56 protein-coding genes, 2 tRNA genes and 1 pseudogene (2 of these 59 only partly in view) are annotated in these 55371 nt (G+C 59.6%); 33 read left to right on the plus strand and 26 right to left on the minus strand.

Translation table 11 applies throughout. The annotated features are described in order from the left end of the window. Nucleotides 1–371 carry the 3' portion of a peptidoglycan-binding protein LysM gene (gene lysM / locus M5B98_RS23565; protein WP_065257779.1) on the plus strand. Its footprint begins 70 nt before the window's first position, so the window shows 371 of its 441 coding nt (coding positions 71–441); its start codon lies beyond the left edge, outside the window; it ends in the stop codon at nucleotides 369–371. A 41-nt stretch (nucleotides 372–412) separates the two neighbouring features. On the opposite strand, the gene yrfG is transcribed toward lysM, so the two are convergent. Next, the gene (gene yrfG / locus M5B98_RS23570) at nucleotides 413–1075 is read right to left on the minus strand and encodes a GMP/IMP nucleotidase (protein WP_248744144.1); all 663 of its coding nucleotides are present in this window, start codon (nucleotides 1073–1075) and stop codon (nucleotides 413–415) included. Nucleotides 1076–1163: 88 nt separating this feature from the next. Between yrfG and nudE the strand changes: the two genes are divergently transcribed. Together nudE and cysQ are read left to right on the plus strand one after the other, a co-directional pair. Beyond that, complete coding sequence (gene nudE, locus M5B98_RS23575; RefSeq protein ID WP_248744145.1) at nucleotides 1164–1730, plus strand: ADP compounds hydrolase NudE; 567 nt, start codon at nucleotides 1164–1166, stop codon at nucleotides 1728–1730. Nucleotides 1731–1735: 5 nt separating this feature from the next. Continuing rightward, on the plus strand, nucleotides 1736–2569 hold the full coding sequence (cysQ, locus tag M5B98_RS23580; RefSeq protein WP_248744197.1) for a 3'(2'),5'-bisphosphate nucleotidase CysQ: 834 nt from the start codon (nucleotides 1736–1738) through the stop codon (nucleotides 2567–2569). A gap of 15 nt (nucleotides 2570–2584) precedes the next feature. Here cysQ and M5B98_RS23585 read toward each other — a convergent pair whose 3' ends face one another. From M5B98_RS23585 to rfbC, 4 genes are read right to left on the minus strand one after another with little or no spacing between them, the layout of a single operon-like run. Continuing rightward, on the minus strand, nucleotides 2585–3040 hold the full coding sequence (locus M5B98_RS23585) for a thioesterase domain-containing protein (RefSeq protein ID WP_248744146.1): 456 nt from the start codon (nucleotides 3038–3040) through the stop codon (nucleotides 2585–2587). Next, complete coding sequence (locus M5B98_RS23590) at nucleotides 3037–4422, minus strand: sigma-54-dependent transcriptional regulator (protein WP_248744147.1); 1386 nt, start codon at nucleotides 4420–4422, stop codon at nucleotides 3037–3039. Before M5B98_RS23590 ends, M5B98_RS23585 begins: the two co-directional genes overlap by 4 nt. Next, nucleotides 4419–6227: a sensor histidine kinase gene (locus M5B98_RS23595; protein WP_248744148.1), complete on the minus strand. Its 1809-nt coding sequence runs from the start codon at nucleotides 6225–6227 to the stop codon at nucleotides 4419–4421. The genes M5B98_RS23590 and M5B98_RS23595 overlap by 4 nt, the downstream gene beginning before the upstream one ends. A gap of 52 nt (nucleotides 6228–6279) precedes the next feature. Continuing rightward, nucleotides 6280–6825, minus strand: a complete 546-nt coding sequence (gene rfbC, locus M5B98_RS23600) for a dTDP-4-dehydrorhamnose 3,5-epimerase (protein ID WP_248744149.1) — start codon at nucleotides 6823–6825, stop codon at nucleotides 6280–6282. A gap of 180 nt (nucleotides 6826–7005) precedes the next feature. Here rfbC and M5B98_RS23605 point away from each other — a divergent pair, with 180 nt between their 5' ends. The 3 genes from M5B98_RS23605 to M5B98_RS23615 all read left to right on the plus strand — a co-directional run bounded on the left by M5B98_RS23605 (nucleotide 7006) and on the right by M5B98_RS23615 (nucleotide 11662). Next, on the plus strand, nucleotides 7006–9918 hold the full coding sequence (locus tag M5B98_RS23605) for an aminotransferase (RefSeq protein ID WP_248744150.1): 2913 nt from the start codon (nucleotides 7006–7008) through the stop codon (nucleotides 9916–9918). A gap of 179 nt (nucleotides 9919–10097) precedes the next feature. After that, complete coding sequence (gene aguA / locus M5B98_RS23610) at nucleotides 10098–11204, plus strand: agmatine deiminase (protein ID WP_248744151.1); 1107 nt, start codon at nucleotides 10098–10100, stop codon at nucleotides 11202–11204. Between the two features lie 245 nt (nucleotides 11205–11449). Continuing rightward, nucleotides 11450–11662, plus strand: a complete 213-nt coding sequence (locus tag M5B98_RS23615; protein ID WP_248744152.1) for a hypothetical protein — start codon at nucleotides 11450–11452, stop codon at nucleotides 11660–11662. A 64-nt stretch (nucleotides 11663–11726) separates the two neighbouring features. Here M5B98_RS23615 and M5B98_RS23620 read toward each other — a convergent pair whose 3' ends face one another. Continuing rightward, entirely contained in the window at nucleotides 11727–13814 is a 2088-nt protein-coding gene (locus M5B98_RS23620) for a TonB-dependent receptor (protein ID WP_248744153.1), read from the minus strand. A gap of 255 nt (nucleotides 13815–14069) precedes the next feature. Between M5B98_RS23620 and M5B98_RS23625 the strand changes: the two genes are divergently transcribed. From M5B98_RS23625 to M5B98_RS23650, 6 genes are all read left to right on the plus strand, one after another. After that, on the plus strand, nucleotides 14070–14738 hold the full coding sequence (locus M5B98_RS23625; RefSeq protein WP_248744154.1) for a DsbA family protein: 669 nt from the start codon (nucleotides 14070–14072) through the stop codon (nucleotides 14736–14738). 298 nt (nucleotides 14739–15036) lie between these two features. Then, nucleotides 15037–16323: an OprD family porin gene (locus tag M5B98_RS23630; protein WP_085733304.1), complete on the plus strand. Its 1287-nt coding sequence runs from the start codon at nucleotides 15037–15039 to the stop codon at nucleotides 16321–16323. Between the two features lie 231 nt (nucleotides 16324–16554). Further along, nucleotides 16555–17301 carry a 2OG-Fe dioxygenase family protein gene (locus M5B98_RS23635; protein WP_114881035.1) on the plus strand — a complete coding sequence of 249 codons (747 nt, stop codon included), beginning with the start codon at nucleotides 16555–16557 and terminating at the stop codon, nucleotides 17299–17301. A gap of 79 nt (nucleotides 17302–17380) precedes the next feature. Continuing rightward, entirely contained in the window at nucleotides 17381–17758 is a 378-nt protein-coding gene (locus M5B98_RS23640) for a GNAT family N-acetyltransferase (protein ID WP_007952618.1), read from the plus strand. Beyond that, the gene (locus M5B98_RS23645) at nucleotides 17755–18471 is read left to right on the plus strand and encodes an AzlC family ABC transporter permease (protein WP_248744155.1); all 717 of its coding nucleotides are present in this window, start codon (nucleotides 17755–17757) and stop codon (nucleotides 18469–18471) included. The genes M5B98_RS23640 and M5B98_RS23645 overlap by 4 nt, the downstream gene beginning before the upstream one ends. Beyond that, nucleotides 18450–18767: an AzlD domain-containing protein gene (locus M5B98_RS23650; RefSeq protein WP_007952614.1), complete on the plus strand. Its 318-nt coding sequence runs from the start codon at nucleotides 18450–18452 to the stop codon at nucleotides 18765–18767. Before M5B98_RS23645 ends, M5B98_RS23650 begins: the two co-directional genes overlap by 22 nt. Here M5B98_RS23650 and M5B98_RS23655 read toward each other — a convergent pair. Continuing rightward, complete coding sequence (locus M5B98_RS23655) at nucleotides 18684–19610, minus strand: LysR family transcriptional regulator (protein ID WP_248744156.1); 927 nt, start codon at nucleotides 19608–19610, stop codon at nucleotides 18684–18686. The two genes, M5B98_RS23650 and M5B98_RS23655, sit on opposite strands and share 84 nt — an antisense overlap. Nucleotides 19611–20303: 693 nt before the next feature. Here M5B98_RS23655 and M5B98_RS23660 point away from each other — a divergent pair. Then, nucleotides 20304–20522, plus strand: a complete 219-nt coding sequence (locus M5B98_RS23660) for a tautomerase family protein (protein ID WP_248744157.1) — start codon at nucleotides 20304–20306, stop codon at nucleotides 20520–20522. Between the two features lie 49 nt (nucleotides 20523–20571). Continuing rightward, nucleotides 20572–21282, plus strand: coding sequence for an SDR family NAD(P)-dependent oxidoreductase (locus tag M5B98_RS23665; RefSeq protein ID WP_248744158.1), 711 nt, complete (start codon nucleotides 20572–20574; stop codon nucleotides 21280–21282). 58 nt (nucleotides 21283–21340) lie between these two features. Here M5B98_RS23665 and M5B98_RS23670 read toward each other — a convergent pair whose 3' ends face one another. Next, nucleotides 21341–21607 (minus strand): DUF3077 domain-containing protein, encoded by a 267-nt coding sequence (locus M5B98_RS23670; RefSeq protein WP_248744159.1) that lies wholly within the window; start codon nucleotides 21605–21607, stop codon nucleotides 21341–21343. A 455-nt stretch (nucleotides 21608–22062) separates the two neighbouring features. Between M5B98_RS23670 and M5B98_RS23675 the strand changes: the two genes are divergently transcribed. From M5B98_RS23675 to M5B98_RS23705, 7 genes are all read left to right on the plus strand, one after another. Continuing rightward, nucleotides 22063–22245, plus strand: coding sequence for a type II toxin-antitoxin system HicA family toxin (locus M5B98_RS23675; protein ID WP_248744160.1), 183 nt, complete (start codon nucleotides 22063–22065; stop codon nucleotides 22243–22245). Nucleotides 22246–22276: 31 nt separating this feature from the next. Next, nucleotides 22277–22702, plus strand: a complete 426-nt coding sequence (locus tag M5B98_RS23680) for a type II toxin-antitoxin system HicB family antitoxin (RefSeq protein WP_248744161.1) — start codon at nucleotides 22277–22279, stop codon at nucleotides 22700–22702. A gap of 585 nt (nucleotides 22703–23287) precedes the next feature. Next, nucleotides 23288–23821, plus strand: coding sequence for a hypothetical protein (locus M5B98_RS23685; protein ID WP_248744162.1), 534 nt, complete (start codon nucleotides 23288–23290; stop codon nucleotides 23819–23821). 657 nt (nucleotides 23822–24478) lie between these two features. Next, on the plus strand, nucleotides 24479–24685 hold the full coding sequence (locus M5B98_RS23690) for a hypothetical protein (protein WP_248744163.1): 207 nt from the start codon (nucleotides 24479–24481) through the stop codon (nucleotides 24683–24685). Nucleotides 24686–25036: 351 nt separating this feature from the next. Beyond that, nucleotides 25037–25711 carry a hypothetical protein gene (locus M5B98_RS23695; protein WP_248744164.1) on the plus strand — a complete coding sequence of 225 codons (675 nt, stop codon included), beginning with the start codon at nucleotides 25037–25039 and terminating at the stop codon, nucleotides 25709–25711. 181 nt (nucleotides 25712–25892) lie between these two features. Continuing rightward, the gene (locus M5B98_RS23700) at nucleotides 25893–26144 is read left to right on the plus strand and encodes a hypothetical protein (protein ID WP_248744165.1); all 252 of its coding nucleotides are present in this window, start codon (nucleotides 25893–25895) and stop codon (nucleotides 26142–26144) included. 9 nt (nucleotides 26145–26153) lie between these two features. Further along, nucleotides 26154–26450 carry a hypothetical protein gene (locus M5B98_RS23705; RefSeq protein ID WP_248744166.1) on the plus strand — a complete coding sequence of 99 codons (297 nt, stop codon included), beginning with the start codon at nucleotides 26154–26156 and terminating at the stop codon, nucleotides 26448–26450. Between the two features lie 1009 nt (nucleotides 26451–27459). Here the strand turns inward: M5B98_RS23705 and M5B98_RS23710 are convergent. The 7 genes from M5B98_RS23710 to M5B98_RS23740 all read right to left on the minus strand — a co-directional run bounded on the left by M5B98_RS23710 (nucleotide 27460) and on the right by M5B98_RS23740 (nucleotide 33004). Then, nucleotides 27460–27535 (minus strand) — tRNA-Thr (locus M5B98_RS23710). Nucleotides 27536–27610: 75 nt separating this feature from the next. Next, the gene (locus tag M5B98_RS23715) at nucleotides 27611–28447 is read right to left on the minus strand and encodes an FkbM family methyltransferase (protein WP_248744167.1); all 837 of its coding nucleotides are present in this window, start codon (nucleotides 28445–28447) and stop codon (nucleotides 27611–27613) included. A 344-nt stretch (nucleotides 28448–28791) separates the two neighbouring features. After that, a complete protein-coding gene (locus M5B98_RS23720) occupies nucleotides 28792–30027 on the minus strand; it encodes a methyltransferase (RefSeq protein WP_248744168.1) in 1236 nt (411 codons plus the stop codon). Continuing rightward, a complete protein-coding gene (locus M5B98_RS23725) occupies nucleotides 30008–30697 on the minus strand; it encodes an ABC transporter permease (protein ID WP_085712748.1) in 690 nt (229 codons plus the stop codon). Before M5B98_RS23725 ends, M5B98_RS23720 begins: the two co-directional genes overlap by 20 nt. Further along, nucleotides 30694–31389: an ABC transporter permease gene (locus tag M5B98_RS23730; protein WP_085712749.1), complete on the minus strand. Its 696-nt coding sequence runs from the start codon at nucleotides 31387–31389 to the stop codon at nucleotides 30694–30696. Before M5B98_RS23730 ends, M5B98_RS23725 begins: the two co-directional genes overlap by 4 nt. A gap of 78 nt (nucleotides 31390–31467) precedes the next feature. After that, nucleotides 31468–32217, minus strand: a complete 750-nt coding sequence (locus M5B98_RS23735) for an ABC transporter substrate-binding protein (protein WP_085712750.1) — start codon at nucleotides 32215–32217, stop codon at nucleotides 31468–31470. 13 nt (nucleotides 32218–32230) lie between these two features. Continuing rightward, nucleotides 32231–33004, minus strand: coding sequence for an ABC transporter ATP-binding protein (locus tag M5B98_RS23740; protein ID WP_007897462.1), 774 nt, complete (start codon nucleotides 33002–33004; stop codon nucleotides 32231–32233). Nucleotides 33005–33555: 551 nt separating this feature from the next. Here M5B98_RS23740 and gabP point away from each other — a divergent pair. Further along, the gene (gene gabP / locus M5B98_RS23745) at nucleotides 33556–34947 is read left to right on the plus strand and encodes a GABA permease (RefSeq protein ID WP_114881080.1); all 1392 of its coding nucleotides are present in this window, start codon (nucleotides 33556–33558) and stop codon (nucleotides 34945–34947) included. 70 nt (nucleotides 34948–35017) lie between these two features. Here gabP and M5B98_RS23750 read toward each other — a convergent pair whose 3' ends face one another. From M5B98_RS23750 to M5B98_RS23765, 4 genes are all read right to left on the minus strand, one after another. Next, nucleotides 35018–35470: a hypothetical protein gene (locus tag M5B98_RS23750; RefSeq protein ID WP_114881081.1), complete on the minus strand. Its 453-nt coding sequence runs from the start codon at nucleotides 35468–35470 to the stop codon at nucleotides 35018–35020. 6 nt (nucleotides 35471–35476) lie between these two features. After that, a complete protein-coding gene (locus M5B98_RS23755; protein ID WP_085712753.1) occupies nucleotides 35477–35890 on the minus strand; it encodes a hypothetical protein in 414 nt (137 codons plus the stop codon). Between the two features lie 31 nt (nucleotides 35891–35921). Then, nucleotides 35922–36899 carry an alpha/beta fold hydrolase gene (locus M5B98_RS23760; RefSeq protein WP_248744169.1) on the minus strand — a complete coding sequence of 326 codons (978 nt, stop codon included), beginning with the start codon at nucleotides 36897–36899 and terminating at the stop codon, nucleotides 35922–35924. 69 nt (nucleotides 36900–36968) lie between these two features. Then, nucleotides 36969–38027 (minus strand): PDDEXK nuclease domain-containing protein, encoded by a 1059-nt coding sequence (locus M5B98_RS23765; RefSeq protein WP_248744170.1) that lies wholly within the window; start codon nucleotides 38025–38027, stop codon nucleotides 36969–36971. A gap of 261 nt (nucleotides 38028–38288) precedes the next feature. Between M5B98_RS23765 and M5B98_RS23770 the strand changes: the two genes are divergently transcribed. Next, nucleotides 38289–38738: a carboxypeptidase regulatory-like domain-containing protein gene (locus tag M5B98_RS23770; protein ID WP_248744171.1), complete on the plus strand. Its 450-nt coding sequence runs from the start codon at nucleotides 38289–38291 to the stop codon at nucleotides 38736–38738. Nucleotides 38739–38781: 43 nt separating this feature from the next. On the opposite strand, the gene M5B98_RS23775 is transcribed toward M5B98_RS23770, so the two are convergent. Further along, on the minus strand, nucleotides 38782–39093 hold the full coding sequence (locus tag M5B98_RS23775; protein ID WP_248744172.1) for a hypothetical protein: 312 nt from the start codon (nucleotides 39091–39093) through the stop codon (nucleotides 38782–38784). Nucleotides 39094–39261: 168 nt separating this feature from the next. On the opposite strand from M5B98_RS23775, the pseudogene M5B98_RS23780 reads away from it, so the two are divergent. From M5B98_RS23780 to M5B98_RS23790, 3 genes and pseudogenes are all read left to right on the plus strand, one after another. Further along, nucleotides 39262–39756 (plus strand): annotated as a pseudogene (locus M5B98_RS23780) (RNA polymerase sigma factor); the annotation flags it as partial. Nucleotides 39757–39763: 7 nt separating this feature from the next. Further along, nucleotides 39764–40723 carry a FecR family protein gene (locus M5B98_RS23785; protein WP_248744173.1) on the plus strand — a complete coding sequence of 320 codons (960 nt, stop codon included), beginning with the start codon at nucleotides 39764–39766 and terminating at the stop codon, nucleotides 40721–40723. A gap of 122 nt (nucleotides 40724–40845) precedes the next feature. Beyond that, nucleotides 40846–43296 (plus strand): TonB-dependent siderophore receptor, encoded by a 2451-nt coding sequence (locus tag M5B98_RS23790; RefSeq protein ID WP_248744198.1) that lies wholly within the window; start codon nucleotides 40846–40848, stop codon nucleotides 43294–43296. A 140-nt stretch (nucleotides 43297–43436) separates the two neighbouring features. Here M5B98_RS23790 and M5B98_RS23795 read toward each other — a convergent pair. From M5B98_RS23795 to M5B98_RS23810, 4 genes are all read right to left on the minus strand, one after another. After that, nucleotides 43437–43512 (minus strand) — tRNA-Phe (locus M5B98_RS23795). A gap of 103 nt (nucleotides 43513–43615) precedes the next feature. Further along, nucleotides 43616–43888 carry an oxidative damage protection protein gene (locus tag M5B98_RS23800; RefSeq protein ID WP_085712761.1) on the minus strand — a complete coding sequence of 91 codons (273 nt, stop codon included), beginning with the start codon at nucleotides 43886–43888 and terminating at the stop codon, nucleotides 43616–43618. Continuing rightward, nucleotides 43885–44952, minus strand: a complete 1068-nt coding sequence (gene mutY, locus M5B98_RS23805) for an A/G-specific adenine glycosylase (RefSeq protein ID WP_248744174.1) — start codon at nucleotides 44950–44952, stop codon at nucleotides 43885–43887. The genes M5B98_RS23800 and mutY overlap by 4 nt, the downstream gene beginning before the upstream one ends. Next, the gene (locus M5B98_RS23810) at nucleotides 44949–47180 is read right to left on the minus strand and encodes an AsmA family protein (protein ID WP_248744175.1); all 2232 of its coding nucleotides are present in this window, start codon (nucleotides 47178–47180) and stop codon (nucleotides 44949–44951) included. Before M5B98_RS23810 ends, mutY begins: the two co-directional genes overlap by 4 nt. A 354-nt stretch (nucleotides 47181–47534) precedes the next feature. Between M5B98_RS23810 and M5B98_RS23815 the strand changes: the two genes are divergently transcribed. The 7 genes from M5B98_RS23815 (at nucleotide 47535) to M5B98_RS23845 (ending at nucleotide 53368) form a co-directional block, all read left to right on the plus strand. Beyond that, complete coding sequence (locus M5B98_RS23815; protein ID WP_248744176.1) at nucleotides 47535–49199, plus strand: OFA family MFS transporter; 1665 nt, start codon at nucleotides 47535–47537, stop codon at nucleotides 49197–49199. A 290-nt stretch (nucleotides 49200–49489) separates the two neighbouring features. Further along, a complete protein-coding gene (gene hisB, locus M5B98_RS23820; RefSeq protein ID WP_085712764.1) occupies nucleotides 49490–50083 on the plus strand; it encodes an imidazoleglycerol-phosphate dehydratase HisB in 594 nt (197 codons plus the stop codon). Continuing rightward, entirely contained in the window at nucleotides 50083–50721 is a 639-nt protein-coding gene (hisH, locus tag M5B98_RS23825) for an imidazole glycerol phosphate synthase subunit HisH (protein ID WP_114881092.1), read from the plus strand. The genes hisB and hisH overlap by 1 nt, the downstream gene beginning before the upstream one ends. After that, a complete protein-coding gene (locus tag M5B98_RS23830; RefSeq protein WP_248744177.1) occupies nucleotides 50722–50979 on the plus strand; it encodes a DUF2164 domain-containing protein in 258 nt (85 codons plus the stop codon). It abuts the gene before it with no gap. Between the two features lie 42 nt (nucleotides 50980–51021). After that, complete coding sequence (hisA, locus tag M5B98_RS23835; protein WP_114881093.1) at nucleotides 51022–51759, plus strand: 1-(5-phosphoribosyl)-5-[(5-phosphoribosylamino)methylideneamino]imidazole-4-carboxamide isomerase; 738 nt, start codon at nucleotides 51022–51024, stop codon at nucleotides 51757–51759. Between the two features lie 9 nt (nucleotides 51760–51768). Continuing rightward, nucleotides 51769–52539, plus strand: coding sequence for an imidazole glycerol phosphate synthase subunit HisF (gene hisF / locus M5B98_RS23840; RefSeq protein WP_007909211.1), 771 nt, complete (start codon nucleotides 51769–51771; stop codon nucleotides 52537–52539). Nucleotides 52540–52612: 73 nt separating this feature from the next. Next, the gene (locus tag M5B98_RS23845; RefSeq protein WP_085712768.1) at nucleotides 52613–53368 is read left to right on the plus strand and encodes a substrate-binding periplasmic protein; all 756 of its coding nucleotides are present in this window, start codon (nucleotides 52613–52615) and stop codon (nucleotides 53366–53368) included. Here M5B98_RS23845 and M5B98_RS23850 read toward each other — a convergent pair. Further along, nucleotides 53349–54749, minus strand: a complete 1401-nt coding sequence (locus tag M5B98_RS23850) for a Vps62-related protein (protein ID WP_248744178.1) — start codon at nucleotides 54747–54749, stop codon at nucleotides 53349–53351. The two genes, M5B98_RS23845 and M5B98_RS23850, sit on opposite strands and share 20 nt — an antisense overlap. Before the next feature lie 104 nt (nucleotides 54750–54853). Continuing rightward, a protein-coding gene (locus M5B98_RS23855) for a divergent polysaccharide deacetylase family protein (protein ID WP_248744179.1) crosses the window boundary here: on the minus strand, nucleotides 54854–55371 show its 3' portion. 259 nt of this gene lie beyond the right edge of the window; the window shows 518 of its 777 coding nt (coding positions 260–777); its start codon lies beyond the right edge, outside the window — the gene reads right to left on this strand; its stop codon occupies nucleotides 54854–54856.

Here is a 55371-nt window from a genome sequence, read left to right on the forward strand (position 1 = left end):
ATGCCAGCGAGCAGTTGAAGGAACACATCAGCAAGGTCGGGTTGGGTAACCCGAATGTCCAGGCCACCGTGGATGGCGACAAGGTGACGGTCACCGGCGAGGTGGCGAGCCAGGAAGAGAAAGAAAAGATTCTGCTGGCCGTCGGCAACATCGAAGGCGTGGGCAGTGTCGATGACCAGATCACCGTGACCGGGCCAGTGGTGGCCGCCGCACGTTTTGTGGTGGTGAAAAAGGGCGACACCCTCAGTGCGATTTCCCTGGCGGTGTATGGCAACGCCAATCAGTACAACAAGATCTTCGAGGCCAACAAGCCAATGCTCAAGGATGTGAACAAGATCTATCCGGGGCAGACGCTGCGTATTCCTGATTGACAACACACCTGCAGGAGCTGCTTCGGCAGCTCCTGCAACGTTCAGAGTCCGCTGATCAAATCCCGATAATCCTCGACCGCCGCAAATTCCGCCGTGTCCTTCGGCCCCTTGCGACTGTCCGGCTCCTTCACCGCCAGCAAATGCGCCACCCCGAAATTCCGTGCACTGCGCAGGATCGGTAAGGTGTCGTCGATGAACAGGCTGCGCGCCGGATCGAATCCGATATCGGCCTGCAAGGCGTCCCAGAACTGCGGGTTCTCCTTGGGGAATCCGTAATCGTGAGAGCTGATCAGCCGCTCGAAGTAGGGCGCCAGTTCAACCCGTTCCAGTTTCAGCGACAGCGAATCGCGGTGCGCATTGGTGATCATCACCACACGTTTGCCGGCCCGTTTGATCGCGGCGAGAAAAGTGTCGGCGTCGGGGCGCAACGCGATCAGGTGGGCGGTTTCCAGTTTCAGTTCACGCACCGACAGCTTCAGTTCCGCGCTCCAGAAGTCCAGGCAATACCACTGCAATTGACCGGCATGGCGCTCGAACAACGGCTGCAATTCCATTTCCGCCATGGCCCGGCTGACACCGTGCAGTTCGGCGTAGCGCTGTGGCAGGTGTTCCAGCCAGAAGTGGTTGTCGAAGTGCAGATCCAGCAACGTGCCGTCCATGTCCAGCAGAACGGTATCGATGTCGGACCACGGTAATGAAGGCATGGCAATGTCTCGAACGGTAGAAAGATATCCGACACAAACAATCGGAAAAGCCGCGTTATAGTAGCGCGTTCACGCCAAGGAGCTTTGCATGCGCCAGAAACCAACCGTACTCGCCCGGGAAATCGTCGCCACCAGCCGTCTGTTCTGCGTCGAAGAGCTGAAGCTGCGCTTTTCCAACGGCGTGGAGCGTACCTACGAGCGGCTGGTGGGCAAGGGCGCCGGTTATGGCGCGGTGATGATCGTGGCCATGCTCGATGCCGAACACGCGGTGCTGATCGAGGAATACTGCGGCGGTACCGACGAGTACGAACTGTCCCTGCCCAAAGGGTTGATCGAACCGGGCGAAGATGTGCTGGCGGCTGCCGAGCGTGAGCTCAAGGAAGAGGCAGGCTTTGGCGCACGGCAACTGGAGCACCTGACCGAGTTGTCGTTGTCCCCCGGTTACATGAGCCAGAAAATCCAGGTGGTGCTCGCCAGCGATCTGTACGAAGAGCGACTGGAAGGCGATGAACCGGAGCCGATGCGGGTGGACAAGGTCAATCTGCGGGATCTCTCTTCGTTGGCGCAAAATCCGCAATTTTCCGAAGGTCGTGCCCTGGCGGCGTTGTACCTGGCCCGCGATCTGCTGACCCAGCGCGGCGTTTTCCAGTCATGAGTGAGATGTCGATGAGTTTTCCCCATCCGATGATGGCGCCGGTGGTTGAGCTGGCGCTGCAGGCCGGCGAGGCGATCCTGCCGTTCTGGCGCGCCGATGTGGCGGTCACCGCCAAGTCCGATGATTCGCCGGTGACTGCTGCGGACCTCGCCGCGCACCATGTGATCGTTGCCGGCCTGACGGCGCTGGATCCGAGCATCCCGGTGTTGTCCGAAGAGGACGCCAACATCCCGCAAAGCGTGCGTGCCGGCTGGCAGCGCTGGTGGCTGGTGGATCCGCTGGATGGCACCAAGGAATTCATCAGCGGCAGCGAAGAGTTCACCGTCAACATTGCCCTGATCGAAAATGGCCGCGTGGTGTTCGGGGTGGTTTCGATGCCCACCAACGGGCGTTTCTACGTCGGCGGTGCCGGGCTCGGTGCATGGCGTGGCGACACAGGCGGCACGCCGGTGGCGATCAAGGTGCGCGACGTGCCTGGTCCTGGCGAAGCCTTCACCGTGGTTGCCAGCCGCCGTCATTCCAGCCCGCAACAGGAACGCTTGCTGGCCGGATTGAGCGCAAGCCTCGGCGAGTTGCAACTGGCCAACATCGGCAGTTCGCTGAAGTTCTGTCTGCTGGCCGAAGGTGCGGCGGACTGCTATCCGCGACTGGCGCCGACATCCCAATGGGACACGGCGGCGGCGCAAGGCGTGCTGGAAGGCGCGGGTGGCGAGGTGCTGGGGTTGAACGGTGAAGCCTTCTGCTACCCGGCGCGGGAATCACTGCTGAACGAGTTCTTCCTGGCGCTGCCGGCAAAAGCCGCATGGCGCGCGAAGCTGCTGGAACTGTCCCGCTCCTGAGTACCTTTCCACACCTCAGCGGTGCAGCACGTACTGCCCGCTGAAGGTCACCGCCTCCTCATCACTGCCCGCATTGACGATCCGCGTCTGCAGGGTCAATCGAGCCCGCCCGTAACGCTGATACATCGCCAGGAATTTCTTCCACACGGCCGCACTCGGCGCCGGGCAGATCGCGATGGCATCGCCGGTCACCGGCAGCGGATAACTGATCTGTCCTACCTGAATGACGATGTGCCCGTCGTCGATGCCTTCTTCCTTCAAGCGCAGATGCAGCCAGCCCCAGCCGGCCAGCACCGCGCCGCAATACAGACTGCCGCCGAACATGGTGCTCTTGTGATTGACGTTGGCCTCCAGCGGCAAGTGCAGGCGCAGTTGCTGTTCCTGCCAGTCGAGCACCTTGAGACCCATGTCCCGGGTCAGCGGGATGTCGTGATGGAGGACGGATTCCAGATATTGGCTGTCGTGCTTCATTCGGATTCGTCTCCATGGTTGCTGCTGTCGGCGAAGTTCAGACCGTGCTTGCGCAATTTGTCGTGCAGGGTCTTGCGCGGAATACCCAGGGCTTCGGCGAGGCTGCGCACCGAGCTGTGCGAGCGGGCCAGCTCGGCGGCGATCAAGGACTTCTCGAAATGTTCCACCTGTTCACTGAGGCCACCGCTGGTGACCTCGATGGTCGCGCTGCCGTCGTCGGGCTGAGAGTTGTCCAGAGCCAGTTCCAGGCCGAGGGCGAAACGCTCTGCCGCGTTCTGCAATTCCCGCACATTGCCCGGCCATGCGTGACGCAGCAGCAATGCCCGTTGCGCCGGTTGCAGTTCATGGGGCGGCAAACCGTGGCGAGCGCTGGCTTCGTCGGCATAGTGCTGGAACAGCACCAGCGCGTCTTCGCCCCGTTCACGCAGTGGCGGAATGCGCAGCGGTGCGACGTTGAGGCGGTAATACAAGTCCGCCCGGAACCGACCCTGATCGGCGGCCTGGCGCAGGTCTTCCTTGGTCGCGGCGATGACGCGGATGTCCAGCGGGATCAACTGATTGCCACCGAGGCGTTCGACGACTCGTTCCTGCAGCATGCGCAGCAGTTTTACCTGCACGTCCATGCTCATGCTTTCGATTTCATCGAGGAACAACGTGCCGCCATTGGCGAATTCGAACTTGCCGATCCGGCGCTTCTGCGCGCCAGTGAAGGCGCCAGGCTCATGACCGAACAACTCGCTTTCCACTACCGACTCAGCCAGTGCCCCGGCGTTGATCGCAACGAACGGGCCGTTACGCCGGCTCGACAGATCGTGCAGGGCTCGGGCGACGACTTCCTTGCCGGCACCGGTTTCGCCGAGGATGAGGACGTCAGCCTTGGTCGCGGCCAGCGCGCCGATCTGCTCGCGCAGGCGTGCCATCGGGGCCGAGTGGCCGACCAGTCGGGCGCTCAGTTCGTTGCGATCGCTCAGGGCCATGCGCAGGCTGCGGTTGTCCAGTACCAGACGGCGCAGGGCCAGTGCGCGGCGCACGCTGTCGAGCAGGGCGTCGCTGGCGAAAGGTTTTTCCAGAAAATCGTAGGCGCCGGCGCGCATGGCCTGCACGGCCAGCGGCACGTCGCCGTGGCCGGTGATCAGCAGCACGGGCAGCTCGGGATCCTGAGCGTGAAGTTCATGGAGCAACTCAAGACCATCCATGCCGGGCATACGGATGTCGCTGACCACCACCCCCGGCCAGTCACGCTCCAGTTGGGCGGCCAGACCCTTGGCTTCGGACAGCGGAAGGATTTTCAGGCCGGCCAGATCCAGCGTCTGGCCGAGGGCCTGACGCAGGTGCGGATCGTCGTCGATCAGCACCACCTGAATGCGGTTGTCGATGGTCATGCACTTCGATCCTCGGACGGTTGCAGGCTGACCCCGGGCGCGCCGGCGCGCAGCCGCAGGGTGATCAAGGCGCCGCCTTGCTTGTGGTTGGCGAACGACAGTTCACCGCCGAAGGCGCGCATCAGGGTTTCGCAAATGGCCAACCCCAGACCAAGCCCTTGTGTGCGGGTCTTGGTGGTGTAAAACGGTTCGCTGGCGCGGCCCAGCGCTTCCATGCAGAAGCCCGGCCCGTTGTCGCGGATGTACAGATTGACGCCCTCGCCGGTGGATTCGGCACTCAGCCACAATTTGCGCGGCGGACCTTTCTCGGTCAGGGCATCGAGGGCGTTGGCCAGCAGATTGCCGAGGACCTGACGCAGACGGGTTTCCCCGGCTTCGACCCACAAGGTTGCGGCGGGCAGGTCGCGGATCAGCTCGACGTCCATGCTGCGGCGACGTTTGGCCAGCAGCGCCAATGCATCGTCCAGCGCCGGTTGCAGGGCCACGCTTTCCGGGGCGTGGCGATCGCGACGGGCGAAGGCGCGCAGGTGAGCGATGATCGACGCCATGCGCCCGGTCAGTTCGCTGATCAACTTGAGGTTGCCGCGAGCGTCGTCGGTGCGCTGATGGTCAAGCAACACTTCGGCGTTTTCCGCGTAACTGCGGATCGCCGCCAGCGGCTGGTTGAGTTCGTGGCTGATGCTCGCCGACATCGTCCCGAGCGCCGACAGTTTGCCGGCCTGCACCAGATCGTCCTGGGCACGCACCAGTTCCTGCTGGGCCTGTTCGCGTTCCAGCACTTCCTGTTTCAGACGCCGGTTGAGCCCCTCCAGATCGCTGGTACGTTCGGCGACCCGGCCTTCGAGTTCCCGTCGCGCCTTGGCTTCGAAAGCGATCCGTTCCAGGTAATGGCGACGGCGCTGCATCATCAGACCGAGCAAAAGCATGACCACCAGCAACGTCGCACCGCCGACGGCCACCACAGTGCGCACCGGACGGTCAATCAGCGTGCGCGGAGCCAGGATGCTTACGCTCCAGCCGGTTTCTTCGATGTCCCGGGTCTGGGTCAGCCAGGCGGTCGGGCTGAGGTTCAATGGACGCGGCTCGCGGGTCGGATACGGCTGGATCGCGGTGATTGCCGAGCGTTCGTCGCCACTCAATGGGCGGGTCGAGCGGAAGCGCCATTCCGGACGCGACGTCAGGATGACCACGCCGTTGTGATCGGTCACCAACAGTTGCTCCGGGGTTTTGCCCCACAGACTTTCGGTGTGGTCGAGGTCGACCTTGATCACCAGCACGCCGATGATTTTTTCGCCATTGCGCACGGCCGCGGCGAAGAAGTAGCCGCGCTTGGCAGAGGTGGTGCCAAGGCCGAAGAAGCGACCCAGACGTCCGGCCATGGCTTCACTGAAATAAGGCCGGAACGAGAAATTGCGCCCGACGAAACTGTCGTGCTTGTCCCAGTTCGATGCGGCCAGTGTCCGGCCGGTGGTGTCCATCAGGTACATGACTTCGGCGCCGGTCTGGGCAGCGATGTTTTTCAACAGGCGGTTGGCGTTGCCCTGGGTGACGCCGTCGTCCGGCGCACCGATGATCGCCCGCAGGGCCGGCAGATCCCCGAGGATCTGCGGCAGCACTTCGTAGCGATGCAGGGTACCCAGCAGGTTGGCGACGTAGAGGTCGAGCGTCTGGCGGTTCTGCCCGATCAGCTCGCTGCGGTAGTAGCGCTCGGCCAGATGCTCCAGCGGCCACAGCAGCGGGGCCAGGCACAGGGCCAGCAGGGCGAGGCTACGCCAGCGGGGGCGGCGGGGAAGGGTCGGAGTCATGAGCATCGGGCGCCTGTGGATACAGGCGCATTATGCCTAGGCTTGGGGCACTTCAGGAAAAGACGTCGGCATCCTTGAGCAAGGCCGCTGCCTGATCCTTGGCGGACAGTTTCGGTGCTTCGTCCAGCTGCCAGTCGATGCCCAGATCCGGGTCGTCCCAGCGAATGCTGCGCTCGGCCGACGGGGTGTAGTAGTCAGTGGTCTTGTAGAGGAATTCAGCGAATTCGCTCAGTACCACGAAACCGTGGGCGAAGCCTTCCGGTACCCACAACTGACGGTGATTGTCGGCGGACAGACGTACGGCAACCCATTTGCCGAAGTGCGGCGAGCTGCGGCGGATATCGACGGCCACGTCGAGCACTTCACCGGCCGTGACGCGGACCAGCTTGCCCTGGGTGTTTTCCAGCTGGTAATGCAAACCACGCAGGACGCCCTTTTGCGAGCGTGAGTGGTTGTCCTGGACAAATTGCGGGGTCAGTCCAGTTGCCTCCTGAAAAGTCTTGGCGTTGAAGCTTTCGTAAAAGAAACCGCGTTCGTCACCAAATACCTTGGGTTCGATGATCAGAACACCAGGCAGGTCGGTGGTGATTACATTCATGAAAATTTTCCAGTGGCTGGTGTGGATGGCCGACATTCTTGCGCAAAGTGCCGATGGGTGCGAGTGCAGACTTGCAAATACGCCCGTCGCACAGCGCACGGGGGACGGATGGTCGGGGGGTTGCTTATCACCCGAAGCAGTGGCGATATAGGCGCCTAATAAAATTTCAGGGGTCGTTCCATGTCGTTCGCCACGTTGATTCACCGCGCCAGTCTTCCAGGCCCACAGGTCACTGCTGAGCAGGCCTTGCGGGTACTGTCGCAGCATTACGGGTTGAGCGGCGCGTTACAGGCGCTGGGCAGTCAGCAGGACCTCAACTATCGCGTGGACAGTGAGCGTGGGCGGTTCGTGCTGAAGATCTGCCGGGGCGACTATTCACTGGTGGAGTTGCAGGCCCAGCACGCCGGCCTGAAGTATCTGGCCGAGCATTGCGATGTCCACGTTCCCCGGGTCATCCCGGCCAACGACGGCCAGGATCTGTTGTCGCTGGAGATCGGCGGTGAAGCGGTGCACGTGCGGTTGCTCGATTACATCGAAGGTCAGCCGCTGACCGCGCTCGATCATCTTGGCCACGAAGTCGTTGCCGGATTCGGCCAGCTCTGCGGCGAGATGGACCTGGCCCTGGCCGGGTTCGACCATCCGGGACTCGAGCGCACCTTGCAGTGGGACGCGCGCCACGCCAGTGCGTTGATCGAGCATCTGTTGCCGGTGATCAAGGATCAGCACCAGCGCGCATTGATCGCCGAGGCCGCCGAACAGGCCCGTCGCCGACTGCAACCGTTGCTGGAAAAGCTGCCGGTGCAGGCGATCCACATGGACATCACCGACGACAACGTGGTCTGGCAGCGTGATGCCCGGCGGCACTGGCAGTTGCAGGGCGTCATCGATTTCGGCGATCTGGTCCGGACCTGGCGCATCACTGATCTGTCGGTCACCTGTGCCGCGTTGCTGCATCACGCCGGGGGCGATCCGTTCGTGATCCTGCCGGCGGTGCAGGCCTATCACGCGGTCAATCCGCTGCAACACGAGGAGCTGCTGGCACTGTGGCCGCTGATCGTGGCGCGGGCGGCGGTGCTGGTGCTCAGTGGCGAGCAACAGGTCAGCATCGATCCGGACAATAGCTACAGTCGCGACAACCTCACCCATGAGTGGGAAATCTTCCGGGTCGCCACGTCGGTGCCGCTGGCGCTGATGGAAGCGGCGATTATCTCGGCGGTCGGGCAGGCATTGCCGGCCATCGACAGCGAAGGCTTCGCGCCGTTGTTGCCGGGTCTGGTCGGGCGCGAGTTCGCGCTGATTGATCTGGGTGTGTTGAGCGCGCATTTCGAGGCGGGTAACTGGGAACAGCCAGGCATCGATCAGCGCCTGTTGAATGAAGCCGCCGCGATTCATGGTCTGGCTGCCAGTCGATACGGGCAATACCGTTTGTCCTGCACCCGGCCTGACAGCGCCGAGGAGCCAGAAACATTTCCGCTGCACGTCGAGTTGCGCGTACCTCAGGGTACGGCGGTGGAAGCGCCGTTTGCGGGTGTGCTGCGCCAGTCGGCCGACGGCGCGCTGCGACTTGACGGCCCGCAACTGAGCCTGCGTCTGTGGGGCGTAACGCCGTCGTTGCAGGGCGGCGCGGCGCTGCTCAAAGGCCAGGTGCTGGGTTCGGTGGACGGGCCGCTGATTGTGCAACTGATCCGCGATGCGAATCTGGAGGCGCCGCTGTTTTGTACGCCGACCCGCGCGCCGGCGTGGCAGGCGCTGTCACCATCGCCGGCAGCACTGCTGGGCCTGGCCTGCGACGCCGAGCCGGAGCTGGACGCGAAAACCCTGCTGGCCCGCCGCGACGCCAGTTTCGCCCGTACTCAAAAACACTATTACGTCGACCCGCCGCGTATCGAACGCGGCTGGCGCAATCACCTGATCGACATGCAGGGCCGCTCCTACCTCGACATGCTCAACAACGTCGCGGTGCTCGGGCATGGTCATCCGCGCATGGCGGCGGTCGCGAGCCGGCAGTGGTCGTTGCTCAACACCAATTCGCGCTTCAACTACGCGGCGGTCGCCGAGTTTTCCGAACGTTTGCTGAAACTGGCGCCGGAAGGCATGGACCGGGTGTTCCTGGTCAACAGCGGCAGCGAGGCCAACGATCTGGCGATCCGTCTGGCCTGGGCCTACAGCGGCGGTCGCGACATGCTCAGTGTGCTGGAGGCCTATCACGGCTGGACGGTCGGCGCGGACGCGGTTTCGACGTCGATTGCCGATAACCCGCAAGCCCTGAGCAGCCGTCCGGACTGGGTGCACCCGGTGACTGCGCCGAACATCTATCGCGGCGAATTCCGTGGCCTCGATTCGGCGCCGGACTATGTGCGCAGCGTTGAACACAACCTGGCCAAGATCGACGAACAGAAACGGCAACTGGCCGGGTTCATCTGCGAGCCGGTCTACGGCAATGCGGGCGGGATTTCGCTGCCGCCGGGCTACCTGAAAAAGGTTTATGAACTGGTGCGCGCTCGGGGCGGGGTGTGCATCGCCGACGAGGTGCAAGTCGGATACGGGCGCATGGGCCACTTCTTCTGGGGCTTCGAAGAGCAGGGCGTGGTGCCGGACATCATCACCATGGCCAAAGGGATGGGCAACGGCCAGCCGCTGGGCGCGGTGATCACTCGTCGGGAAATCGCCGAAGCGCTTGAGGCTGAGGGTTACTTCTTCTCGTCCGCCGGCGGCAGCCCGGTGAGCTGCCAGATCGGCATGGCGGTGCTCGATGTCATGGAAGAAGAAAAGCTCTGGGAAAACGCTCAGGTCGTCGGCGGGCACTTCAAGCAGCGGCTGGAGGCGTTGATCGATAAACATCCGCTGGTCGGCGCGGTACATGGCTCGGGGTTCTATCTGGGGGTCGAACTGATCCGCAATCGGCAGACCCTGGAGCCGGCGACCGAAGAAACCACGTTGCTTTGCGATCGCCTGCGGGAGCTGGGGATTTTCATGCAGCCGACCGGCGATGACCTGAACATCCTCAAGATCAAACCGCCGATGGTCACTTCACGGCAGAGTGTGGATTTCTTTGTCGACATGCTGTCGAAGGTGCTGGAAGAAGGCCTCTGAGCCTGTGGCAGTCCGATTAATACCGATTTCTATCGGTATTAATCGGCAAAAACAAAAAACGGTATTTGTTTTTAGCTTTTAAAGTCGATATTTATCGTTTATAAAGTCGCCATCGTCCGTCGTCCAAACCTGTTCGGCGCGTTGAACAACCTCGACCGTTCCCTGGAGTCCTGATCGACATGACCACCTTGAAAAGTACCCCACGCGCCGATGGCTTCTACATGCCGGCCGAATGGGCGCCGCAAACCCAGACCTGGATGATCTGGCCCGAGCGTCCGGACAACTGGCGTCTGGGCGGCAAGCCGGCGCAGGCCGCACACGCCGCCGTGGCCAAGGCCATCGCGCGTTTCGAACCGGTGACCGTGGCGGTATCCGCCGGCCAGTACGAAAACGCTCGCGCGCGCCTCGATGTGCCGAATATCCGCGTGGTCGAGATGTCCAGCGATGACGCCTGGGTCCGCGACAGCGGCCCGACCTTCGTGATCAACAACAGCGGCGAAGTGCGCGGTGTGAACTGGGACTTCAACGCCTGGGGTGGCTTTGACGGCGGTCTGTATTCGCCGTGGAACCGCGATTCCCAGGTCGGCGGCAAGATCCTCGAGATCGAGCGCAGCCCGCGCTACCGCACCGAAGGCTTCGTGCTGGAAGGCGGCTCGATTCACGTCGACGGCGAAGGCACGCTGATCACCACCGAAGAATGCCTGCTCAACCGCAATCGCAACCCGCACCTGAATCGCGAAGAAATTGAAGCGGTGCTGCGCGACAACCTGTCGGTGGACAAGATCATCTGGCTGCCGGACGGCCTGTTCAACGACGAAACCGACGGCCATGTGGATAACTTCTGCTGCTACGTGCGTCCGGGTGAAGTGCTGCTGGCGTGGACCGACGATCCGCAGGATCCGAACTACCCGCGCTGCCAGGCCGCGATGAAAGTGCTGGAAAGCAGCACCGACGCCAAGGCTCGCCCGTTCACGGTGCACAAGATGCCGATCCCGGGGCCGCTGTTTGCCACCGAAGAAGAGTGCGCGGGCGTGGATCCGGTGGACGGCACTCAGGAGCGCAACCCGAGCGTGCGTCTGGCCGGTTCCTACGTGAACTTCCTGATCGTCAACGGCGGCATCATCGCGCCAAGCTTCGACGATCCGATGGACGCGCCAGCCCGGGAGATCCTGCAGAAGCTGTTCCCGCAGCACGAAGTGGTGATGGTGCCGGGTCGTGAACTGTTACTGGGGGGCGGCAATATTCACTGCCTTACCCAACAGCAACCCGCGCCGCACAAAGAGTGAGTGCGGATGTAACAGCTTGAGTTGATTGGAAAATCGACCGGGCAGTCATTTGCTGCCCACGCTTGAAGAGAAACCCGCAGCCCGTCAGGACTGCGGGTTTCTTTATGTCCGCCGGTCGACAATTTCATTACGTTGGCATAGCTCTTGTATCGCTCATGACGCACTAGGGAGGGGGGAGAACTTCAACAGTTCTGTCATAAACCTTGGATAACTTAGCCGCTCACGAACGGGGAGAGAGCGCTGAAATGAACGCCGAAGTGAACGTAATCAGCGAGCGGACGTTGCATCCCATGGCGGTAAATAGTGAGTCGCTCCAGATTGTCGCGCACTGGTTGAAGTCCAATGGAACGCGTCAGATCAGGGAACCTGATTCGCGCCGGATGATGATCGAGCGTTACCCCGCTGGCCTGTTCAGCGAGGCCGAACTGGATGCACTTTGGGATGTGATGGAAGGATAAGAAGAACAAACAAGGATTGTAAAAAGCGCTGCCGGGATGGCAGCGCTTTTTTTATGGGCGCGAATCAGAAGCTGTAGGTGCCGGTCATGACCAGGCTGCGCGGCGCGCCCGGCTGGATCTGGAAGGCGCTGGTGGCCGAAGCGTAATACTCGCGGTCGGTGATGTTGTTCAACGCTGCACGCAGGTCCCAGTCCTTGTGCCGGTAGCCGACCAGCGCGTCCCAGCGCCCGTAGCCCGGCAACACGGTGGTGTTGGCGTTGTCGGCGTAACGCTGGCCGACCAGGGTCAGGCCGGTTTCACCGTACCAGCCCATCTCCGGTTTCCAGGTCAGGAACAGGCTGCCGTTGTGCTTGGCGACGTTGTTGACACGTTTGCCTTCCAGGCCGTTGTTGTCCTTCTCGATGGTCGCGTCCTGCACACCGACGCCACCGCGCACATACCAGTTGCCGACGATCTTGCCGGTGCCGGTCAGTTCGATCCCGCGCGAGCGCTGAAGGCCGCTGAGTGCAGTCAGGGTCGGGTCGTTCGGATCGGTGGTGCGGCGGTTGTAGAGCTCCAGTTCATAGACGGCGAGGGTGGTGCTCAGGCGATCGTCGAGCCAGTCGCTCTTGACCCCGATTTCCTTCTGCTTGGTCAGCTCCGGGCTCAGGTCGTTGCTGTTGCCGGCCGCACCCGGGGTGATCCCGATCAGACCGCCGCCGACCGGCGAGAAGGTCTTGGTCCACGACGCGTAGAACGAATGATTCTGCAACGGCGTCCAGACCACGCCGAAACGCGGGCTGGTGCTGTGGCTGTCGCGGTCTTCGGAGATGTTGCGCAGCTTGTTGGTCGACTCGATGTCGAAGGTGTCGTAGCGCAGGCCGGCCAGCAGTTGCCATTGATCGTTCAGGCGCAGTTGATCCTGAACGTAGATCGCGCGGCTTTCGACTTCGGTGTGGCTGCTGCTCGACACCTGCATGCGCCCGGTGTGGCGCAGGTCGCGGTTGGGGTTGTACAGGTCCAGCGACGGTACCGGCTGAGTGCCCCGGCCGGTGGCGGCGTTGTACAGCGTCGGATCGCGGCGCTGGCTGCCGGTTTCGACCCCGGTCAGCAGGCGATGCTCGAGACCGAAGGTGTCGAATCCACCTTCCAGTTCGACGTTGTTGTAGACGTTGCGGGTGGTCAGGTCCTGTTGCCAGTGCTGGCGGGTGACCTTATTGGTTTTCGCGTCGAAGCCGGTGAGGTAGGTGTTGTCGAAATCGCTGTCGAGCTTGAACACACCGAGGGTGTGGCGCAGTTGCCAGTTGTCGTTGAGTTCATAGCTGAGTCGCGAGCGCAGGGATTGCGTCTTGTCATCGATGAAGTCGTGATCGTTGCCGTAGGTCGTGTCCCGGCCAACGTCGGCCGGACGCCCGTTGACCCCGGGAATACCGCGATCCGGCGTGCGGTTGTAGCGGCTGTATTCGTATTGCACCAGCCAGTTCAGGTCAGGGGTTAGCTGCCAGCTCATCGACGGCGCGAACAGTTTGCGGTTGCCGCTGACGCCGTCGCGGAAGCTGTTCTCGTCCATGTTGCCCATGTTCAGGCGCAGGCTGATGTTCTCGCTCGGGTCGGCGCTGAGGTCGGCGTACAGGCTGCGCAGGTCTTCGCTGCCGCCCTGGGCCTCGATGGTCGAGCGGCGGCCGGCCTCGGGTGCCTTGCTGACGCGATTGACGATCCCGCCCTGGCTGCCACGGCCGTACAGCACGGCGGCCGGCCCCTTGAGCACTTCGACGCGTTCGATGTTGTGCAGATCGCGCTTGTACTGGCTGTCGTCGCGAATGCCGTCCAGATAGAAGTCGTTGCTGGCATCGAAACCCCGGATGCGCAGGCTGTCGAAGCGCGTGTCGCCTCCACCGCTGACGTTGGGAATCCCGCTCAGGGCGTCTTCGATGTCATTGATGCCGTAGTCCGCGACGTTGGCGGTTTTGATCGAGTCGATCGCCTGCGGCACGTAGCGCACCGGGGTGGATGTGCGGGTCGCGGTGTTGCTGACTTTTACGCGCGGGTCGTCGACCTGCGTTTCGGCACTGATCGAAGTAGCGGGAAGCTCAGTCGCGGAGTAAGCGAAACCGGAGGACAAAAAGGCGGAAAGCCCAAGCGTGACGGGCGTGAGACGGAACGGGGCAGGCATTGAAAAGCGCATCCGAAAGGGTGGAAGAATTCGAGCGCGCGAATGGTAATGCTTTGCATTTGCTTCCGTTAATTATTCCGGAAAAGTTCCGTGGTTTGATTGTGTCAATTTGTTTCTGGTCTGTTTCAAGACTGTCACGGGACTCACAACAAGCGCATTCGACCGATTGCCGAAACAGACTGAAAGCCATTCCGGCGTTTTTCCGCAACCGCCGAGGGATTAACGTGGCTGCCATCGATTTCCCGGAGTTTTCACATGACCCTTCACTACATTTACGACCCTCTGTGCGGCTGGTGCTACGGCGCCAAACCGCTGGTCCAGGCCGCACAGCAAGTGCTGCCGGTAATCGCCCACGCGGGCGGCATGATGACGGGTGCCAACCGCCAGAGCGTTTCACCGCAACTGCGCAATTATGTAATGCCTCACGACCGGCGCATTGCCGAGTACACCGGGCAGCCGTTCGGCGAAGCCTATTTCGAAGGCCTGTTGCGTGATCACACGGCGGTATTTGATTCCGCTCCGCCGATTGCCGCAGTCATGGCAGCAGAAAGCATCGATGGGCGTGGACTGGAACTGCTGGGTCGTTTGCAAACCGCACACTATGTAGAAGGCCGGCGAATTGCCGATGAGTCCGTCCTCGTGGAGTGCGCGGTAGAGATGGGCTACGAGGCGGACACGTTCCTCAAAACCCTGAAAGCGACTGACACCGATCAACACATAAAGAACAGCCGCGCACTGTTGGCGAAACTTGGTGGCCAAGGCTTCCCGACCTTTGCGCTGGAACAGGACGGCCAGTTCACCCTGATCGATATCGGCCCGTGGCTCGGCAAACCTCAGGCGTTTGCACAATGGTTGAGCGAGTCGATTCCATCGGCACCCGTCGCGCAAGCCTTGCCGGTCTGTGGCCTCGACGGTTGTGCGTGACCGGGCATCAAATCCCTGACTACAGGCATTTCCCCGCACGAAGCTTTCGAAAAATTTACTTTTATTAGACGATTTTTGCCTATTTAAAGACGATTCTTGAAATTGACACACTGTTCAGGGCGCGGCTACGATTCGGCCCAACGCCTGTGGCTAACCGCCATGACTCAAAATCAGGAGCAGGCCCGCCATGACATTGTCTTGAGCGGGCCTTTTTGTTTCGGGGTGAATAAAAGAGTGCATCAAGCGCCGTTTCAGCCGTTCGACACAGCGCGTTTCAACCCGTAATAAGGAAAACAAAATGTTGAACAAGCGGATCAGTCTGATCGCATTGGGGATGTTGAGCGCCACTCAGGCCATGGCTAACGACCAGGCCGAGTCCAAGGGTTTTGTTGAAGACAGCAGCCTCAAAGTGCTGCTGCGCAATGCCTACATCAATCGTGACTACAAAGACGGCAACAAGGACAAATCCGAGTGGGGCCAGGCGGCCATCGGTACGTTCTCGTCCGGTTTCACCCAGGGTACTGTCGGTGTCGGCGTTGACGCCTTCGGCCTGTACGCCCTGAACCTGGAGCGCAGCGAAGATCGCAGCGGTGCCGGCGGCATCGACTTCTTCAAGAAGGGCGACAGCGGAAAACCGGCAAACGATCTGTCCAAGGGCGGCGCAGCGGTGAAATTCCGCCTGTCCAACACCACCCTGACTTACGGTGACCAGATGCCGGCCCTGCCGGTGCTGAACTACGACAACTCGCGTCTGCTGCCGGAAAGCTACACCGGTACCTTGATCACTTCCAAAGAGATCAAAGGTCTGCAACTGGATGCCGGTCGTTTCACCGCCGAATCGCGCAAGAGCGCTGAAGGCCGTGACAGCGGTGGTCTGAAGTCGATCAACGTGTTGGGCGGTAGCTACCAGTTCACCGAACAGTTCAAGGCTGCGCTGTACGCTTCCGACGTCGAAGACGTGCTGAAGAAGCAATACGTGAACGCCAACTATGTGTTCCCGATCGACAAGGATCAGTCCCTGACCCTGGACTTCAACGGTTACCGCACCAAGCTGGACAACTCCTATGTCCGCGAAAACGGTGTGACCGGCGACGACAACAAGATCTGGAGCCTTGCAGCGACCTTCGCTACCGGCCCGCACTCGTTTACCGTGGCGCACCAGCGTTCCACCGGCGACAGCAACCTGGGTTACGCCTACGGCGGCTACCAGAAAGGTCAGGGTCGCGTGGGTGACGGTGGCAACACCATCTACCTGGCCAACTCCTACTGGTCGGACTTCAACGCTGAAGACGAGCGCAGCTGGCAGCTGGGCTACGGCCTGGACTTCGGCGCATTCGGCGTACCGGGTCTGAGCTACAACTTCGCGTACGTACGTGGCGACAACATCACCACGTCCACCAGCGAAGGCGGCACCGAGCGCGAAATCTTCAACCAGTTCAAGTACGTCGTGCAAAGCGGCCCGGCCAAAGACCTGAGCGTGAAAGTACGTAGCTCGATCCTGCGTGTTTCGCAGAAATCCAGCGAATACAACGTCAGCGGCAACGAGCTGCGTGTGTTCGTGGATTACCCGATCAACATCTTCTGATGATCGGTTGAACCCGCGAAAAGCGATAAAAAACCCCGACTGGTTCGGGGTTTTTTTTGACGGTTTTTCTGAAAAAAACATGAAAACCCGTGTTTTTGTCATTTGAAATGCACTTTCAGGCCGTTTCAAATCGCGTTTCAAACAGGGCTTTAAATGCCTGAAATTCTTTCTCATGGACGCAAATTCTCCACCTAATAGATTAGGCCGCTCAATGCAGCGGAGAATTTGGTAATGATCGTTTTAACCAGAGAAGTGGGCGAATCGCTACGGCGCGACAAGTACGCCAATGTGCAGGGTGCTGACTTCAATCTCTACGGTCATTTCGCCGACTTCGTCAGACTGACCAAAAGTTGGGAAAACATGGAGCCTGACAGTTACTACGGTCAGGCCGAAGCCGGCATGCGTTACCGTCGTTACAGCGACTTCGAATACAACCCCAAGACGCGCGAACTGAAGCAGCTGGAACATCGCGCCTATGTGCAGTCCAAGGAGAACAACGCCTATGTGGGGGGCGTTGTGCGGCACTTCCAGGACTTCTCGGATGAAGTCATCGAATCGCCCGTGATGCGCAGTCTGATCGACACCGATTTCGAAGTGTACAAAAGCGTGTTGCCGGAAGAGCTGCACGATGAAATCTGGCAATGCCAGATCCATCAGATCCGCATCGAGATCAAACCCGGCAAACAACTGGAAATCACGCCGGAAGGCATTCACTGCGACGGTTATCCGTTCAGCGGTGTGCACTTCTGGGGTCGCAACAATGTCGAGGGCGCCGAAAGCCGCCTGTACGACATTCACGAGCAGCAACTGGCGTCGACCACCTACCAGGAAATCCTCGACACCACTTACTTCCTCGACCGCGACATGCGCCACTACGTGACACCGGCGCGCAACACCCACTCCCATGCCATGGCGTACCGGCAGATTCTGGCGATTTCCTTCTCGCGGCCCGGGACCGCTTTCGACATTGTTCGCTAATCAGATCACCCAAATCGACGGCGTCGAATGCTCGACGCCGGTGGTGCTGCGGCGCGCGACGGCCAAGGACGCGCAGCGCATGGAGCGTTTCTTCCGCCAGTTCGACGAAGTGTCGTTCTGTGAATGGCAGGACGCCAAATGCCTGCGCGGCGTGCTGATCCAGAAAACCACCACGGCGTATCTGGCCTTCGACGTCGAAGGCGAGATCGTCGGGGCGGTGCTGGGCGGCATGCTCGGCAGTCGTGGCACCATCAACCATCTGGCGGTCAGCCTGCGCTATCGCAGCCAGGGCGTCGGCCAGCGACTGGTGGAAGCGGCGTCGGCCGACATGAAACGGGTCGGTGTGCTGCGGATGTTCCTGTTCGTCGATGATGCTAACCTCGCGGGCAAGCGTTTCTGGACTGCCCAGGGTTTCTGCGAACCTCACGGCGAACGGACATTTGAGAGGGATCTATGAATGAAACATCCGGCAGTGCGCCGCTGATGGTCGACCGTCAGCCGTCGCGCACGTTTGCCGAAGCCAGCCCGGTGGTGGCCGGTTATTTCACCGTGTCGTTCGTGTTCGGGCTGATGGCGGTCAACGCCGGGCTGCCGCTGTGGTTGCCGGTGGCAATGTGTCTGTTCGTGTATGCCGGGGCTTCGCAGTTCGCGGCGCTGGCGCTGATCAGCAGCGGTGCGTCACTGACCACCATCGTGCTGACCACGTTTCTGATCAACGCGCGGCACATGCTGATGTCGGTCTACATGGCGAAGGCCCTGCGGGCGCTGGGCCTGAGCCGCATGGAGCGCTGGTGCTACGCCGGCGGCCTGACCGATGAATCGTTTGCCTTCCACAGCGTCAAGCTGGGTACCGGGGCGCCGGTGAACATCCGTTATCTGATCGGCTTCAACCTGTTCTGCCACACCTCTTGGGTGATCGGCGGATTGCTCGGCGCCCTGTGCGCGCAGTACGCCTCGCACCTGATCAAATATCAGCTCGACTATGCGCTGACCGCGATGATGCTCTACGTGCTGGTCTCGCTGTGCAACACCCGCAACAAACTCATCGCCGCCCTGGCCGCCGTGATCTGCATGGGTGCTCTGAGCCTGGTCGGCAGCTCGCCGTTCAACGTTTTCATCGCCACGTTTGTGGGCTGCGGAGTGGGTGTATGCCTGACCAAACGTTCCTGATTCTGGTGGTCGCGCTGATGATGGCCGTGACCTTTCTGCCACGGGCGCTACCGTTGCAGGTCAACACCGAGCACTGGCCGCCCTTCGTCGCCCGGGCGCTGGAATACCTGCCGGTGGCGATCGTCGCTGCGATCAGCCTGACACCCTTGTTGATCAAGGATCAGCACATACAGCTCGACCGCCCGGAATTCTATGCAGCGATTCCGACGCTGTTATGTGCGTATTTCAGCAAAAACCTCTTTCTCAGTGTGGCGGTTGGGACGGCTGCGTACATTGCGCTCGGCTCGTTCATGTAGCGGCAGATCGACCACGTCGTTCAACGCCTGGCCGGACAGATTCGGGTTGTTCACCGCCAGGCGCACTTCGAGGAAATCCTCGAACCCGGGGAAAATCGTCAGGCCGTTCTTCTGCGCGGCCTCGCGAGAGACCATGCCGACAGCGTCCATCTGCGTGATGAGCGACAGGGTCAGCGTTTCGCTGCAGGAATAAATCGTCCGCTGGCTGTTCTCGTGATTACCCAGCCCGGCGTCGAGAAAACGCAGGAAGCTGTGGGAATACGGGCAATCTTCTGCAGGACGCACCTGAAACTTGTTGCCAAGCAACGTCAGCGGATCGTTCTCCTGACCGCAGTGCGCGCCGACTACCTGCACCTGTACTTCCGGCAGGACAATGCTCGGCAGACCCGGACGCTGCGGGCCGATCAGCACCGCGAGGTCGAAGTCTTCATTTTTCAGCTTGCTGAGATTTTCCATCGACTCGGCGTAGCTGAATTCCATCTGGTAGTCGGGGAACACATCGATCAGGCGCCCGATCAATCGGCGGTTGAAATCCGGGTCCAGCGTGGTGTTCAACGCCACTTTCAACGTGCGCTGTCCCGGCACCTTCAATGCTTCGACTTTCTCTTCCATCTGCCGCGTGGCTATCAGCACTCTGTCCATATAGGGCGTCAGCTCGGTGCCTTGCGGCGTCAGCGTCAGACCTTTGTTGGAACGGCGAAACAAGCGGAAACCGAACTGTTCTTCGACCTTGTTCAACTGCGCGGCCAGGGCCTGCACAGTCAGGCACGAATGCTCGGCTGCGGCCGACAAGGAGCCGGTCTGCACGATGCGCATCAGGTTGCGTAAGGTTCTGCTATCCATGGGTAATGCCCTCTGAAGTGGGCTGGGTATTGTTGTGTACGTGACGGCCTGAACGGCTCCATTTGCCGGCTATATTCCTGTACCTGAGCATAGTTGTCGCGCAATTAGTAGCGAATTGATGTCCCCGCCGATGGCTGGAGGCTGACACAGGATCGGGGTTTTTGGTGACGCGGGGGTGATTGGGGTCAAAAAAAGTGCACGGTTTGGGTGCGTTTGGGGGGATTTTCCAAGGGAAACGACTGACGTGAAGGGTAACTTTTGCCCGCAGTTTTTACGGATAGGTCTCAGAGATCATGGCGAATGAGCTGATATCGGTTGCCAGAGTGATCGTCTCTAATAAGTCGCTCTGGCCGGAAATAGGTAATTGCGATGGCGACTCAACGAAAACCCGAACATGTGCGAAGGCCCTCGCAGAAGACCGCCCGCGCCATGAGGGAAGCACTGCTCCTTCGCCAGTATTTTGATTCGATTGATGAGCTGCGGAAGGCACAAGGCAATGCAGAAAAAGGCATTGAGTTGCGCTGAACTGACGCGTTCGGTTGCTCAAATTCTTGTGTAGTTGCTACAGATCATTCATTACACCACCTCACAAATGAAGTACCCCACCCCTACTTTTTCCCCTCCCGGCGCACGCCTACATTGAGCTCCAACACCTGACCATCATCCCGAGGGCAGGTCACTGGAGTAGTCGTCATGCCATTTGTCAGCGTACGCATCACCCGCGACGGTGTTACCCGTGAGCAGAAAGCTCAGGTGATCGCCGAAATCACTGAAACCCTGGAACGCGTCCTCAACAAACGCCCGGACCTGACCCACATCGTGATCGAAGAAGTCGACACCGATGACTGGGGCTACGCCGGCATCACCACCACCGAATACCGCCGGCAACTGGCGGAGCGGAATCAGTCCTGACCGCGCCCGCTGTCTTGTCGATCACCATCAATCTGTTGAGGATTTCATCATGAGCCACTCGAAAAAAACCGTCGTTATCACCGGTGCTTCCCAAGGTCTGGGCGAAGGCATGGTCAAGGCCTTCCGTGAACTGGGCTACAACATCGTCGCTACTTCGCGCTCGATCAAACCGTCGAACGACCCGCAGATCCTGACCATCGCCGGCGACATCGGCGATCCGGCCACTGCTCAACGTGTCATCAGCGAAGGTTTGGCACGCTTCGGCCACATCGACACCCTGGTCAACAACGCCGGCATCTTCGTCGCCAAACCGTTCACCGCCTACACCCCGGAAGACTACGCGGCGGTGCTGTCGGTCAACCTCAACGGCTTCTTCTTCATCACCCAACTGGCTATCGCCGAAATGGAAAAACAGGGCAAGGGCCACGTGGTCAACATCACCACCAGCCTGACCGACCACGCGGTAGACGGCGTGCCCTCGGTCCTCGCCTCACTGACCAAGGGCGGCCTAAACGCCGCCACCAAATCCCTGGCCATCGAATACGCCAAACGCGGAATTCGGGTGAATGCAGTATCGCCGGGCATCATCAAGACGCCGATGCATGGCGAAGAAACCCACGCGGCAATGGGCGCGCTGCATCCGGTTGGGCACATGGGCGAGATCGACGATATTGCGCAGGCGGTGGTGTATCTCGATAACGCGAACTTTGTGACAGGTGAGATTCTGCATGTGGATGGCGGGCAGAGCGCCGGGCACTGATTGATGCGGTAACACAAAGCCCTCGCAGCGATGCGAGGGCTTTTTTGTGGGCAACAGTTTATGGGGCTGCACTCAGCACTTTGACCGCATCATCGACCAGCGCCTTGCTCAACTCCTGCAAATATTGCGAGGCACAGGCGTGGAGTTCCGGATCGTTGGCGGCAGAGGTATCCGAGGTCAGCAGTTTGGATACATGGAGCAGATGCGAGGCGTGGGAGAGGGCGGTGACGACCGGGACGCCGGGATTGGTGCGGAAGAGTGCGTGGTTGGACTGGAAGGAAAAATGGGTTAGGCCGAGGGTTTTCAGATCGTGGGGATGGGTCATGGCTTCACCTACCGTTGGCTGGTTGGTGGAAGGGGCAGACTCTGGACGGATCGATGCTAATCATTTGTGAAACTCCCTGTATCAAATGAGCGCTACCACTTCGTTCTCAGGCGAAAGGGTGGCAGCTATGCGCAGGCTGAGAAACCGGAGATACAGGAACCCGGCAGGCCCGAAAGCCTCCCACGCACAGCCGCCATTGCACGGAAATGCAGGCACAAAAAACGCCGGCAAACGTGGGTTGGTGCGCTGGTGCGCCTGCATCTTACGCGGGTTCTCAGGCCCGGTCGCTGGATTGGCAGCGACGGGTTTGACGGTAGCGTGGGGGAGGGATGTGCGCAATCGTGGCCAAGTGGTGGCGGAGGCTGGCGATGTTCCAGATGTGCGGTGCAACAGTTATGTTGCATGCGTAACAGATATGTTGCACATTCGCTCTACCGAAACAGCGAGTGATGCACATGAAGTACAGCGAGTTTCGGCGATGGTTGAAAGTCCAAGGCGTCGAGTTCCAAACCGGCAAGGGTAGTCATTTCAAGGTTTCCTTGAATGGCAAATCAACTGTCTTTCCCGACCACGGAGCCAAGGAAATCGGCGAAGGGTTGAGAAAATCGATAATCAAACAGCTGGGCCTCAAGGATTGAGGCCCAGCTGTACCCCATGAGAGGAAACGTGATGTTCGAATATGCGTTGGAAGTCCACGAGGAGCCGAGCAGTGTCTGGTTGTCCTGCGCAGAAATTCCAGAGATGCACGCCGCTGGCGACACTCTTGAGGAAGCACTCGACGGCGCCATTGATGCAATGGAGACGGCTCTGTCGATTTACGTAGATGATCGCCGGTTGATTCCGACAGGTGATGCGGGAAAGCAGGAAAGTGACGCGGTATTGCGTCTGCCTGCACTGACTGCTGCGAAGGTTGGGCTCTGGAATACGCTTTTGGAGTCTGGGGTCAGCAAGGCTGAGCTTGCACGTCGCTTGGGAGTGCAACGACCCCAGGTAGACCGGTTAGTCGATTTCCTGCATCACTCCAAGATCGAGAATGTTGAGCGTGCGTTGCAGCAGCTTGGACGCCGGATTTTGCTTTCGGTTGAGGCTGCTTAGGATTGGAGAAAAGCCCCCGACAGCGATTGTTGTCGGGGGCTTTTCATCTGGTGCCGGCACCAGGAATCGAACCCGGGACCTACTGATTACAAGTCCAACCAAAGGCTCTGAATTCATTGGGGATGCCAGTGATGCCCAACGTTTCAGGGCATATTTGGGAAATAGACGTTCAGTATTTCTGGCAGGTGTGGACATTTTGTGGACACTTTTTTGGCCTGAGATTTCACACCTTTTCCAAAAGTCTCACAGCGTGAGACAGCGTGCCTCTCTTCAGTCACAGCTGGATAGCTGAGCGGAATGCGCTACTCCGCCCTCTAGTGGTTTGCAAAAAATCACCGCATAAAGCCCGTCGGCGGGAGGGGGAAAAGTACTTTTCTTGGTTTGATTCTATCGAAGATTGATTTTTCGCACCTGCGTTGGAGCAGATCGCAATTTGAATGCAACGATCGGTTATTGGCTTTTGGGGGCTTAACATTTGCCTAGGTAACGGAGACAAGATCTGTGTACAGCTAAAGCTGCGCCCCGGAGATAATTGATCGTTGAAAGGTAGGGTAAACTGCTGCACTGGCCGGAACGGAGACCGAAGTGACTGCCTATTTTCCAGCGCTGACTATTGGTGGTCAGACTTACGATTTTTCCCATCTTGAGCCTTTCACGTTCGCGATCCCAAGCGAACTGGCCAAACGTGAGTTGCGAGTGCACGTCACATTCTCGAGCCATTGCTTCACCCAGGGCTATGATGCAGCCACACACCCCGTTGGTGAGCCGATTATTCTGGATGGTGCTAAGCGACAACGTACTTTCTGTGCGATCCGGTACCGACTTTCGCTTGTCCTACCTACGGTCATCAAAGGATTGAATAATCCCCAGGCTAAAGTCCGGGAAACAGCGGCGATGCGCAACTGGGCCTATTCCATGACCATTCAAGACCCAAGTGGGCCCTATCACGTATTTTTTGAAGTGCGTAGGGCTGCCGAGGATAAACCGCAGGATTTGAATCTGGTTGTGGAAAGCGCTTACCACCAAACCGACAAGCCGCCGAAGCTTTTCGGCAAAATGGGATTCATGCTGCTGTGCGGTAAGGTCTACATGCGTCAGCCGACCTCAACCAAGCGTTAGCGTTGAAAAACGAAAAAAGGCGCCATAAGCGCCTTTTTCGATTCGGTAAAGCAGATCCAGACACCACTTACGAATCGCCTTGCGCGATTACGGCTTTCGCCGCTGGGAAGCGCTCAATCTCATCTGGTCAGTCGCTTCGATGGAATCAATTTAGTGAACGCTGACGTATTCGTCAATGAATTCTCCGCGGATGAGGAATTAATCCGACAACCGAGAAAATTTGCAGGAAAATACGTCCGATAACGAAAAAAGGCGCCATAGGCGCCTTTTTCGATTCGGTAAAGCAGATCCAGACACCACTTGCGAATCGCCTTGCGCGATTACGGCTTTCGCCGCTGGGAAGCGCTCAATCTCATCTGGTCAGTCGCTTCGATGGGTCAAATCTAACGAAAAATGACGAATTCGTCAATGAATTCCTTGCTTGAGAGGAATTGAGCCAATTTTTCAGCAAAAAATTATGGGAAATGCTTTTCGACGTGAATCTGACAAAAAATCAGCAAATTGGGCGTTCTGGTAACGAAAACTGAAAAAATAGGACCGAAATCTCCATCGAAGCTCGAAATAGTGATGTAAGACGGTTGAATTGCAAGATTCTTCGTTTGTTGCGAACCAAAAGTCGAAAGCTATATTCATTCACCACCTCAAGGAGTCGTATCGATGAAAACCTGTACCGTGAATGGCGATATGGCCGCTGACAGCGCGGCGGATCAGTATCCAACCGTAACCTTGTGTGACGACTGCGTCGAAGCTGATAAAAAGCAGAAAGGTGATTCCCAGATCATTTCTACCGGAGCTTACGACTCAAATTATGGCGAAAGCTGTGAGTGGTGTGGCGTAGAAGCGAGTGAAGAAAAAGGCGATTGAGATGTTAACGTCGCCCTCAAGGTTGTGAACAATACTTGAGGGCGTCTCCTCGGCTCAGCCTTGCTGGTTTCCCTCTATATATATGTGCGACTGAATGCTCCTGCTGACGGATCGCTTTCAGCAGATCAACATGCTTACGGCCTGCCTTCCACTCTGCTTCAAATAATCTCAAACATTCCGTTTGTGCGATGGTAGATACTTAGGTCACGCCATCCACACCCCATTTCAGACCAATCCTATATCCCCCTCGCCTCCACCAGATATCGTCCCGCGCTTGGCTATAGCCGCGAAACCACAGCGCGTAAACGGATAAAGCATGGCGGAATTTTTACTTAAGGAAGCGTCCGGCGCATGACCGAATCACGTAAATCACTGATCAAACTGACGTTGCTGATCTCAGCATTGATCCTTGCGAATGTATTGACCCCGCACCTGGGTAAATACATAAGCCATGAAGAAATGTCGTTTATCGTGCTGACGATCGTCCCCCTTGGTGGTGCCGTCTACGCAATCAGCAACCGTAAGAAAATCAACGTTTTCGTGAAAAACTGGCCTTCCTCGCTTCTCTATACGGCAGTCGTTTTGTACGGCTGCAAGATCCTCGCGGAGAAAGCCATCAATGCCCAGACCGGAATTGAGGTTGAAAACATTCGCTATGCATCGACGATCGGGGGATTTATTTATTCCATCCCCTTCTCATTGATCCTGATTGGCTTGTCCATGTATGTGCGCATGCTTTTTGGTTCCAAACCTGTGAAAACCAACCCTGATGACGTCGAGCATTTCCCTTGGCTGAAGATCCTTTTCGTCGGATCGATACTCGGTCTGGGCGTGCTCATGCTTAAACCGGCTGACTTCGTCATGCCTTACACGGTGATCGCTGACACATCCAAGGTCACAACGTGTGGGCCGGTAGAGAAGGACGTTGTCTATGTCCGGAAGAACTCAGAAACGTGCAAACGAATACACGTAAATCCGTTTCAAGGGATATACGAATCAACGGACATGCTCAGCAAATCCGGCTAGATAGTCTGCTCCCCACTCAAAGCCCGCTCAGCTTCGGCAGAAGCGGGCTTTTTCGTGTCCAGGGTTGCGGGTGTTGGATGGATGAATAGCCCGTAGGTCGTTTCGTCGGCACGAATGGATGGTGTGGATACCGCGTGATTATACTGTTTATGCATACAGTATTTTGCGAGAGCATCCATCTATGCACCATCAAATTTCGGATACTGCACCTCCCCACCCGAACAGCCCTTCACAATGGCGGGCCATGCTGATGGATCAGCCCGCACTACTTGCCCAGCCGGGCGCACATCACAAAGCACTACTGGTCTGGGCCAACACGTTGCACCGACAAAAGCTCATCAATGGCGACGAGCTTGGTGAAATGTTGGAACTGGCAGACGGCGCATTAGCTTTTGCCATCGAGGCGATGCTCGACATCGCCAGTGACGAGTAGGGGAGAGCGATGCGCGTATTGGTCACTCCAATGAGGTCCCGGGGCGTTGCACTCGATGCCATAGCGCGGCGTCAGTATCCCGCGATCAGGGGCAATGTCATGGTCAAATCCTCGGTCTGTGAGGAACTGGGCCGAGCTGCTAACGTCGCCAGGGTAAAGGTGGGCATGCCGCTTGATCCCGACCCATTGCCGCCATTGCTCGATGCAACGCTCGCGGGGATGGCCGTGACTGGATTTGTACTGAGTGGAATTGAGTACATCGATGGTTGCGCTTACGCACAATCATGGTGGTGCAGAGAAGGCTAACCCCAAAACACGATCGACCTGAACGAAAACGGGGGCCAAATGGCCCCCGTTTTGCGCTTATACCTCCTGAATAATCCTGATCAAACGAATCGACCAATATGCAGCCTGAAACGCCCGAATCAGTTCTTCGGGAAGGTACTTCTGAATGAAGGATCGCAAGGGCGAGTTCTCCAAAGGGTTGGTGGAATTTATTCCGAAGCTAATGACGGAACAAACAGGTTTCCACTTACGCAATGACTGAACCGTAAACTAAGCTGCAAACTCATCGGAGTAGTTAATTAACGAATTAACGAATTAACGAATTAACGAATTAACGCACGGTTGACGGACCGGTCACTTGGCCATACCCTTCGAATTGCGAGTAAGAATGCTGTATGGCTGTAAGTGGAAACTGGAGATTACCACAGGAATTCCTCAGGGAATCAACCTGAAAAAATCTGCCCCGAGGCCCGCCATTGTGCGGGTCTTGTCGTTTCTGGAGGGCTGGGCCACCATCGTTGATAGCACACCCCCCGACAAATGGCGGGTTTGCGCAGGTTGGCTGCTCAATCCGACGAAAAATGGTCAACACAATACAACACTATTGTGTATCACTAAACCATGAAGCCTTTCCGACGAGCGGTAGTTTGGTGTGCGAAGTATGTTTCACCTGTGGTAAAAGTTTTGCGCTACACGCAAAAAGTGATATCGGAAAAAACCACCTAGCCAACTTCTTACTCTGTTTGTAGAGTGGCATTTGGCTATTTAGCGAGTGGCTGGATGAAGTTTTACTATATACCGTAAAAAGCAAACTTTTAACTGAGCAAAACGTATGGTCGACGCTCTCTTTTTAGAGAGTGGACAGAAAAGGTGACAGATCTATTTTTCACTGTCCGCGTTGCGCTTCGACAGAGGAGCGAGCGCGTAGTGCTGATGGTCGGCGCACAAACCTCTCCCATTGCAGTGAGAGTTTTTCCCAAACCCCAGAAACAACAAAGCCCCTGCATTTCTGCAGGGGCTTCGTTTTGTATGGTGCCGGCACCAGGAATCGAACCCGGGACCTACTGATTACAAGTCAGTTGCTCTACCATCTGAGCTATACCGGCGTGTGGGCGACGATTATAGCGACTGGGTTGGTTCTGTAAACCCCTGAATTCTGACTATTTTTGCGCGGGCGTCGATCAGGCTCGGCGCAGGACGTTGCGCAGTTTCTGGAGCGCTCGCCAGGTGCGGTTGTTCTGGAGGGCGCGCAGTTGGGCTTCGGCGTGTTCGGCGCGTTGCGTGGCGGCGCTGATTTGCGCCAGGGCGTCGGCTTCGCCGGGGCTGACGGGGTGGGCGAAGGGGTGGCCGAGGCACAGCTGGAAGTTGTCGAGCTGGCACGGCGGCATGTCGAAGGCGGGTTTGAGGTTCAGGTGTTCGTCGGCCAGGAAATAGCTGTTGAGACCGTCGAAGCAAACGTTGGTGTAACCCGCGTCGGTGATCAGGTGTTCCCAGGTGTGGTCGCGTTCGAACGGGGTTTCGATGAGGATGATCCACGGGCGGAAGCGGTTGAAGTCCATGCCGCGCAGCACGGTTTCCTCGTGGCCTTCGACGTCGATTTTCAGGAAGTGGATTTCGCGTCCGGCGGCGTGTTCTTCGCAGATCGAGGTCAGGGTGCGGGCCTTGACGGTGAGGCTGCGCACATCGAGGCCGAGGTCGCGACGCTCCTGGGCGGTGACCGGGTCGGCGGTGGACAGGCCGGTGCCGGGAATGCCGTAGAAGGTCACTTCGCCGGGTTCATCGCTGGCGATGCATTGCAGCGTGGTGTCGCGGGGGCGTTGCTGGCGTAGGGCGTCGTGGAAGTTCTGCATCGGCTCGACGTTGATGCCGCTCCAGCCGCGATCATAGAACGCCTTGGTCACCGAATCGTGGATCGGGTCGTTGGCGCCGACATCTACATAGAAGCCGTTCTCGAAGAATTTAAGGGCGCGCCACAGGCGGATGTCTTCGAAATTCTGTGCGTAAGAGATGAACGTCACGGTCGCTCCCTGTCGGTCAGGTTCTTCTTGTTCGTGCGTGCGCTGCCGGCACGGTGTGAGCCTGTATAGCAAGGGTGGTTGGTCGGTGCAATTTTCTGCTCCTCCCGTCCGCGATTCGGCGGTTATGTCCTTTTGCTTGGGGGCTTATGCACAACGGGCTTTGAAGAGGGCGGGCTTAGAGTGGATTTTGTGGACGGGTTCTCATTTGATGCGCAAATCCCTGTTTTACCGGTTTTTTATTTGTGTGAACAAAAAATGACCAAGGCTGTTAATGGCTTGAAACAGGCGTGGATATTGGATCCACGAGAAATCCATCAACAGAGTTATCCACAGGCTGTAAAGATTTAAGCGCGTTCCGCCAGCAGCAGGAAATTGCGCGGTGTGAGCGGCGCTTCGCAGAAGGTGCCGAGACGTACGACGTATCCCTGTTCGGTGAGGAAAAGTGCCCGATCAAGGTTCAGCCAAAGCTCCAGCGGGCGTCGGAACAGTCCGCGCAGCAATTCCAGGTTGCGAACTTCGGCCAACCGCTGCCAACCGGCGGCTTCCAGTGCTACCCAATCTGGCGAGCCGACTGTGGATAACTCTTTAAGCGCCGCCAGATCACGACAGTAATCGGCGAACGGTTTTTCCAGCCATGCGCTCGGCAGGGAAGGTGTCGGCAGGTATTCGTCGATGCCGCGCACTTGCCGTTGCAACAGGTCGAAGGCCAGGCGGCGGGCCATGGAGGTGTCGCGTTGACGTCGGACGCGGGCGCCGGCGGTGACGGTTTCGCTCATCGGCAGGGACAGATCTTCCAGTGAGAGCTGTAGGGCAGAGCGCGAGCCGACGCAGGACAACGCCTGATACTCAGTACGACTGATCCGGTTGTAGCAGCACGGTGCGATCGCCAGTTGCCGACAGCCAGCGGCGGAGGCCAATTGCATCAGCCGCACATGTAGATCACCGCAAGCATGCAGGGCGACAGGTGTGTGCTCGTCGTTCAGCAATAAAGCAGTGTTCGCCGCGAGCACATCCTGCTCGACATGCAGCGCATGCAGGTGATGCCGCTGACTCAACGCCTGACCGCTGGCAACCAGCGCCGGGTCATATTCCAGACAGGTGAGTTGCTGGTCGGCACCGAGCAGGCGCCGCCCCAAATGGCCTTTGCCCGAGCACCAATCCAGCCAGTGCTTCGGTTGCGAGGCAAACGACAGGCGGCTGGCGAACGCCTCGATCTGCTTCCATTTGCGCCCCGGCACATCGACATTCAGGCGATGGCCGGCAGCGTCCAGCGAATGCGCAGGCAAGTCACCCACCGCACTCAGCTCAAGCGACAACGCCGCCAATGAAGCAAAGGGCTCCGGCGCACTCAAGAGTTCGGCAGGATTGTTGTGGGCGTTTTCCGCTTCTTCCAGCGAGCGACCGCGTAGCCATGCGGACAGCTCCGGGCAGGACGCTTCCCAGGGGAGTTGCAGATGAGTAAACGGGCGAGGCTTCCACAGCGCCTGATGTGCTGTGAGAAATGTATCCAGTGCCGTGAAACGGGCGAGTAGGGCCTCGCCCGTCAGCACGTAAGAAGAATCAGCGTCCCTGGCACGCATCGACGCGCAGCCAGCGTTCCAGCAATTTGAAACCGCGAACCAGCACGTAGGCCATCACCAGGTAGAACAAGCCGGCAGCGAAGAAGATCTCCACCGGCAGGTAAGTACGGGCAATGATCGTGCGGGCCATGCCGGTCAGTTCCAACAAGGTCACGGTGCTGGCCAGGGCGCTGGCCTTGAGCATGAGGATCACTTCGTTGCTGTAGGCCGGCAGACCGATGCGCGCAGCGCGCGGCAAGATGATGTAGAACAGCGCTTTCGGCCGGGACATGCCCAGCGCCCGCGCCGCTTCGATTTCACCCGGCGGAATCGCCTGGATCGCGCCGCGCAGGATCTCGGCGATGTAGGCGGCGGTGTGCAGGGTCATGGTCGCGGTCGCGCACCAGAACGGATCGCGCAGGTATGGCCACAGCGCGCTGCTGCGCACCGCGTCGAACTGCGCCAGGCCGTAATAGACCAGGAACAGTTGAACCAGCAACGGTGTACCACGGAAAAAGAAGATGTAGGCGTAGGGCAGCGAGCGCACATACCACAGCTTCGAGGAGCGGGCGATGCCCAGCGGAATTGCCAGCAGCAGACCGGCGATGACTGCGATGGCCACCAGTTCCAGAGTCAGGGTCGCGCCCTGCGCCAGTTTCGGCAGCCACTTGATGATGACTTCCCAGTTCATTGAGCGCTCCTCGCGAAGCCGCGGGCGGCGCGTTTTTCCAGGAAGTGCATGCCGGTCATCGCCAGTACCGTCAGGCACAGGTACATGAGGGCAGCGACCATATAAAAGGTGAACGGCTGTTTGGACACGGTCACGCCGATCTGTGCGTGACGCATGATTTCTTCCAGGCCGATGACCGACACCAGCGCGGTGTCCTTCATCAGGATCATGAACAGGTTACCCAGACCGGGCAGGGCGATGCGCCACATCTGCGGCATGATCAGCTTGGTGAAGATCCGCCATTTCGACAGGCCCAGGGCCACGCCAGCCTCACGGTGGCCCTTGGGAATGGCGAGGATCGCGCCGCGGAACACTTCCGTGGCGTAAGCGCCGAAGCACAGGCCCAGCGCGATGACACCGGCGGCGAAGGCGCTGAGTTCCAGTTCGGGATTACCGAAGAACTCTCCGAGCGCACGCATGGCGTTGACCGTACCGAAGTAGATCAACAGCACCCAGAGCAATTCCGGGACGCCGCGCACCAGGGTCGAATAAGTGCCGCCAAGCCATTGCAGCGGCTTGTACGGGGAAGTCTTGGCCAGGGCGCCGAGCAGACCGAGCACCAGCCCGAGGCACAGGGCCGTGAGTGCCAGTTTGACGGTCATCAGCGCGCCGGCGGCGAGCGCCGGGCCGAATCCGTAGAGGTCGATAATCATGGATTTCTTTTCAAATCGCGGCAGGCAAGGCCGGGAGCCTGCACCGTCGGATCACGGCGCAGGTCCCGCACGTCAGGATCAGTAGATGCTGAACGGGAAGTACTTGTCGTTGATCTTCTTGTAGGTACCGTCGGCGACGATTTCCTTCAGTGCGGCGTTCAGCTTCTCACGCAGCGGGTCACCTTTGCGCACGGCGATGCCGATCTTGTCGCTTTCCACGACCGGGTCGCCCTTGAACTCGTAGTTCTTGCCGGCGTCGGTTTTCAGCCAGTCATAGTTGGCGTACTTGTCGGCGAGGATGGCGTCGACACGACCGGAAGTCAGGTCGAGGTAGGCGTTTTCCTGAGTGTCATACAGTTTGACCTGGATATCGCTACCGTAAGTGTCTTCAAGCCAGGTGCCGGCCAGGGTCGCGCGTTGCGTACCGATGATCTTGCCTTTGAGCGCGTCCTTGTCGGTTTTGAAGTCGACGTTTTTCGGCGCGATGAACTGCAGCTTGTTCGAGTAGTACGGGTCGGTGAAGTCCACCGCGCCCTTGCGCTCGTCGGTGATCGACAGCGAGGAAATCAGAAAGTCGAACTTCTTGGCGTTCAGGGCCGGGATGATGCCGTCCCAGTCGGAAGTCACGACGCTGCACTCGACTTTCATCTTGGCGCACAGGGCGTCGCCGATGTCTTTGTCGAAGCCAACAACCTGGCCGCTGGCGTCTTTATTGTTGAACGGCGGGTAAGCGGCTTCGATGCCCATCTTCAGGGTCTCGGCCATGGCGCCGGCGCTGAACGCCAGGGAGACGGCGGCGGCCAGGAAGACCTTTTTGTAGTTCTGCATGCGGGTAGCTCCGTTAGCGGTTGCTGGACATGAATTGTTTGCAGCGCGCCGAAAGCGGGTTTTCGAACACCTGCTGTGGCGATCCTTGCTCTTCGACCAGGCCCTGGTGGAGGAACACCACTTCACTGGACACCTGACGGGCGAACCCCATTTCGTGGGTCACGAGCAGCATGGTGCGGCCTTCTTCGGCCAATGCGCGGATGACATTAAGTACTTCCTGGACCATTTCCGGGTCAAGGGCGGAGGTGGGCTCGTCGAACAGGATCACCTTGGGTTGCATCGCCAGCGTGCGGGCAATTGCCGCGCGCTGTTGCTGGCCGCCGGACAGTTGCGCCGGATAGGCGTGGCGCTTGTCGGCGATGCCGACCTTGGCCAGCAGGGCTTCGGCGACTTCGATGGCTTCGGCCTTGCTCTGGCCGAGCACGCGGCGCGGGGCTTCGATGATGTTGTCGAGCACGCTCATGTGCGGCCACAGATTAAAGTTTTGAAACACAAAACCAATCTCGGAGCGCAGGCGATTGATCTGCTTGCCATCGGCGGCAACCAGTTCGCCATTCTTGGCGGCCTTGAGCTTGAGTTCTTCGCCGGCAACCAGGATCTGGCCCTGGTGCGGGTTTTCCAACAGGTTGATGCAACGCAGGAACGTGGACTTGCCGGAACCGGAGGAACCGAGGATCGAGATCACATCGCCGTCGCGGGCGGTCAGCGAGATGCCTTTGAGCACCTCAAGCTGTCCGTAGCGTTTGTGCAGGTTGCGGATTTCAAGCGCGGGCGTGGCCTCAGCCATGTGCGTTCCTCATATATGTTGCGCTCCAGCTGTTGGTGGCATTCCTGGCGAGGCGGCCAAGCTAGCATAGCGTTTCAATGGCAGCCAACAGCGCTACGAGCGGTAAACGGATGGCGTGTGGCAGGTTGTCGCATCAGCGCAGCAGACTGTCGCCCCGTCAACAACCGAACGGGCGTTTGAACGTTGATTCCCGTGGGTGTCGCGTAAAAAAAGGCGCGATGTTGCCACCTTTGGCGGGGTGTTGGAAGCGCTATCCGGCCGAACGTTCCTCATTCGCCCTTTTATTGTGCATCCCGCACTTTTTCAGTGTGTTTCTGGTGCGCTCGTTCGTTTGAAAAGTGAGTCGCAGGGTAACGCTTTGGCGAAAGGCCAGTATTCTCAAGGACTTGCGATGACTGTCCGGTCGCGCTGAAAACCGCGGGCCAGAAGACTTTGAAACATTTTGGCGCAATTATTGCGTGCAGAATCTGGAACGCCCCGTTGGATTCTTTTTACGAGAAGGAACGCCAGACGGGCCGGACGCAATCGCTTTCCTCGCAAAGGTAGTTTCAATGAGCAGTACCCCAAGCTCCAATGGCCTCGAACAGGGGCTCAAACCGCGTCATGTGACCATGCTGTCGATCGCCGGTGTGATCGGTGCAGGTCTGTTCGTCGGCTCCGGCCACGCCATCGCCGCCGCCGGCCCTGCGGTCCTGCTGGCCTACGCCGCTGCCGGCATGCTGGTTGTGCTGGTCATGCGCATGCTCGGCGAAATGGCTGTTGCCTCGCCGGACACCGGCTCCTTCTCGACTTATGCCGACCGCGCCATCGGCCATTGGGCCGGTTTCACAATCGGCTGGCTCTACTGGTGGTTCTGGGTATTGGTAATCCCGCTGGAGGCCAACGCCGCTGCGACCATCCTGCACGCCTGGTTCCCGGGTGTGGAGATCTGGGCCTTCGCGCTGATCATCACCATGCTGCTGACCGTGACCAACCTGTTCAGCGTGAAAAACTACGGTGAGTTCGAATTCTGGTTCGCCCTGCTCAAAGTCGTGGCGATCATCGGTTTCATCATTCTGGGTGTGGCGGCGATTTTTGGCTTCTTGCCGAACAGCCAGGTGAGCGGCGTTTCGCACATCTTCGACACTCAAGGCTTCCTGCCAAACGGCCTGGGCGCGGTATTGGGCGCGATCCTGACCACCATGTTCTCCTTCATGGGTACCGAAATCGTGACCATCGCGGCCGCGGAATCGAAGAACCCTGGCAAGCAGATTTCCAAGGCCACCAACTCGGTGATCTGGCGGATCGGTTTGTTCTACCTCGTATCGATCTTCATCGTCGTAGCCCTGGTGCCATGGAATGATCCAGCGCTGGCCAGCCTTGGTTCCTACCAGACTGTGCTTGAGCGCATGGGCATCCCTAACGCCAAGATGATCGTCGACATCGTGGTTCTGGTTGCTGTGACCAGCTGCCTGAACTCGGCGCTTTACACCTCTTCGCGCATGCTGTTCTCCCTCGGCAAGCGCGGTGATGCGCCTGCCATGGCGACCCGCACCAACAAGAGCGGCACCCCTTACTGGGCGGTGATGCTGTCCACTGGCGCGGCGTTCCTGTGCACCTTCGCCAACTACGTGGCTCCGGCTGCGGTGTTCGAGTTCCTGCTGGCCAGCTCCGGCGCCATCGCGCTGCTGGTGTACCTGGTGATCGCGATTTCGCAACTGCGCATGCGTAAACAACGCATGGCTCGCGGCGAAAAAATCGTCTTCAGCATGTGGCTGTTCCCGGGCCTGACCTACGCGGTGATCGTGTTCATCGTGGCCGCCCTGACCATCATGCTGTTCCAGGAAGCCCATCGCGTGGAAATCCTCGCGACGGGCCTGCTGAGCCTGGTGGTTGTCGCCACCGGCATGCTCGTCGCGCGTCGTCGCAAGGCAGAAAACCGTGGTGCGGTGGTGTTGAACTGATCCATATCGCGTAATGCAAAACGGCCGCTGTCAGCGATGACAAGCGGCCGTTTTTGTTTGCGGGCGAGGTTTATTCGCTCTTTTCTTCCTGCGTTTCGAGCGACTGGCCGTAGGTGTCCAGTGCCTTTCCGAAATCGGTGATGAACTGCGGCTCGCTCAACCAGGCCTGAGCCGTCTCGCGATCCATGCCATCGGCCCACATGCGGTAGTCGATCAGCATGTCGGCGGCCAGGTGGGTGGCGGCCATGCCTTCGTCGTCGGCGTTTTCCATGTCCAGCAGTTCAGGATGGTCGACGATGATGAACGCCAATTCCCGCAGCAGGGTCAGCAGCATGTCGTCGCGGCTGACGGCTTCGGCGTCGCGCATTTTGCTGAACATCGCCAGGGTGTATTCCGGGATCGGCTCGGCCAGGTGACCGTGGTCATCGTCCAGGGCCAGAGGTTTGCGGCCGACCATGCGGATCTGCTTGGCTTTGGCCTTGGCGCGTTTGGCGCGTTTCTGCTGTTTGTTCAGGGATGCCATGGGAACTCAGTCTTTCTGTTGGGTTTGTGCGGCGATCGCGTCGGACGCGGCCACATAGTCTTTCTGGAAGTCAGGCGATTCGATCCAGGCCAGGGCGCCGGCTTCATCGGTCTCGGTGGACCACTGGCGGTACTCGATCAGGGCGGCGAGGATGAAATCCATCGCGCCTTCTTCGCCTTCCTGCTCGTACACCAGCTCCAGCAGCGGGTCCTCGAGGAACGCGGTGCACATGGCCTGCTGGCTGATCTTTTCGGCGTCGATCATTTTCTTGAACAGTTCGGTCAGGTCCACCGACTCGAAATCGATGCGGTCGTCGTTCGGGTCCAGCTCGACCGGTGCCTCGGCGCGTTTGGTGCGGTTCTGCTTGGCCTTGGTCTTGGCCCGGGCGGCGCGTTTTTGCTGTTTGTTGGCGGAAGCCATGGTGTGTGTTCCGTGATGCGTTGGAGGGGACTCAACTGCGCGGCACTTGCCGCCCCGGTGTATCGGGGGCCAGTGCGCCGGTTTGCAGCCAGGTCAGCGCGATGGGCCATAGTGTGGCTTGGTATGCGCTGCGAAAAAAGGCGAAATGTCCGACTTCCTGTTCGCCGATGTCCTGTGGCTCGATTCGCAGGTGGGTCTTTTGCGCGTTGTGGAAGTAATCGAGCAGGCGTTCGGTTGCCGGGATGGTTCCGTAAGGATCGTCGCTGATGCTGATCGCCAGGGTGTCTGCGCGGACGTTGCTGAAGGGCAGACGACCGTTTTTTGCCAGCATCGCGCGACCGCTCGGTCGCCGTTCATACCGCGCGGCAGGCGTGCTCCAGTCGCTTACCACGCCGGCGGGCGTGTCCTCCAGCCAGCCGAGACGCTTGCCGGGGAAGTAACCGCAGAACAGCGTCAGCAGCGGCATCAGCAGATGCCACTTGCCGAACATCCGCCAGCGATGTTCCGGGGCGTAATCGCGCCAGTAGGCGAACTGTGCGCCAACGGTTACCAGTCGTCGGATCGCTGGCCCGGAAGCGCCGAGCCCCGCCGCACAACCGCCGAAGCTATGCCCGACCACATCGATTGGCTGGCCGGGAAACTCCCGCTGAGCACGATTGAGCATCGCCTCGAAATCCAGCACGCCCCAGTCTGTCCATGAAGCCTGCAGGTGCTTCATCGACGTTGGTCGCGACTCGCCAATGCCTCGGTAGTCGAAGATGATCACATCGAAATTGTGGGCGAACAGGTAAGCGGCAAAACGCGAATAGTGACGGCAACGCACCGAGGTGGCGGCGTTAATGATGACCACCGGGCGCTGATGAGGGTCAGTTGAAGCGTGGCGCCAAGTGAAGCCGCCAAGAACATAACCATCGGCGGCAGGCTCACGGAAGGGTTGGTCCTGAACGTCGCTTGTGAGGGCGACGCTGTCCTGAGCATTTTCCAGTGCGTGCGTCTCTTGAAAACCCATGGCTCTCGACCTTCGCGAAGTAGCTGCCAACGATAGTCTCGGCAGGCCTGGTGAACAATCCGTCAGTGTTTATTCACTCGACTGATTGCGCAGGCGCTCTTCGAGTTGAAGCTGTTCACGATTCAATTCTGCTCGCAATTCATCTTCGCTCGGCAGCACCAGTTTGTAGCTGCTGGCGAACAGTTGTTCATTGCCCTTGAGCATCGAGTAGTGCGCAACCGACTCGTTCTGTTGCGCACAGAGAATGATCCCGACTGTCGGCCCGTCACCCTCGCTGCGTTTGAGGTCGTCGTACATGCGGATGTACATGTCCATCTGCCCGACGTCCCGGGCACTGAGTTTGCCGCGCTTGAGGTCAATGATGACGAAACATTTGAGCAGATAGTTGTAGAACACCAGGTCGATGTAAAAATCATCGTCGCCGGCGCTGATGCGTTGCTGACGGCCGACAAAGGCGAAGCCCTTGCCCAGTTCGAGGAGAAAACCCTGGAGCTGATCGATCAAGGCCTGTTCCAGTTCGGACTCCTGAAACTTGCCCGGTGAGGGCAGGCCGAGAAACTCCAGAAGGACGGGGTCGCGGATGAATTCCCGGGGATTGGTTTTCATCGCGGCGATGTTGGTCGCAGCCTCTGCATAGACGTCGGTCCTGTCTCGGCTCATCAACAGTCGTTCGTAGTAGAGCGTGTTGATCTGCCGATCCAGAGCGCGGCTTGACCAGTTTTGCGAGGCCGATTCGTTCATGTACCACTGCCGGGCTGATTCGCTTTCGACCTGCAATATCCTGCGGTAATGGGTCCAGCTCAATTCGAGACGCAGTGCGTCTCGAATTGGAAAGAGCTGATAAAACTGCCGCATTTTTCGCAGGTTGGTTACGTCAAAGCCTTTTCCAAAGTCTGTAGTCAGCCCTTTCGCCAATGTGGCCAGCAAAAACTTTCCATACCCGGCGCGCCGGGCCCCCTGTTGTTCAAACTCGACAATATGCCGCCCGATCTGCCAGCAGGTCTGGACCTGAATCGTGTCGACCGTTCGCAATACTTTCTTTCGCGCTTCACGGATCAAGTCACCGAGGTTGCCCAGCAACGAATCGAGTTTCGGATCTTGCGCTTCAGCAGGTTCAAGTTGGCTCATCAGGTCTTCCGGCTCAGGAGAAACAGAAGCGAGAGCATGCCAAAGACCCACGGCGTGGCGATGCCGGCCATGTCTGGTTCAAATGAAGGAAGGGTGAGCGGGTTTTGCGGGATCTGACCGAGTACGGCAATGATTGGGGAATACAACGCGTAGTCCTTTTCGCACCCAAGACAACTCCCAATCAATCTAAAACCAGCCCCGCATCGCAAAATCTAAACAGGAGTAACGATTGGGTTCTGCGAGAACCCGGGAGTACTCATCATGAAACGCGTCACTTCACTCATGTTGCCCGTCGCCGCTGTGGCGATTCTGATGTTCCCGCTCATGGCGCAGGCCACGAGTGCCGAGCCTGTCGAAAGCGCCGGCGTGCAAGTCCAGCAGCAACAGCAGAACGGGATCAATTATCTGTCCGGCGGGATCGGTCTGGACGAGTCGCGGGCGATTCAACAGTCCGCCGGTTACAACTTGCACATGACCTTCGCTGTAGGGACGCAAAACCTCTACACCTCGGACGTCGACCTGGTTGTGCAGAAAGCGACAGGACAGCCTGTTCTGAACCTGAACCAGATCGGGCCTCTGGTTTATGCACAGTTGCCTCCGGGCAAATACACCGTGGTCGCCACGCGCAATGGCGAGGTGCGCCGGGACGTTGCCAATGTCGGCAGCGGCGCAGCCAGCAATCTGGTGTTCCATTGGGACTGGCATCAATAGCGTCGGTAAGGACGGGATTTGCCCTGAATCCCGTCCTTCACGATCACTTGCGCACTTTCCGGTAGATCCGTAATCCGAACAGCGCAACGCTCACCAGCATTAGGGGGATGAGGCTTTGCCACACGATTTCGAACCAGTATCTGCGCGGTTGCAGATCCCGGAGGAAAGTTGTGCGCGGGCCGCGGTTCGTCGTCGTAATCGAGCCACTGATCAGGCTGTCGATGATCACGTAGATCGACGCGCCGATGGCGAAAGTCATCAACACCCCGACCAGAAGCGTCAGCCAGAACGAAGTCCGGCTCTGCCGATAAGGTGGCGGATGGGGCAGGGGGACGCGGGTTCGTTTCTGGTTCATCGACGTGATGACCCTCCTCCGTAAGGGGCGGCCAAAGTATCGTGGATCCGCAATGACTGAAACCCGTCTGCGTTGAAAACTCATCGCTCAATGATTGATACTGTTTCTCATTAACGCCCGTGAAAGGATCACATTGGCTCAGTCAAACGAACCCGGACTCGCCCCTCGATGCCGCCAGCTCCCCGCCTGCTGCTGAGTTTTCAGGAACACTACGACGACTTGCTGAATTACCTGACCCGACGCATGAGCGACCGGCAGCGAGCGGCCGACGTGGCGCAGGAAACCTATCTGAAGCTGCTGAACATCGACGAGTCGGTGGCGGTGCTCAACGACCGTGGTTTCATCTTCCGGGTGGCGGGTAATCTGGCAATCGATACCTTGCGTCGCGAGCAGCGCTTGAGCGGCAGTCTCGGCGACGATCTGGAATATTCCCAGGTCGTCGATCCTGCCCCCGCGCCGGAGGCGGCGTTTCTGGCCAAGGAGCGCCTGGGGATTCTCGACGACGCCCTGCAGCAGTTGTCGCCCAATGCGCGGCAGGCGTTGCTGCTCAATCGCCTCGAAGGCTTGACCCAGGCGCAAATCGCCGTTGAACTGGGCGTCTCCGAAAGCATGGTGGCCAAGTACATCGGCCAGGCCTTGCGTCACTGTCGCGACTGGTTGAAAACCAACCATGCGTGACCTTTCCCTTTCCAGCCACGATGCCGCCATGACCGACCCTTCGCAAAGCCTTGAAGACACCGCACTCGACTGGGTGGTGCTGCTCAACTCGGGCAAGGCCACTGCGGCCGATCGGCTCGCCTATCAGCAGTGGTGCAGCGAAAGTCCGGTTCATCAGACGATGGCCGATGAGGCGCAGATGCTGTGGTCGATGATCGGCCAGACTTCGACCGCCAGGCAGCACCCGAAAACGCACCCGGCTGCACGCCGGCGCAGGCACTGGTGGCCGGCGCTGGCCGCCTCGGTGGTGCTGGCGCTTGCCGGAGTGACAGGCTGGCAGCAATGGCCGGCGCTCAGCTCCGACTATCACACCAGCGTCGGCCAGCAGCAGCGCGTGACGCTGCCCGATGGCAGCCAGGTCATTCTCAACAGCGCCAGCGCGTTTTCGCTGGCCTATTCCAATGATGAGCGCACCGTGATCCTGCGCGAAGGCGAAGCGCTGTTCGAGCCTGCGTCGGATCCCCGGCCGTTTGTTGTGCGCATAGGCGATGAGCATGTGCAGGCCAGTGGCGGAGCCTTCAGTGTGCGCCGCGATGGTGACGCCGTGACACTGGTGGTCAGCACCGGTCAGGTTCAGCTCAGCGGCCAGCACCAGCCGATGCTGGTGCAAGCCAATCAGCGACTGGAGCATCAACCCGGCCATCCACTGCTCGCCGGGCAAAAAGTCGACGCCGCAAGCCTGACGGCCTGGCAGCGCGGCAAGCTGATCTTCAACGGGCGCCCGCTGGGTGAGGTGATTGGCGAGCTGGAGCGTTATCAGCACGGCAGGATCCTGATCTCCGACCGGGAACTGGCGGCGCTGCCGGTCAGCGGTGTGTTCGAGCTCAACGACCCGCAAGGCTCGCTGCGCACACTGGAACAGCGATACCCGCTGAAGGTCACCTACCTGCCGTGGCTGGCGGTGCTGCACTGATCTGAAACTTTTTTCATAAAGCGACTGCAAGTTCCTTCCTGCCGAATCGTCGTAGTGGGACTGAGAAGAAACTCATTCTCATTGACGCACTCATTTTGGCTGGGAAGGAAGACGTGAAAGGTATGTTCAAGCAGTCGGCACAGACGCGCAGCAACCACGGCAGAAACATCGTGCACCGGACCCTGTTGGCTCAGGCGATCATCGCCGGCCTGTTCGGTTCTAACCTGGTGCAGGCGCAGACCAGGGATGCTGCCGCACAGGAAACCGGCGCACAACAGCGCCAGGTGACGCTCTCGTTGCCTTCCCAGTCCCTCGATCAATCCCTGACCGCGTTTGCCGATCAGGCCGGATTGCGTCTGCTCTACACCACCGCCGACGTCGAAGGCGTGCAGGCCGATGCACTGAACGGTTCGATGAGCGTCGCCCAGGCGTTGCAGACGCTGCTGGCCGGTAGCGGCATGAGCTGGGAGTTCAGCGATGCCCGGACGGTGATCCTGCGCCGTGCAAAGGCGCCGACGGACGCCATGACGCTCAAGCCGATCGAGGTCAGCGTGGCTTCGCGCACCAGCACCGCCATCAGTGAGATTCCCGGCACGGTCTGGGTCGTCGATCAGACCCAGTTGCGCGAACAACTGCAGACCGGTGTCAGCCTCAAGGAGGCCATCGGCAAACTGGTGCCGGGCCTCGACCTGGCGCCGGAAGGGCGTACCAACTACGGCCAGAACATGCGCGGGCGCAATGTGCTGGTGATGATCGACGGCGTCAGTCAGAACAGCTCGCGCGGGTTGTCGCGTCAGTTCGACAGCATCTCGCCGTTCAACGTCGAGCGGGTTGAGGTGTTGTCTGGCGCCAGTGCGATCTATGGCGGCGGCGCCACCGGCGGCATCATCAACATCGTCACCAAGAAGGCCACTCCGGGCCCGGCGCAATTCGAAACCCAGATCGGTGCCAGCAGCGGCTTCAACAACAGCGACGATCTCTCCACGCGCATCGCGCAATCGGTCAGCGGCGGCAACGATAATATCAGCGGTCGCCTCGGGATTGCCGGCGAGCAGAACAAGGCGTTCTACGACGGTGCCGGCAAGCAGATCTTCATCGACAACACCCAGACCGACCTGCAATACAACCGCACCATCGACGTCATGGGCAGCCTGGCGATGCGCTTCAACGACGAGCAGACCCTCGATCTGCTGGCGCAGTATTACGAGTCGGGCAACAACGGCGACACCGGTATCTACTTCCCCAACCTGAAATACCAGAAGCCGTCGAATCTGGAAGACGCCGAACTGCGCAGCGGTTACTCCACCGATCTCGATCCGCGCACCAAGCGCATGCTGTTCAATGCCAACTACCACCACAGCGATGTGCTGGGGCAAGACTTCTACTTGCAAGCGTCGTATCGCAAGGAAGACAACAACTTCTACCCGTTCCCTTACTACAACACCGGCAAACCGGTGGGTTCCAAGGGCGTGTACTTCGCCGCTTCGCAGCAGAACTTCGAGGTCAGCAGTCTCAAGGCGCTGTTCGCCAAGGAGTGGCAATCCTTCAAGTTCACCTATGGCGTGGACCTGGACCGCGAGCGCTTCAATGCCGAGCAGAGCACCTTCGATCAGCGCGTCTCGTCGGAAAGCGGCGGGCTGGATCTGGATACGTTGAGCAAGGCACCGCGCTATCCGAGCTACCGCGTCGACGGTCTCTCCGGTTACGGCCAGCTCGATTGGTACGCCACGGACAACCTGACCGTCTCCGGCGGCATGCGCCGTCAGCAGATGGACGTGGACGTCGGCAACTTCAAAGGTATCGCCGGCGGCAGCAACGATTACGCGGTCAACCTGTACAACCTCGGCACCATTTACGATTTCAAGAACGGCCATCAGCTGTGGGTCAACTACGGCGAAGGTTTCGATCTGCCGGACCCCGCCAAGTTTTACGGCAAGCCGGGCCTGAGCGTCGCTGACAACCCGTTGGCCGGCATCAAGAGCCGTCAGGTGGAAACCGGCTGGCGTTACTCCGACAGCGACTGGGACGCTCAGGCGGCGCTGTACTACATCTGGTCGGACAAAGTCATCACCACCGACAGCGCCACCCTGACCATCGACGTGATCGACCAGAAGAGCCGCGACTACGGCTTCGAAGGTGCACTGACCCGACACTTCCAGAGCGGCTGGGAAGCGGGCAGCACCTTGCATCTGGTGCGTTCGGAAGAGGAGGGCGCCAACGGCGGCTGGATCAAGCGCGACGCCCGCTACGCTTCGCTGTCGAAATCCACCGCGTTCATCGGCTGGAAAGGCGACCGCACCAGTGCCCGCCTGCAAGGCAATCACGCCTTCACCCTCAAGGACGATGCCGACCACAAGATCAGCGGCTACACCACCTTCGACCTGCTCGGCAGCCGCGACACCGAATTCGGCACCTTCAGCGGCGGCATCCAGAACCTGCTGGACAAGCAATACAGCACGGTCTGGGGTCAGCGGGCGACGCTGTTCTACTCGCCGACCTACGGCCCGGCGTACCTGTATGACTATCAGGGCCGTGGGCGGACGTATACGTTGAGCTGGTCGATGGCTTACTGATCGGCTGAAAACACAAAACCCGCGATCTCTGGAAAGGGATCGCGGGTTTTTTTTGGGCTGCGAGATGGGCCGGATTCAGCCGCCATCAAATCGCAGGCATAAAAAAACCCTGAATCTTGCGATTCAGGGTTTTCGGTATTTGGTGCCCAGAGACGGAATCGAACCGCCGACACGGGGATTTTCAATCCCCTGCTCTACCGACTGAGCTATCTGGGCAACGGGGCGCATTAAAAGGGTTTTTCGGATTTACGTCAACGACTTTTTTAAAATTTCTTAAATTAATTCCGTCGCTTACGATCAGACCCCCGATTTCCGCTGATTATTCCGCTGGCGGAACGTAGCCTTCGGCCTGGGCGTATTCCTCGCCGGAGAAGTACTTGTCCATTTCGCCCTGCAGATATTTGCGGTCTTCGGCGTTCATCATGTTCAGGCGTTTTTCGTTGATCAGCAGGGTCTGGTGTTTCTGCCAGTCCGCCCAGGCCTTGGCCGAGACGTGTTCGAAGATGTCCTGGCCCTTGGCGCCCGGGTACGGCGGGCGCTCCAGACCTTCGAGTTGTTCTTTGTACTTGCGGCACATTACGGTGCGGGTCATGTCGACTCTCCTGCATTCAAGACGGCGGCCGCGCGTTCGAGCAAGGTCTTGACCGGGGCGGCGAGGCCCAGGCGCGGCGGGGTGGCGAGGTTATACCAGAGCCAGTCGGCCTCGGCCACGTGACCGCAGGCTTCCTGTACCTGGACCAGCCAGGGTTCGATGGACAACTGGAAATGGCTGAAGGTGTGGACAAGACTCGGCAGCGCCTGCTGCTCGCCCAGTTCCAGCGAGTGCTGCGCGGCGAGGTGTGGCAGGTCGTCGAGGTCGTCGAGTTCCGGCAGGCTCCACAAACCGCCCCACAATCCGCTGGACGGGCGGCGATAAAGCAGAATCGCGCCATCCTCGTTGGCCAGCAGCGGCATCAGCGTGCGTTTCTGCGGAATGGCTTTGCGCGGCTTGGGAATCGGGTAACGGGTCTCCAGGCCAAGCATGTGCGCTTCGCAGCCCTTTTCCAGCGGACACAGCAGGCAGCTCGGTTTGCTGCGGGTGCACAACGTGGCGCCCAGATCCATCATCGCCTGGGTGTAGGCGTTGACCCGATCCTGCGGCGTGAAGCGCTCTGCGTTGGCCCACAGTTGCTTAGCGACCTTCGGCTCGCCCGGATAGCCTTCTTGTGCGGTAAACCGCGCCAGCACCCGTTTGACGTTGCCGTCGAGGATCGGCGCCCGCAGGCCCATGCTGATGCTGGCGATGGCGCCAGCGGTGGACAGGCCGATGCCCGGCAAGTCCGTGAGCTTCTCTACGTCGCGCGGAAACTCGCCGCCGTACTGGCTGACGACGATTTTCGCGGTTTTCTGCAGGTTGCGCGCACGGGTGTAGTAACCCAGGCCCGTCCACAGGTGCAGCACTTCGTCCTCCGGCGCTTCGGCCAGGGCTTCGACCGTCGGCAACGCAGCCATGAAACGGTCGAAGTAATTGAGCACGGTGCTGACCTGGGTCTGCTGCAACATGATCTCGGACACCCACACCCGATACGGGTTGATGTTCTGTTGCCAGGGCAAATCATGGCGGCCGTGGCGGTCGAACCATTCCAGCACCGCCGTGGAAAACTGCTCCGCTCTCATCGCTTGAACAGCCCCTTCAATGCGTTTTTCAGTTCCGGGCTGACTTTGTCGCCCAGTTTCTCGTCGATTTTTTCGCTGAGCTTGTCACCGGCCATTTTGGTCGCGACCTGGCCCAGACGCTCGTTGTCCACGCGGCAGGCCTTGGCGCCCAGTTCCAGCGGGCCACGGCAACGCAGCGGCCATTCGATGCCGACGAATTTCTCGCCGACCTGGCAGGCCGGGTCCGGCATGGCGCTGGTGTCGCCTTCGACGATGATGCCGACGCGATAGTCCATGCCCAGCACTTTCAGGTCGATGTCGCCGTCACCGTTGACGGTCATGCCCGGGATCCGCACCTTCAGGTCCGGGTTGCTGGCTACGCCGTTGCGGAAGCTCAGGTTGCCCTTGAGTTCCTGGAACGGCGTGTCCTTGCCCCGCGGCTCGCCGCTCAGGGATTTGCGGTTGAGGGTGGCGATGCCTTTGCACAGTTGCTGTTCAAGGTTGGCGTTGAGCAACACGCCGTTGTTGATCACGAAACTGGCGTTGCCGTTGAGGGTATCGATCAGCGCCTGTTGGCTGTTGCCGCTACCGGTGACGGTGCTGGTGAGGTTCACCAGGCCTTTGACCGGCGGATTCTTGCCCTGGCTTTCGAGGATTTTTTCCACCGGCACGCGGTTGATCCGGGTTTGCAGGTTCAACAGCGGTGCATTCGGGCGCACGTCCAGCGTGCCCTTGGCTTCGAATTCGCCGTTGTACAACTCGCCGCGCAGGTTCTCCAGGGTCAGCAGGCCGCCCTGGCCGGTGGCCTTCAGTGCAGCGTTCTGGATCGGCAATTTATCGAGGGTCAACTGGCCGAAGGTCAGATCGGCGTTCACGTCCAGTTTGCTCAAGCGCTCCACCGGGAACAGGCGTTCGGTGCTCCAGGCGCTCTTGCTCGGTTTGTCCGGCAGCGGGGTGCTGCCGGCGCCGGCCATGGCATCGGCTTCGGTGCTGGCGACTTCGGTCTGACGTGCCTGGGTGGCGCTGGCGGCTTTTTCCGATTTTGGCGGCAGGTAGCGGTCGACATTGAAGGTGTCGGCCTTGAGGATCGCCCGCAGCGATTGCTTGGCGAAGTCTTCGACGGCGATGCGGCCGCTGAAGCTGCTGTCGTCGAGTTTCAGGTTGATGTTGTCCAGCGCCAGGCTGGTCGGTGTGGCAGCGACACGGCTGACCAGTTCGACCTTGCTCAGGCTGCCTTCGGCCATGGCCGGGAGGGTCTGGCCGATGCTGTCGACGAACTTCGCCAGATCGAACTGGGCGATGGAGATCGCGCCGGTGATTTGCGGGGTCTTGTCCAGATCGTTGGCCTTCAGTTCACCCAGTGCGCGCAACTGGTTGGCGGAGATCTTGATCCCGGTCCATTCGGCGACGTTTGCAGCCTTGTCGAGCAACATCTGCCCTTGGGCGGAGAACGTCATGGCTTTGCCTTGCAGCGGGTCGCCGGTCAGTTCGCCGGACAGCTTCAGGTCTTCGAACTTGTAGCGTTGCAGGGCGCGCTCGATGCGCAGCTCGCCATTGAGCTCGGTGCGCACCCGCAGCACGGGCTGATTGGTGCTGAGGAACGCCGTGGCTTTCAGCGGGATGTTGGTCGAATCGTGCACCGCACCGGTGCTCAGCTGGATGCTTTCGGCGCTGAACTGCTTGCCGGTCTGCTCGTCGTTATATTCAACCCGGGCGTTGTTGACGGTCAGGCTGTCGATATCGAGGCGGATCGGTTGTGGCGGCTTTTCCGGCTGGGCAGGTGTTTCGGCGACCGGTTCGCCCGCGGCCGCTGGTGGGGTGCTGCCCGGCGCAGGGGCGGCAGTCGGCAGCTTGCCGATGTCTTCCCAGTTGCCGTGACCGTTCTTGTCACGGTTCAGGCGCAGGTTCAAGCCTTCGACGCGCACATCGCTCATCTGCACTTCGCGGCGCAGCAGCGGCAGCACGCGTACCGACAGGCCGAGCATCTGCAGGTCGGCATACGGCTCGTCAGGCTTGATCAGGGTGGCGACGCTGGCCTCGTGCAGTTCCAGGCCGAGCCACGGGAACAGGCTCCAGCCGATATCGCCATTGAGCGTCAGCTCGATGTGGGCCTTGTCGCGGGCTATCTGGCGGATCTCGTCTTTGTAGTCGTTGGGATCGAAGAAGTGGGTCAGGGCGAAGCCCGCCGCCACAATGATCAGCAACAGCCCGAGAAGTACCAGACCCAGGATTTTGCCGAACGCTTTCATGGGCGAGTCCTTGTAGTTAGTCGAATTCGTAATTTAGCCGGGGAGTATAGCGCTGCCTGACCCCGCGCTGGTGCGGTGTCCTGAGGAACCTCTTGAACCGCGACGTGCAGCGCTTCGACAACGGTCGGCGGGAGGGTTCCCCAGTGATATGAGATCAGATGACTCGAAAAAGGTGATATCAGTTTGGTTTTTCTGTCACGTGCAGATGGTAACCTTCGCCCGTTCGTCCGTCCCTCTGCGACTTTTGGTCGCGCTTCAAGGAGCTCCACCCACCAACACGGTCATGCCTGCGTGCATAAAGGCCGGGGGTGAGCAGTGGCTGACGAACACATACTAATAATTGGGGGATACACAATGAGCACGAGCATCACGGCGGACGGCCTCAGCGCCGCCCAGCCTGCGTTCCTGTCCAAGGAACGCATCATCGCCAAGCCCGGTTTCAACCGCTGGCTGGTCCCACCGGCCGCTCTGGCCATTCACCTGTGCATCGGCATGGCCTACGGTTTCTCGGTGTTCTGGCTGCCGCTGTCCAAGGCACTGGGCATCACTGCGCCAGTGGCTTGCGCGCCGGACATGGGCTTCATCGCACAGGTTTTCTCGTCGCAATGCGACTGGCCGATCTCCATGCTCGGCTGGATCTACACCCTGTTCTTCATCTTCCTCGGCTGCTCGGCAGCGATCTGGGGCGGCTGGCTCGAACACGCCGGGCCACGCAAGGCCGGCGTTGTATCGGCACTGTGCTGGTGCGGTGGTCTGCTGATTTCCGCGCTGGGTATTTATACCCACCAGATCTGGCTGATGTGGATCGGCTCCGGCGTGATCGGCGGTATCGGTCTGGGCCTGGGCTATATCTCGCCGGTCTCGACCCTGATCAAGTGGTTCCCGGACAAGCGCGGCATGGCCACCGGCATGGCGATCATGGGCTTCGGTGGTGGCGCGATGGTCGGCGCTCCATTGGCAACTGCTCTGATGAGTCATTTCGCTTCGCCAACCGGCGTCGGCGTATGGCAGAGCTTCGTGGCCATGGCCGCGATCTACTTCGTGTTCATGATCGGTGGTGCACTGGCTTACCGCGTGCCGCCAACCGGCTGGAAGCCTGAGGGCTGGACCGCGCCGGCGAAAAAAGCCTCGAATGCGATGATCACCCACCGTCACGTTCACGTGAATGTGGCGTGGAAAACCCCGCAATTCCGTCTGGTGTGGCTGGTGCTGTGCCTGAACGTGTCGGCCGGTATCGGCATCCTCGGCATGGCTTCGCCACTGTTGCAGGAAGTGTTCGGCGGCAAGCTGCTGGGCAATGATCTGCCGTTCGGTCAGCTGGACGCCGGGCAACTGGCCTCGATCGCTGCGATTGCGGCAGGTTTCACTGGTCTGTTGAGCCTGTTCAACATCGGCGGTCGTTTCTTCTGGGCGTCGTTCTCGGACTACCTGGGCCGCAAGAACACTTACTTCGTGTTCTTCGCGCTGGGCTTCGCACTGTACGCGTTGATCCCGAACCTCGGTCACCTGGGCAACGTTGCGCTGTTCGTGGCGGCGTTCTGCATCATCCTGTCGATGTACGGCGGTGGTTTCGCAACCGTTCCGGCGTATCTGGCCGACCTGTTCGGTACGCAAATGGTCGGCGCGATCCACGGTCGTCTGCTGACCGCCTGGGCTGCCGCTGGCGTGCTGGGTCCGGTGCTGGTGAACTACTTGCGTGAGTATCAGTTGAGCATCGGCGTTGAACGCGCCGCCGCTTACGACATCACGCTGTACATCCTCGCCGGCCTGCTGGTGCTGGGTTTCCTGTGCAACCTGCTGGTGCGCCCGGTGGCGGACAAGTACTTCATGACCGACGCCGAACTGGCCGCCGAGCAGGCGCTGGGCCACGACAAGGGTGCTGACAGCAGCACTGTGCTTGAGTGGAAAGCTGCGCCGGGCAGCAAGCCGTTGGCGGTTGCTGCGTGGCTGGCGGTCGGGATTCCGTTGGCGTGGGGTGTGTGGGTGACCCTGCAGAAGACGGCGGTTCTGTTTCACTAAGTAGCTGAAATTGCCGACCTGATATCTCAGGTCGGCACAAAACCTGTGGGAGCGAGCTTGCTCGCGATTGCGGTCTGACAGTCGACAGTGATGTTGAATGTGCGGCCCTCATCGCGAGCAAGCCCGCTCCCACAGTTGTTTCGGGCTGTCCAAAATGGCTTGTATGGACATGTCTATCCCCGACAGCACGGGCTTCTATCCGTCTGCCATATCACGTCTCGTGTTTCTGTTTCGGCCCCGCGTGCCTATAATGGCTGCCTTTTTCGCCCAATGATTTTGCGGAGCTGGTGATGGCCGAACGTAAGGCGTCTGTCGAGCGCGACACTCTGGAAACCCAGATCAAAGCCTCGATCAACCTTGATGGCACCGGAAAGGCCCGATTCGATATCGGTGTTCCTTTTCTTGAGCACATGCTGGATCAGATCGCCCGTCACGGGTTGATCGACCTGGATATCCAATGCAAGGGCGATCTGCATATCGACGACCACCATACCGTGGAAGACGTCGGTATCACCCTCGGCCAGGCCTTCGCACAAGCCATTGGCGACAAGAAAGGCATCCGTCGCTACGGCCACGCCTACGTGCCGCTCGATGAAGCGCTGTCGCGTGTGGTCATCGACTTCTCCGGCCGTCCGGGCCTGCAGATGCACGTGCCGTACACCCGTGCCACTGTTGGCGGTTTCGATGTCGACCTGTTCCAGGAGTTCTTCCAGGGCTTCGTCAACCACGCGCTGGTCAGCCTGCACATCGACAACCTGCGCGGCACCAACACTCACCACCAGATCGAAACCGTGTTCAAGGCTTTCGGCCGCGCGCTGCGCATGGCCGTCGAACTGGACGACCGCATGGCCGGCCAGATGCCTTCGACCAAGGGCGTGCTGTAATGCAGACGGTTGCAGTCATCGATTATGGCATGGGCAACCTGCACTCGGTGGCCAAGGCCCTCGAGCACGTTGGCGCCGGCAAGGTGCTGATCACCAGTGATGCGGACGTGATCCGCGAAGCCGACCGCGTGGTTTTCCCCGGTGTCGGCGCGATTCGCGATTGCATGGCGGAGATCCGTCGCCTCGGTTTCGATTCGCTGGTACGTGAAGTCAGCCAGGATCGTCCGTTCCTCGGCATCTGCGTCGGCATGCAAGCCTTGCTCGACAGCAGCGAGGAGAACGACGGTGTCGATTGCATCGGCCTGTTCCCGGGCGCGGTGAAGTTCTTCGGCAAAGACCTGCATGAAGACGGCGAGCACCTGAAAGTCCCGCACATGGGCTGGAACGAAGTGAAGCAGTCGGTGGATCACCCGCTGTGGCACAACATTCCGGACCTGGCGCGTTTCTACTTCGTGCACAGCTACTACATCGCCGCCGGTAACCCGCGCCAAGTGGTCGGCAGCGGTCATTACGGTGTCGATTTCGCCGCAGCGCTGGCCGAAGGCTCGCGTTTTGCCGTGCAGTTCCACCCGGAGAAGAGCCATACCCATGGCCTGCAATTGCTGCAGAACTTCGCGGCGTGGGACGGTCGCTGGTAAATGGCCGCCAAGAAGAAACCGCCGATCCTGACCCTCACGCCCGAGCAGGAAAGCGACGCCAATCGCAAGATCCAGCGGTTCATGGAGGATCGTTTCGAACTGGACCTGGGTTCGTTCGAGGCGGCGGAAATTCTTGAGCTGTTTACCCGCGAAATTGCTCCGCACTATTACAACAGGGCGATTTTCGATGTGCAGACCCAGCTCAAGGAGCGGTTTGAAAGCATCGAAAGCGACCTGTGGGCGCTCGAGAAAAACTGATTTCCGAGCCAAGCTGAACATTCAAATTTGAAGGTTTGCCAGATGCTGATTATTCCCGCTATCGATCTCAAAGACGGTGCCTGCGTACGTCTGCGCCAGGGCCGCATGGAAGATTCCACAGTGTTCTCCGATGACCCGGTGAGCATGGCTGCCAAGTGGGTGGAGGGCGGTTGCCGTCGTCTGCATCTGGTCGACCTGAATGGCGCTTTCGAAGGCCAGCCGGTCAACGGCGAAGTGGTGACTGCGATCGCCAAGCGCTACCCGACCCTGCCGATCCAGATCGGCGGCGGCATCCGTTCGCTGGAAACCATCGAGCACTACGTCAAGGCTGGCGTGAGCTACGTGATCATCGGCACCAAGGCTGTCAAAGAGCCGGCGTTCGTTGCCGAAGCCTGCCGCGCGTTCCCGGGCAAAATCATCGTCGGCCTCGACGCCAAAGACGGTTTTGTCGCCACCGACGGCTGGGCTGAAATCAGCCAGGTGCAGGTCATCGATCTGGCCAAACAGTTTGAAGCCGACGGCGTGTCCTCGATCGTTTATACCGACATCGCCAAAGACGGCATGATGCAGGGCTGCAACGTACCGTTCACCGCTGCGCTGGCTGCTGCCACCAGGATCCCGGTGATCGCTTCCGGCGGCATTCACAACCTGGGTGACATCAAGTCGCTGCTCGACGCCAAGGCACCGGGCATCATCGGCGCAATCACCGGCCGGGCGATCTACGAAGGCACTCTCGACGTCGCCGAAGCGCAAGCTTTCTGCGATTCGTACCAAGGCTGAGGACTGACCATGGCGCTGGCCAAACGCATCATCCCTTGCCTGGACGTGGACAACGGCCGGGTCGTCAAAGGTGTGAAGTTCGAGAACATCCGTGACGCCGGCGACCCGGTGGAAATCGCCCGTCGCTACGACGAGCAGGGTGCCGACGAGATTACCTTTCTCGACATCACTGCCAGCGTCGATGGCCGTGACACCACGCTGCATACCGTCGAACGCATGGCCAGCCAGGTGTTCATCCCGCTGACCGTCGGCGGTGGCGTACGTACCGTGCAGGACATCCGCAACCTGCTCAATGCCGGTGCGGACAAGGTGTCGATCAACACCGCTGCCGTGTTCAACCCGGAATTCGTTGGCGAAGCGGCGCAGCATTTCGGCTCGCAATGCATCGTCGTCGCCATCGACGCGAAGAAGGTTTCGGGCCCGGGCGAAACCCCGCGCTGGGAAATCTTCACCCACGGCGGCCGCAAGCCGACCGGCCTCGACGCGGTCGAGTGGGCGAAGAAAATGGAAGGCCTGGGTGCCGGCGAAATCCTCCTGACCAGCATGGATCAGGACGGCATGAAAAACGGTTTCGACCTCGGCGTGACCCGCGCGATCAGTGATGCGCTGGGCATTCCGGTGATTGCGTCCGGTGGTGTCGGCAATCTGCAGCACCTGGCTGACGGCATCCTTGAAGGTCATGCCAGTGCAGTGCTGGCGGCGAGTATTTTCCACTTCGGCGAATATACGGTTCAGGAAGCCAAGGCCTACATGGCTAAACGCGGGATCGTAATGCGTTAAACCATACAGGCCAGTGGACAGCATGGCGTACCCGAGGCACTCTTGGGCACGCCATGGATTTCGGTAGCCCGACATGATCAAACGCCTGCTTCTCGCCCTCGCCAGTGCCTCCGTGTTGTTGATCAACACTGGCCACGCCGCAGAAAATCCCGACACCGATCTGGTGCTCCTCACCGAAAACTTCCCGCCGTACAACATGGCGAAGAACGGCAAGAATTTCGCCCAGGACGAAAACATCAATGGCATCGCCACGGATATCGTGCGCGAGATGTTCAAGCGTGCCGGCATCACTTACAGCCTGACCCTGCGCTTCCCTTGGGAGCGGGTCTACAAGCTGGCGCTGGAGAACCCCGGTTACGGTGCGTTCGTCATGGCGCGCCTGCCAGATCGTGAGACGCTGTTCAAGTGGGTCGGCCCCATTGGCCCGGATGACTGGGTCATGCTGGCCAAGGCCGACAGCAAGATCACCCTCGAAACCCTGAACGATGCACGCAAATACAAGATCGGCGCCTACAAGGGCGATGCGATCGCCGAGACCCTTGCCAAGCAGGGGCTGAAGCCGGTGGTGGTATTGCGCGATCAGGACAACGCCAAAAAGCTTGTCAGCGGCCAGATCGACCTGTGGGCCACCGGTGATCCTGCCGGGCGTTATCTGGCGCGGCAGGATGGCGTGACCGGGCTGAAAACCGTACTGCGCTTCAACAGCGCCGAACTGTATCTGGCGCTGAACAAGGAAGTGCCGGATGCAACCGTTGCCAGGTTGCAGGCTGCGCTGGATCAAATGCGCAAGGATGGCGTGGTCGATGAGATCATGGGGCGGTATCTGTAACCACCGTTGACTCGGCCGGCAGTTGCGGATCGACCAGAGGTTCCACTGTCGGCTGCATTGCAGGTTCATTCATCGGTTCAGTCGGCAGCCGTTGTTCTGGCTCGGTCTTCGGCTCCTGCGCAGGTTCCGGCTCGGACGGGTAGTCAACCAGGTGCAGGCTATCCATGTCGGTGTAACTGAGATGACCTTCCACGGGTGAACCATCTTCGCGCAGCAGTCGATAGTCGCTTTGCATCAGATACACGGCGGCAAACCTTTTTTGCGCAACCAGCGCGATCACCTCTGCCTCCGAGGAGTTCGCCCACTCATAAGGGGCCGATTCCGTGTTGCAGAAACTGTCGCCCAGTCTGGCCGAGCAGGCGATGACCGGTTGAGTCGTATTCATTGCCGACGGCCACTGGTTACCGATATCGATACCGGTGTTGCGGGTGAAGGCGCGCATCATCTCGAATGACTGGGCTCGGCCGGCCCTCCACCTGAACGCCTGGTGCACATCTGTGCTGTTCTTGCCCTGGCCGACGAGCAAGTAGCGGTCGGTTCGTTCCATGCGATAGAACGGCGAATGACGCAGCTGTACAAGACTGGTCATCACCGGATCGCTGACTGCGAACCATGGCAGCCGGGCGACCTGTGTGACTTTGGAGGGGGGGAGAGCGGCGGAGGCATCATGTCCGGTGAGTACCGGGGCGGCCGGTGGTGTGTCGACCTGAAGCGGAATCGGCATCCGCAAGGCGAAGGCCGTCATGGGGGCTTCAGGTTTGCTGTAGCCCCTGATGCCGATGAAGGTGCCAGGGGCAAAGAATATCTCTCCGGCGGGTGCGGTCGGGGGCTTGATACTCCAGGTACTGAAGTCGCGGTCGGCTCCGCTGCCCTTGTCGCTCCAGATCAATGCGTTGGCGCTTGAGGCGACCACCAGATCGGCCCGTACGCAGCGAACGGCATTGAAGGAAGGCTTGTTGCCGTCGTTGGAACACACCATTCCAAGTGCCACATAACCTTCGGGAGGAATCGGCCGCCAGACGGAGCAGTTACCGTTGGCACGGGAACCTGAATCGTTCCATATCCTTTGGTAATCATCAGGCCTGCTCAGTGCCGGCCCCTTGCCGGTTTCGGTGTTTTGCGGATCGCCCTCACGAACAACCGCTATCACCTGCCTGTCGTTGATATTGTCCCGTCCGGAGACAACGAGATCGCCCAGCGGAAAATACCCGGGCAGCAGGTCGGGAGCCGGTGTCGGGCGCCAGAAGCTGCCGGGTTTTGACTTCGAACCGGTGTTGTCCCAGATCCGGTGAAACTCGGTGGTGAAATTGATCAGCAGGTTTTCAACCACAATGGGTTCCATCTGCCGAACAGATGAGTTGAGAGAGGTTTGGGTGTTCATGAATGATCCCGAATAAAGCGGCCTGAAGTCGCCGCGACGGGTCTCAATATCCGGGTGTGGAGGGGGCAGGCTGCGGTATCTATCTATTGCTTCGTGACAGCTTGTTACCGGTAGACACCGTCTTTGCCATGAGCGGCCGTGGCGCGATTGCTGCGCACGCTGATCATCTGCTTGATGTCGATCCACTCGATGCCTTGAGCTTTCAGTTTCGGCAGCTCCCGCTCCAGCACTGCCAGCGTCTGTGGATAAGGATGGCCGATCATCACCGCCGACCCCTGTTTGCGCGCCAGATTGATCGCGGTCTGCAATTGGGTGTAGATCGCCGCTTCGGTGCGCTCGTCATCGAGAAACACGTCCCGCGAAACACTCGCCAGATCGATCTTCTGCGCCTGTTGCGCGGCGACAGTCTGGGCGCTGGTGCGGCTGTCGACGAAGAACTTGTGGCGGCGTTGCAGCTCACCCATCAACCACGCCATCGCCACTGGTTGCGCCGTCATGCGGCTGCCCATGTGGTTATTGATGCCGGCGGTGTAGGGGACCATTTTGAACGCGGCGTCGAGACGCTTCTCAAGCTCCTCGATGGGCAGTTCGGGATGCCAGGCAAACGGGCCGGTGGCCGGGT

The sequence above is a fragment of the Pseudomonas sp. MWU12-3088 genome (genome assembly GCF_023242405.1).
GTDB lineage: Bacteria > Pseudomonadota > Gammaproteobacteria > Pseudomonadales > Pseudomonadaceae > Aquipseudomonas > Aquipseudomonas kribbensis.

Bases quoted from the DNA above. Each gene is read 5' to 3' on its own strand.
- yrfG (WP_248744144.1), bottom strand. From the start codon at position 1,075: ATGCCTTCATTACCGTGGTCCGACATCGATACCGTTCTGCTGGACATG.
- nudE (WP_248744145.1), top strand. From the start codon at position 1,164: ATGCGCCAGAAACCAACCGTACTCGCCCGGGAAATCGTCGCCACCAGC.
- cysQ (WP_248744197.1), top strand. From the start codon at position 1,736: ATGTCGATGAGTTTTCCCCATCCGATGATGGCGCCGGTGGTTGAGCTG.
- M5B98_RS23585 (WP_248744146.1), bottom strand. From the start codon at position 3,040: ATGAAGCACGACAGCCAATATCTGGAATCCGTCCTCCATCACGACATC.
- M5B98_RS23590 (WP_248744147.1), bottom strand. From the start codon at position 4,422: ATGACCATCGACAACCGCATTCAGGTGGTGCTGATCGACGACGATCCG.
- M5B98_RS23595 (WP_248744148.1), bottom strand. From the start codon at position 6,227: ATGACTCCGACCCTTCCCCGCCGCCCCCGCTGGCGTAGCCTCGCCCTG.
- rfbC (WP_248744149.1), bottom strand. From the start codon at position 6,825: ATGAATGTAATCACCACCGACCTGCCTGGTGTTCTGATCATCGAACCC.
- M5B98_RS23605 (WP_248744150.1), top strand. From the start codon at position 7,006: ATGTCGTTCGCCACGTTGATTCACCGCGCCAGTCTTCCAGGCCCACAG.
- aguA (WP_248744151.1), top strand. From the start codon at position 10,098: ATGACCACCTTGAAAAGTACCCCACGCGCCGATGGCTTCTACATGCCG.
- M5B98_RS23615 (WP_248744152.1), top strand. From the start codon at position 11,450: ATGAACGCCGAAGTGAACGTAATCAGCGAGCGGACGTTGCATCCCATG.
- M5B98_RS23620 (WP_248744153.1), bottom strand. From the start codon at position 13,814: ATGCCTGCCCCGTTCCGTCTCACGCCCGTCACGCTTGGGCTTTCCGCC.
- M5B98_RS23625 (WP_248744154.1), top strand. From the start codon at position 14,070: ATGACCCTTCACTACATTTACGACCCTCTGTGCGGCTGGTGCTACGGC.
- M5B98_RS23630 (WP_085733304.1), top strand. From the start codon at position 15,037: ATGTTGAACAAGCGGATCAGTCTGATCGCATTGGGGATGTTGAGCGCC.
- M5B98_RS23635 (WP_114881035.1), top strand. From the start codon at position 16,555: ATGATCGTTTTAACCAGAGAAGTGGGCGAATCGCTACGGCGCGACAAG.
- M5B98_RS23640 (WP_007952618.1), top strand. From the start codon at position 17,381: ATGGAGCGTTTCTTCCGCCAGTTCGACGAAGTGTCGTTCTGTGAATGG.
- M5B98_RS23645 (WP_248744155.1), top strand. From the start codon at position 17,755: ATGAATGAAACATCCGGCAGTGCGCCGCTGATGGTCGACCGTCAGCCG.
- M5B98_RS23650 (WP_007952614.1), top strand. From the start codon at position 18,450: ATGCCTGACCAAACGTTCCTGATTCTGGTGGTCGCGCTGATGATGGCC.
- M5B98_RS23655 (WP_248744156.1), bottom strand. From the start codon at position 19,610: ATGGATAGCAGAACCTTACGCAACCTGATGCGCATCGTGCAGACCGGC.
- M5B98_RS23660 (WP_248744157.1), top strand. From the start codon at position 20,304: ATGCCATTTGTCAGCGTACGCATCACCCGCGACGGTGTTACCCGTGAG.
- M5B98_RS23665 (WP_248744158.1), top strand. From the start codon at position 20,572: ATGAGCCACTCGAAAAAAACCGTCGTTATCACCGGTGCTTCCCAAGGT.
- M5B98_RS23670 (WP_248744159.1), bottom strand. From the start codon at position 21,607: ATGACCCATCCCCACGATCTGAAAACCCTCGGCCTAACCCATTTTTCC.
- M5B98_RS23675 (WP_248744160.1), top strand. From the start codon at position 22,063: ATGAAGTACAGCGAGTTTCGGCGATGGTTGAAAGTCCAAGGCGTCGAG.
- M5B98_RS23680 (WP_248744161.1), top strand. From the start codon at position 22,277: ATGTTCGAATATGCGTTGGAAGTCCACGAGGAGCCGAGCAGTGTCTGG.
- M5B98_RS23690 (WP_248744163.1), top strand. From the start codon at position 24,479: ATGAAAACCTGTACCGTGAATGGCGATATGGCCGCTGACAGCGCGGCG.
- M5B98_RS23695 (WP_248744164.1), top strand. From the start codon at position 25,037: ATGACCGAATCACGTAAATCACTGATCAAACTGACGTTGCTGATCTCA.
- M5B98_RS23700 (WP_248744165.1), top strand. From the start codon at position 25,893: ATGCACCATCAAATTTCGGATACTGCACCTCCCCACCCGAACAGCCCT.
- M5B98_RS23705 (WP_248744166.1), top strand. From the start codon at position 26,154: ATGCGCGTATTGGTCACTCCAATGAGGTCCCGGGGCGTTGCACTCGAT.
- M5B98_RS23720 (WP_248744168.1), bottom strand. From the start codon at position 30,027: ATGCGTGCCAGGGACGCTGATTCTTCTTACGTGCTGACGGGCGAGGCC.
- M5B98_RS23725 (WP_085712748.1), bottom strand. From the start codon at position 30,697: ATGAACTGGGAAGTCATCATCAAGTGGCTGCCGAAACTGGCGCAGGGC.
- M5B98_RS23730 (WP_085712749.1), bottom strand. From the start codon at position 31,389: ATGATTATCGACCTCTACGGATTCGGCCCGGCGCTCGCCGCCGGCGCG.
- M5B98_RS23735 (WP_085712750.1), bottom strand. From the start codon at position 32,217: ATGCAGAACTACAAAAAGGTCTTCCTGGCCGCCGCCGTCTCCCTGGCG.
- M5B98_RS23740 (WP_007897462.1), bottom strand. From the start codon at position 33,004: ATGGCTGAGGCCACGCCCGCGCTTGAAATCCGCAACCTGCACAAACGC.
- gabP (WP_114881080.1), top strand. From the start codon at position 33,556: ATGAGCAGTACCCCAAGCTCCAATGGCCTCGAACAGGGGCTCAAACCG.
- M5B98_RS23750 (WP_114881081.1), bottom strand. From the start codon at position 35,470: ATGGCATCCCTGAACAAACAGCAGAAACGCGCCAAACGCGCCAAGGCC.
- M5B98_RS23755 (WP_085712753.1), bottom strand. From the start codon at position 35,890: ATGGCTTCCGCCAACAAACAGCAAAAACGCGCCGCCCGGGCCAAGACC.
- M5B98_RS23760 (WP_248744169.1), bottom strand. From the start codon at position 36,899: ATGGGTTTTCAAGAGACGCACGCACTGGAAAATGCTCAGGACAGCGTC.
- M5B98_RS23765 (WP_248744170.1), bottom strand. From the start codon at position 38,027: ATGAGCCAACTTGAACCTGCTGAAGCGCAAGATCCGAAACTCGATTCG.
- M5B98_RS23770 (WP_248744171.1), top strand. From the start codon at position 38,289: ATGAAACGCGTCACTTCACTCATGTTGCCCGTCGCCGCTGTGGCGATT.
- M5B98_RS23775 (WP_248744172.1), bottom strand. From the start codon at position 39,093: ATGAACCAGAAACGAACCCGCGTCCCCCTGCCCCATCCGCCACCTTAT.
- M5B98_RS23785 (WP_248744173.1), top strand. From the start codon at position 39,764: ATGCGTGACCTTTCCCTTTCCAGCCACGATGCCGCCATGACCGACCCT.
- M5B98_RS23790 (WP_248744198.1), top strand. From the start codon at position 40,846: ATGTTCAAGCAGTCGGCACAGACGCGCAGCAACCACGGCAGAAACATC.
- M5B98_RS23800 (WP_085712761.1), bottom strand. From the start codon at position 43,888: ATGACCCGCACCGTAATGTGCCGCAAGTACAAAGAACAACTCGAAGGT.
- mutY (WP_248744174.1), bottom strand. From the start codon at position 44,952: ATGAGAGCGGAGCAGTTTTCCACGGCGGTGCTGGAATGGTTCGACCGC.
- M5B98_RS23810 (WP_248744175.1), bottom strand. From the start codon at position 47,180: ATGAAAGCGTTCGGCAAAATCCTGGGTCTGGTACTTCTCGGGCTGTTG.
- M5B98_RS23815 (WP_248744176.1), top strand. From the start codon at position 47,535: ATGAGCACGAGCATCACGGCGGACGGCCTCAGCGCCGCCCAGCCTGCG.
- hisB (WP_085712764.1), top strand. From the start codon at position 49,490: ATGGCCGAACGTAAGGCGTCTGTCGAGCGCGACACTCTGGAAACCCAG.
- hisH (WP_114881092.1), top strand. From the start codon at position 50,083: ATGCAGACGGTTGCAGTCATCGATTATGGCATGGGCAACCTGCACTCG.
- M5B98_RS23830 (WP_248744177.1), top strand. From the start codon at position 50,722: ATGGCCGCCAAGAAGAAACCGCCGATCCTGACCCTCACGCCCGAGCAG.
- hisA (WP_114881093.1), top strand. From the start codon at position 51,022: ATGCTGATTATTCCCGCTATCGATCTCAAAGACGGTGCCTGCGTACGT.
- hisF (WP_007909211.1), top strand. From the start codon at position 51,769: ATGGCGCTGGCCAAACGCATCATCCCTTGCCTGGACGTGGACAACGGC.
- M5B98_RS23845 (WP_085712768.1), top strand. From the start codon at position 52,613: ATGATCAAACGCCTGCTTCTCGCCCTCGCCAGTGCCTCCGTGTTGTTG.
- M5B98_RS23850 (WP_248744178.1), bottom strand. From the start codon at position 54,749: ATGAACACCCAAACCTCTCTCAACTCATCTGTTCGGCAGATGGAACCC.